Here is a 57671-nt window from a genome sequence, read left to right as displayed (position 1 = left end):
GCCGCCGGGCGGGGGATAACCCGCGGGCGGCGGGTAGTCGCCAGGCCCACTGAAACCGCCACCGGGCGTGGAGTAGCCGCCGGCCCCGTACGGCGGGGGCGGGTAGCCGCCCTGACCCTGGTACGACGGATCCGGGTAGGAGGGCGGCGGGTAGGACGAACCCGGATAGGCCGGCGGCGGCTGGTCCGGAGGCGAGAAGCCCGGCGGCGGATAGCTCGGGGGAGCGGCGTACGCCGGCGGCAGGTCGGTGGGCTCGGTCGAGGACGGCGCCACGTCGGCCTGCGGGGACTGCTCGATCGGCGGCGCCTCGTAACCGCTGGTCCCGGGCGCCTCGTAGCCGCTCGAAGCCGGCTCGGCGGACCCGGATGGTGACGTCTCGCCTGCGTTCCCGTCCGGAGTGGTCATGGGATTCAACCTAGCGCAACACGACCTCCGTTCGTGATCATGTGCGCGGCGGGCACCAAGTCGGCCGCCGGGGCGTTGAACCGTTGTGAGAAGGCTGCGATGGAGGCCTTCATAGAGGAGAATGACCACCGATGACGAGCCCATTTTCAGCCGGTCAGACACCCGGCGCGACGCCTGCCAATCCTTCGCCGGTGCGCGGCGGGCCGGCCGCGCTGCCCACCCCTCCCAAGGGCTGGCCGATCGGTTCGTACCCCACCTACGCCGAGGCGCAGCGGGCCGTCGACTATCTGTCCGACCAGTCGTTCCCGGTGCAGCAGGTGACCATCGTCGGGGTCGACCTGATGCAGGTGGAGCGTGTCACCGGCCGGCTCAGCTGGCCGAAGGTTCTCGGCGGCGGGGTGCTCTCCGGCGCCTGGCTGGGCCTGTTCATCGGCCTGATCCTCGGCTTCTTCAGCCCGAGCCCCTTGAGCGCGCTGCTCACAGGTCTGATCGCCGGAGTGTTCTTCGGCCTGATCACGTCGGCCATCCCTTACGCGATGGCTCGCGGCACAAGGGATTTCAGCTCGACGATGCAGCTCGTGGCCGGACGCTACGACGTTCTGTGTGATCCGCAGGGCGCCGAGCGGGGTCGGGATTTGTTGGCCCGCTTGACCATCTGACGCCGGTCCCGGAGCCGTCCGCGAGGGGGCGGCGCAGGTCACGATTACCCGTCGATATCCCGGCACGCGCCGAAAGTGTTGCACATCACGCGCGACTCGCTCTACGGTTTGCGCGCGGGAGGTTCCCGCACCGGAGCCGCCTCGGCGGCGACATCGGATGTGGACGGGAGAGCCGGTGGTGCGCGCTCGGCGGCTATGTGCTGCAGCAGTCGCCGCGCTGTCGACGGCGTCGGTGGTGTCGGCGTGCGGATCGGACGGCGGCGGCAACGTCATCAATCTCTACACCTCGGCTAACGAGCTCGCGACGTTCTCGGCGCTGGCCAAGCGGTGCGAGGAGCAGCTGGACAACGGCTTCTCGATCCGGCAGATCAGTTTGCCGAAGAGCGCTGACGAGCAGCGGCTGCAACTGGCCCGGCGGTTGACGGGCAACGACAAGACGCTCGACATGATGGCCATGGACGTGGTGTGGACGCCCGAGTTCGCCGAGGCCGGCTGGATCGTCCCACTCGCCGAGGATCCCGCCGGGCTGGCGGAGACCGATGCCACCACCGACACGCTGCCCGGCCCCCTCGAGACGGCGACGTGGGAGGACAAGCTGTACGCGTCGCCGGTCACCACGAACACCCAGGTGCTCTGGTATCGCGCCGATCTCATGCCCGAGCCACCGGCGACGTGGGACGCGATGGTGGCGGAGGCGGGCCGGCTGAAGGCGGCCGGTCAGCCGAGCTGGATTGCCGTGCAGGGCAAGCAGTACGAAGGCCTGGTGGTGTGGTTCAACACGCTGCTGGAAAGCGCGGGCGGACAGGTGCTTTCCGACGACGGCAAGACGGTCACGCTCACCGACACGCCGGAGCACCGAGCCGCGACCGTCAAGGCGTTGCAGACCATCAAGTCGGTTGCCACAGCACCGGGGGCCGATCCGTCGATCACCCAGACCGACGAGAGCACCGCCCGACTGGCGCTCGAGCAAGGCAAAGCCGCACTGGAGGTGAACTGGCCCTTCGTGCTTCCGTCGATGTTGGAGAATGCGGTCAAGGGCGGCGTCGGCTTCCTGCCGCTGAACAAGCGACCGGACCTGACGAGCGCCATCAACGACGAAGGGACGTTCTCGCCCAGCGACGAACAATTCCGCACCGCTTATGACGCCAGCCGCGAGGTGTTCGGGTTCGCGCCCTTCCCGAGGGTCGACCCGAGTAGGCCCGCGAAGGTGACCCTCGGCGGGCTGAATCTCGCCGTCGCCAAGACCAGCCAGCACAAGGCCGAGGCGTTCGAAGTGGTCCGCTGCCTGCGCAGCCCGGAGAACCAGCGTTACACGTCGGTCGAGGGCGGGCTCCCCGCGGTCCGCGCCTCGCTGTACGACGACCCGGCGTTCCAGGCCCGCTACCCGCAGTACGAGATCATCCGCCAACAGCTCATCGACGCCGCGGTCCGACCGGCGAGCCCGCAGTACCAGGCGGTGTCCACCCGGATCTCGGTCACTTTGGCGCCGATCACCGAGATCGATCCGGAACGCACCGCCGACGAACTCGCCGAACAGGTCCAGAAGGCCATCGACGGGAAGGGGCTCATCCCGTGACGGCCGGAGTGGATTCCGTGGCGACTGCCGACACCGACGACACGAGGTCGGAGCGTCGACTCGCCTTCCTGCTGATCGCTCCCGCGGTGATCCTGATGCTCGCCGTGACCGCCTACCCGATCGGCTACGCGGTGTGGCTGAGCCTGCAGCGCTACAACCTCGCCACCCCCGACGACACCGAGTTCGTCGGCATCGACAACTACGTCACCGTGCTCACTGACGGTTACTGGTGGACGGCGCTGCTGGTGACCCTGGCGATCACCGTGGTGTCGGTGGCGATCGAGTTCGTACTCGGGATGGCGCTCGCCCTGATCATGCACCGCACCATCTTCGGCAAGGGCGTGGTGCGCACGGCGGTCCTCGTCCCGTACGGCATCGTCACCGTCGCGGCGTCCTACAGCTGGTACTACGCATGGACGCCTGGCACCGGCTATCTGGCGAACCTGTTGCCGGAGGGCAGCGCGCCGCTGACCGAACAACTGCCCTCTCTGGCGATCGTGGTGCTCGCCGAGGTGTGGAAGACCACGCCGTTCATGGCCCTGCTGCTGCTGGCCGGGTTGGCGCTGGTGCCTCAGGATCTGCTCAACGCCGCGCAGATGGACGGTGCGGGCGCCTGGAAGCGGTTGCTCAAAGTGATTCTGCCGCTGATCAAACCGGCGATCCTGGTGGCCCTGCTCTTCCGCACGCTCGATGCGTTCCGGATCTTCGACAACATCTACGTGCTGACCCAGGGCGCCAACAACACCGGTTCGGTGTCGATCCTCGGCTACGACAATCTGTTCAAGGCGTTCAACATCGGGCTCGGTTCGGCGATCAGTGTGCTGATCTTCTTGTGCGTCGCGCTGATCGCGTTCATCTACATCAAGCTCTTCGGGGCGTCCGCGCCCGGATCCGACGAGGAGAGGCGCTGACGTGGCCGAGCGGGTGGGTGCCGGACGGGGCGCCGGGTGGGCTGCCGCGAACGTCCTCGTGGTGATCTACGCCCTGGTGCCGGTGTTGTGGATCTTGAGCCTGTCATTGAAGCCGACGTCGACCGTCAAAGACGGCAAACTGATTCCGTCTGAGGTCACCTTCGAGAACTACAGGGGCATCTTCTCCGGCGACGCGTTCTCCTCGGCACTGATCAACTCGATCGGCATCGGCCTGATCACCACGGCCATCGCGGTGCTCGTCGGAGGCATGGCGGCCTATGCCGTGGCGCGCCTGGCGTTCCCGGGCAAGAAGCTGCTCGTCGGCGTCGCGCTGCTGATCGCGATGTTCCCTCAGATCTCGCTGGTGACCCCGCTGTTCAACATCGAACGCCGCATCGGCTTGTTCGACACGTGGCCCGGACTGATCATCCCCTACATCACCTTCGCGCTGCCGCTGGCGATCTACACGCTGTCGGCGTTCTTCCGGGAGATCCCCTGGGATCTGGAGAAGGCGGCGAAGATGGACGGCGCCACCCCCGCGCAGGCGTTCCGCAAGGTGATTGCGCCACTGGCGGCGCCGGGCATCGTCACCGCCGCGATACTGGTGTTCATCTTCGCCTGGAACGACCTGCTGCTCGCGTTGTCGCTGACCGCCACCCAGCGGGCGATCACCGCGCCGGTGGCCATCGCCAACTTCACCGGCAGCTCGCAGTTCGAGGAGCCCACCGGGTCGATCGCGGCGGGGGCGATGGTGATCACCATCCCGATCATTATCTTTGTTCTCATCTTCCAGCGGCGGATCGTCGCTGGCCTGACGTCCGGTGCGGTGAAGGGGTAGTCGATGGCCGAAATAGTGTTGGACGGGGTGACGAAGAGTTACCCGAACGGCGCGACGGCGGTCAAGGACCTGTCGATTTCCATCGCCGACGGCGAGTTCATCATCCTGGTCGGTCCGTCCGGGTGCGGAAAGTCCACCACGCTCAACATGATCGCCGGGCTGGAGGACATCTCGTCGGGTGAGCTGCGTATCGGCGGCGAGCGGGTCAACGAGAAGGCGCCCAAGGACCGCGACATCGCGATGGTGTTCCAGTCCTATGCGCTGTACCCGCACATGACGGTGCGGCAGAACATCGCCTTCCCGCTGACCCTGGCGAAGGTGAAGAAGGACGAGATCGCCTCGAAGGTCGCCGAGACCGCCAAGATCCTGGACCTCACCGAACTGCTGGACCGCAAGCCGGGTCAGCTGTCGGGCGGGCAACGCCAGCGGGTGGCGATGGGCCGCGCGATCGTGCGCGACCCCAAGGCATTCTTGATGGACGAGCCGTTGAGCAACCTCGACGCCAAACTGCGCGTGCAGATGCGCTCGGAGATCTCGCGGCTGCAGAGCCGGCTGGGCACCACCACGGTTTACGTCACGCACGACCAGACCGAGGCGATGACCCTGGGTGACCGGGTGGTGGTGATGCTCGCGGGCGTGGCCCAGCAGATCGGCACGCCCGAGGAGCTCTACAACAGGCCCGCCAACCTGTTCGTCGCGGGGTTCATCGGCTCGCCGGCGATGAACTTCTTCCCGGCGACGCTGACCGACGTCGGGGTGCGGTTGCCGTTCGGCGACATCACCCTGACCCAGCACGTGCACGACATGCTCGGCCGACACCGCAGGCCCGCCAACATCATCGTGGGCATCCGCCCCGAACACATCGAGGACGCCGCCCTGCTGGACGGCTACGCCCGCATCCGCGCGCTGACCTTCGACGTCGAGGCCGACATCGTCGAATCGCTGGGCGCCGACAAGTACGTGCACTTCAAGATCGAGGGCGAAGGCGCCCGGTCGGCGCAGCTGCAGGAGCTGGCCGCAGAGTCCGGTGCGGGCGAGAACGAGTTCGTGGCAAGGGTTTCCACCGAGTCCAGCGTGGCGCCGGGGCGGACGGTGCAGTTGGCGTTCGACACCTCGAAGCTGGTCATCTTCGACGCGGACACCGGCGCCAACCTCACCATCCCGCCTGCGGGGGAGAGCGCCGAACCGGCCTCTGCCGCGGTGACACCCGCCGCCGAGAAGCCCGCCGCCGAGAAGCCTGCCGCCGAGAAGCCTGCGGCTGAGAAGCCTGCGGCCGAGGAGCCTGCCGAAGCGCCCGCCTCGGACGCGACTGCCGACGAGGCGCCCACCGACGCCGCACAGAAGTCCGACGCCGACCAGCCGACCAAACCGCCTGCCGAGTGACCGACGTCCTGGCCGAGGTGCGCGCCCGGCTGGGTGAGCACTTCGCCCGGGCCGGGATCGTCGCGGACCCCGCCGCCGCCAGCATCACCTTCCTCGGCACCGAACGCATCGACGTCCTGCGCTTCGGGCCGGACGGCCGGCCGGGCATGGAAGGCGTCAATCACTTCGTCTCCCTTGGCTGTTCGCGGCACCCGATGTTCGATCCGACCGAACTGGTGACCGACGCCATCCACGGCCCGCGCGCCGAGGTGACCGTCGCACTGCGCGGCACCACCCCTAAGGGCCTTGCTCGTTCGGTGGCCGTGCTGGCCGCCGCACCCGCTGTCGAGGGGCTGGTGCTCGAGCCCGGCGCACTCGTCGACCTCGGCGAACCGTTGTTCGACCGCGCCCCGTTCACCGCATTCCTGTTGAGCGACAGCGACATCGGTGAGATCCCGCTGCCCGGGCCGATCGCCCCGGTCACCGTGCTGACCGCGACGCCGATCACTCCCACCGAAGCGGCGTGGGTGCGTCTGAAGGGCGCCGACGCGATGCGGGAGGCCTGGACGGCCGACGGAGTGGACGTGCTCGACCCGGACAGGCCTGCGGCGCGGCCGAATTAGAGCCAGTGGTTGCGGCGGAACGTGCGGTACAGCATGAAGCACACCGCGAACATCACCAGCAGCACCGCGGGATACCCGTAGGTCCACCGCAGTTCGGGCATGTTGTCGAAGTTCATCCCGTAGATGCCCGCCATCGCGGTCGGCACCGCGGCGATCGCCACGTACGCCGAGATCTTGCGCATGTCGGTGTTCTGCTGCATCGAGATCTTGCCGACGGCCGCCTGCACCAGCGAGCTGAGCACCTCGTCGTAGCTGGCGATCCGGTCGGCGGCCTGGGTGTTGTGGTCGAGCACGTCGCGCATGTAGCGCCGGACCTCCTTGGAGATGAGGTCGTTGTGATCGGCGCCGATGCGCTGCAACGCCAGGGTGAGCGGGGTGACCGCCCGGCGCATCTCGACCACTTCGCGCTTGAGCAGGTAGATGTGCTCGATGTCGGTGGTGCTGGCGGGGGAGAAGATGTTCTCCTCCATCGCGTCGATGTCGGTCTCCACGAGATCGGTGACGTCGAGGTAGCCGTCGACCACGTGGTCGGCGATCGCGTGCATCACCGCATAGGGACCCAGCGCGCAGTTGGTGGGGTTGGCGTCCATCCGCTTGCGCACCCCGGCCAGCCCGCTGAAGTCACCGTGGCGAACCGTCACCACGAAGTCCGCGCCGACGAACACCATGATCTCGCCGGTCTCGACGATCTCACGGGCGTTGTCGATCGACGAGTGCTCGACGTAGTTGATGGTCTTCAGCACCAGGAACAGGGTGTCGTCGTAGCGCTCCAGCTTCGGTCGCTGGTGGGCGTGCACCGCGTCCTCGACGGCCAGTTCGTGCAGGCCGAAAACCTCGGCGACGGCCTGCATCTGGTGCTCGTCGGGCTCGTGCAGCCCGATCCACACGAAGGCCGGACGGCCGTCGGCCTCGAGCTCGCGCACCCGGGCGAGTGCCGCGGCGTGGGTGAACTTGCCCGGCAGCCGCCTGCCCTCGCAGTACACGCCGCAGTCCACCATCGCCCGTGCGACGGGGACGTGGATGCTGGAGGCGTCGGGACCCGTCGACCTGTTGCGGGTGGAGGTCCGCACCATCGACGGTGGCAGGGCGCGGAACGACGGCATGGGCCCTCCTCCTGCGGCGCGATCGAAACCCCTGTTCGGGCCGTTCAGATGCTACGCGCCGGAGCTGGGGGCCACCTGCGCGCCGCGGGTACTCACGCGGGGGGAATGGGGCACTGTGAGAATTCGCGGTCCGATACCCTTGCGCAGTGTCGGAAAGCATCGTGACCTCCTCGCCCGAGAGCGAGTCGCAGGCGCGCACCCCCCAGGTCGTCATCGATGACGCCGAGATCTTCGCGGCGCACGAAGGCGGGAAGCTCTCGGTAGGCATGAATTCGCCGCTGGACACCCAGCGCGCGTTGTCGATCGCCTACACCCCGGGGGTGGCTCAGGTGAGCCGGGCGATCGCCGCCGACCACACCCTGGCCGCGAAGTACACCTGGGCCAGCCGGCTGGTCGCCGTCGTCAGCGACGGCAGCGCGGTGCTCGGCCTCGGCGACATCGGCCCCGCCGCGTCGCTTCCGGTGATGGAGGGCAAGAGCGCGCTGTTCAAGACGTTCGGTGGGCTCGACTCGATCCCGATCGTGCTCGACACCAAGGATCCCGACGAGATCGTCGAGACCCTGATCCGGCTGCGCCCGACATTCGGTGCGGTCAACCTCGAGGACATCTCCGCCCCACGCTGCTTCGAGATCGAGCGCCGGGTGATCGAGGCGCTGGACTGCCCGGTGATGCACGACGACCAGCACGGCACCGCCATCGTGGTGCTGGGTGCGCTCTTCGGTGCGGTCGAGGTGCTCGGCCGCGACATGCACGCCCTCAAGGTGGTCATCTCCGGCGCCGGCGCCGCGGGGGTGGCCTGCGCGAACATCCTGATCGCCGCGGGCATCCGCGACATCGTCGTGCTGGACTCCAAGGGCATCGTGCACAGCGGGCGCGAGGACCTCAACACGTTCAAGGCCGAACTCGCCGCGAGCACCAATCCGCGGAACCTGACCGGCGGCATCGCCGAGGCCGTCAACGGGGCCGACATGTTCCTCGGCCTGTCCGCGGGCGTGGTGCCCGAGGAGATCATCGCCACCATGGCGCCCAAGGGCATCGTGTTCGCCCTGTCGAATCCGGATCCGGAGATCCACCCCGACGCCGCCCGCAGGCACGCGGCGGTGGTGGCCACCGGGCGCAGCGACTTCCCGAACCAGATCAACAACGTGCTGGCGTTCCCCGGGGTGTTCCGCGGTGCGCTCGACGCCGGCGCCCGCCGCATCACCGAGAAGATGAAGGTCGCCGCGGCCGAGGCCATCTTCTCCGTGGTCGGCGACGACCTGGCCGTCGACCACATCGTCCCGAGCGCGCTCGACCCCCGGGTCGGACCCGCGGTGGCCGAAGCGGTGGCCGCGGCGTCGCAGGTCTGAGCCGACGATGCGCCGGCTGGCGTTGGCGCTCGTCGCACTCGTGCTCAGCGGCTGCGGCGGTCCGCCCGCCCCGCCACTGGTGACCATCGGCGCCCACACCGACACCGAGTCGGTGGTGATCGCGCACCTGTATGCCGCGGCGCTGCGCAACTACGGCACGGCCACCGTGGTGCTGCCGTCGGACGACCCACTGACCGCGCTCGACGCAGGCGACGTTCGGGTGGTGCCCGGGCTGACCGGCCGGCTGCTGCAGCGCTTCGAGCCCGGCGCCACCGCCCGGGCGGGCGAACAGGTGTACCGCGAGCTGCTGGCGGCGCTGCCCGAGGGAATCGCCGCAGGCGACTACGCGATGTCGGCGCAGGACCGGCCGGCGCTCGCCGTCACGGAGGCCACGGCGGAGGCGCGCGGCGAACGGCTGTCGGCGTTGACCGGCCGCTGCGCCGAGGTCCGCCCGGGGAAGGTGGCCGGGGTGCAGACACCGTCGGTCGTCGGCACCTGCCGGCTGCCCGCGCCCCGCGAATTCCCCGACGAGTCCGCACTGTGGGCCGCGATACGGGCCGGCCGGGTGAACGCCGCGTGGACCACCACCGCCGCGCCCGCGATCCCGGACGACGTCGTGGTGCTGGCGGACCGCTCGGCGCTGATCCGTGCCGAGAACGTGGTGCCGCTGTACCGGCGCAACGAACTCGACGAGTCACAGGTGCTCGCGCTCAACGAGGTCGCCGGAGTGCTCGACACCGCTGCAATCGCGGAGATGCAGCAGGCGGTGGACGACGGGGCCGACCCGGCGCGGGTGGCCGACGACTGGCTGTCCGCCCACCCCCTGCGCGACTGACGTCTCCCGGAGCGGCCGGGCGTGCTTACTTCGGCGGTGGCATCATCCGCGACGTGAACGCCGCGAACAGCCGCTGATAGTGCGGCCCGGTGATGCGCACGAGTGCGTCGAGCACCTTGGCGTCGTTGCCGATGAGGACGCGGGCCTTGTTCTTGCGCACGCCGTCGAGGATGACCACGGCGGCGCGGCGCGGCGACATGGACGCCAGCTTCTTGTCGAACACGTTGGCCAGCTGCTCGGCGTCGAGTCCTTCGGCCGCGGTGGCGTTGCGCGCGATCGCGGTCTTGATGCCGCCGGGGTGCACGGTCGTCACCTTGACCGGATGCTGAGCCAGGATCATCTCCTGCCGCAGCGCCTCGGTGAATCCGCGCACGGCGAACTTGGCCGCGTTGTAGGCGGCCTGGCCGGGCACGGAGAACAGCCCGAACACGCTCGACACGTTGATCACGTGGCCATCGCCGGACTCGATGAGGTGTGGCAGGAACGCCTTGGTGCCGTTGACGACGCCCCAGAAGTCGACGTCCATCACCCGCTCGATGTCCTTGTACTGGCTGATCTCGACGTCGCCGGTGAAGGCGATCCCGGCGTTGTTGTAGATCTGGTTGACCTTGCCGAAGTGGTTCTTGACCTCGTCGGCGTAGAGGTGAAACGCCTCGCGCTCGGTGACGTTCAGGCGGTCGGCCTTCACCGGCGCCCCGATGGCCTTCAGCCGCTCCTCGGTGGCCGCCAGTCCCTCGGTGTCGACGTCGCTGATCGCCAGCTTGGCGCCGGAGCGGGCCAGTTCGATGGCCAGCGCCTGGCCGATGCCCGATCCAGCTCCGGTCACCACGGCGACCTTCCCGGCGAAGCCGTCCATGTGTGCACTCCTCTTGTCGTTGCTTCGGGACGAGGTTAGTCGGTACCCGCGGTACCACCGCCGCGGGGGCGATGCGTAACGGTGCCGCCGCCGACGGCGATGCCAAGTCATGCAGCGAATCAAGCGCAACCACCGCGCGGCGGCCGCCGCGCTCGCCGTGACCGCGGGCCTGTTCGGCGCCGCTCTGTCGGTCGGGGCGGCTCCGGCTCAGGCCGATCCGGCCACCGATGCGTTCCTCGACAGCCTCGGCGGCCCGGGGCTCTCGGGCATCGACCCCGCGACCGCGACACAGGTCGGTCAGCAGATCTGCCCGATGCTCGTCGATCCCGGTCAGAACGCGGCGAACGTCGCCGGCGAGGTCTCCGAGGCGCTCGGCCGTCCGCTGGGCCCGGCCACCATGTTCACCGGCCTGGCCATCTCGGCGTTCTGCCCCGGTGCGATGGCGTCGCTGGCCAACGGCCAGACGCCGTTCCCGATGCCGATGCTGGGCTTCTGAGGGCCGACAGGTCCCGAACGAGATGTCAGGGTCGTGATCCGCGGAGGATCACGACCCTGACTGCTATCTGGTGAACGGGGTTACGGGGCGAAGGCCTCGTCGAGGATTTCCTGCTGCTCGACGGCGTGCACCTTCGATGACCCCGATGACGGCGCCGACATCGCCCGCCGCGACACCCGCTTGATGCCGGTGAAGTGGTCCGGCAGCAGCTCGGGCAGGATCAGGCCGAACGACGGCCACGCGCCCTGGTTGGCCGGCTCCTCCTGCACCCAGAACTTCTCCTCGACGTTCGGGTACATGTCGAGCGTCTCGGCCAGTCGCCGCCGCGGCAGCGGCGCCAGCTGCTCGACGCGCACGATCGCGATGTCGTCGCGCTTCTCCTTGGCCTTGCGGGCCGCCAGCTCGTAGTAGATCTTGCCGCTGGTCAGCAGTACGCGCTTGACCTTCGACCGGTCGCCGTCGCCGTCGGTGTAGGTCGGCTCCTCCATCACCGAGCGGAACTTGCCCTCGGTGAACTCGCGCAGATCGCTGACCGCGGCCTTGTTGCGCAGCATCGACTTCGGCGTGAAGACGATCAGCGGCCGCTGGATGCCGTCCATGCCGTGCCTGCGCAGCAGGTGGAAGTAGCTCGCCGGGGTCGACGGCACGGCGATGGTCATCGAACCCTCGGCCCACAGCTGCAGGAACCGCTCGATGCGGCCCGACGTGTGGTCGGGACCCTGCCCCTCGTGGCCGTGCGGCAGCAGCAGCACCACGTCGGAGAGCTGACCCCACTTGGCCTCGCCGGAGCTGATGAACTCGTCGATGATGGACTGCGCGCCGTTGACGAAGTCGCCGAACTGCGCCTCCCACAGCACCATCGCGTCGGGGTTGCCGACCGAGTAGCCGTACTCGAAGCCGACCGCCGCGAACTCCGACAGCGCCGAGTCGTACACCAGGAACTTGCCGCCGGTGGGCGTGCCGTCCGGGTTGGTCGCAAGCATCTGCAGCGGGGTGTACTCCTGCCCGGTCTTGCGGTCGATGATCACCGAGTGGCGCTGGGTGAACGTGCCGCGTCGGGTGTCCTGACCGGACAGCCGCACCAGCTTGCCCTCGGCGATCATCGAGCCGAGCGCGAGCAGTTCGGCGAAGGCCCAGTCGACCTTGCCCTCGTAGGCCATCTCGCGGCGCTTCTCCAGCACCGGCTTGACCCGTGGGTGCACGGTGAAGCCGTCGGGCACGTTGAGGAACGCATCGCCGATGCGGGCCAGCTCCGCCTTGTCGACCGCGGTCGACAGCTTCGCCGGCAGCACCTGGTCGGCCTCGACGGACTCACTGGGCGCGATGTCGTGCTTCTCGAGTTCGCGGACCTCGTTGAACACCCGCTCGAGCTGGCCCTGGTAGTCGCGCAGGGCGTCCTCGGCCTCCTTCATCGAGATGTCGCCACGACCGATCAGCGCTTCGGTGTAGGTCTTGCGGACCCCGCGCTTGGTGTCGATCACGTCGTACATGCCGGGCTGCGTCATCGACGGGTCGTCGCCCTCGTTGTGCCCGCGGCGGCGGTAGCACAGCATGTCGATGACGACGTCCTTCTTGAACTTCTGCCGGAAGTCGACGGCGAGCTTGGCCACCCACGCGGCGGCCTCGGGATCGTCACCGTTGACGTGGAAGATCGGCGCGCCGATCATCTTCGCCACGTCGGTGCAGTACTCCGACGACTTCGAGTCGTGCGGCGAGGTGGTGAATCCGATCTGGTTGTTGACGATGATGTGGATCGTGCCGCCGGTGCGGTAGCCGCGCAGCAACGCCAGGTTCAGCGTCTCGGCGACCACGCCCTGGCCGGCGAACGCCGCGTCGCCGTGCAGCATCATCGGCACGACGGTGAACGCGTCGTCGCCGTCACCCTTGTCGAGCAGGTCCTGCTTGGCGCGCACCAGACCCTCGAGCACCGGGTCGACGGCCTCCAGGTGCGACGGGTTGGCCGTCAGCGACACCGCGATGTCGTTGTCGCCGAACATCTGCAGGTAGATCCCGGTCGAGCCGAGGTGGTACTTGACGTCGCCGGAGCCGTGCGCCTGCGACGGGTTCAGGTTGCCCTCGAACTCGCTGAAGATCTGCGAGTAGGGCTTGCCGACGATGTTGGCCAGCACGTTGAGCCGGCCGCGGTGCGGCATGCCGATGACGACCTCGTCGAGGCCGTGCTCGGCGCACTGGTCGATGGCGGCGTCCATCATCGGGATGACGGTCTCGGCGCCTTCCAGTGAGAACCGCTTCTGACCGACGTACTTGGTCTGCAGGAACGTCTCGAAGGCCTCGGCCGCGTTGAGCTTGCTCAGGATGTACTTCTGCTCGGCGACGGTCGGCTTCTCGTGCTTGACCTCGACGCGCTCCTGGATCCACGTCTGCTGCTCGGGCTCGAGGATGTGGGTGTACTCGACGCCGACGTGGCGGCAGTAGGAGTCGCGCAGCAGGCCGAGCACGTCGCGCAGCTTCTTGCGCTCGGCGCCGGCGAAGCCGCCGACCTTGAACTCACGGTCGAGGTCCCACAGCGTCAGGCCGTGGCTGTTGACGTCGAGGTCCGGATGGCTGCGGAACCGGTTCTTGTCCAGCCGCAGCGGGTCGATGTCGGCCATCAGGTGACCGCGGTTGCGGTACGCCGCGATCAGCTCGATCACGCGGGCGTTCTTGTCCTCGATCGAGTCGGGGTTGTCGATGCGCCAGCGCACCGGCTCGTACGGGATGCCGAGTTCGCGGAAGATCTCGTCGAAGAACTCGTCGGACAGCAGCAGCTGGTGCACCGTGCGAAGGAAGTCGCCGGACTCCGCGCCCTGGATGATGCGATGGTCGTAGGTCGACGTCAGGGTGATCAGCTTGCCGACGCCGAGGTCGTTGATGCGCTCCTCGCTGGCGCCCTGGAACTCCGCCGGGTACTCCATCGCGCCGACGCCGATGATGGCGCCCTGGTTGCGCATCAGCCGCGGCACCGAGTGCACGGTGCCGATGGTGCCCGGGTTGGTCAGCGAGATCGTGACGCCGGTGAAGTCCTCGGCGGTCAGCTTGCCGTCGCGGGCGCGCCGCACGATGTCCTCGTAGGCGGCGATGAACTGGCCGAAGGCCAGCGACTCGGACTTCTTGATCGCCGCGACGACCAGCTGGCGGTTACCGTCCTTGCCGGGCAGGTCGATCGCCAGGCCCAGATTCGTGTGCGCGGGGGTGACCGCGTTGGGCTTGCCGTCGACCTCGGCGAAGTGCCGGTTCATGTTCGGGAACTTGTTGACGGCCTGCACGATCGCGTACCCGATCAGGTGGGTGAACGAGATCTTGCCGCCGCGGGTGCGCTTGAGGTGGTTGTTGATGACGACGCGGTTGTCGATCATCAGCTTCGCGGGGATGGCCCGCACGCTGGTCGCGGTGGGCACCTCGAGCGAGGCGGACATGTTCTTGGCGACGGCCGCGGCGGCGCCGCGCAGCACCTGGTTCTCGTCGTCGCCGCCGGAGGCGGCGGCCTTCGGCTTGGCGTCCGGGGCCTTCTCGGTCTTCTCGGTCTTGTCGTTCTTGTCGGTCTTCTCGGCGGGCTTGTCGCTCTTGTCGTTCTTCGCGGCAGGCTTCTGCGGCGACTTCTCGGCGGGTTTCTCGGCAGGCTTGTCGGCGGACTTCTCGGCGGACTTCGCCGGCGCGGGCTTGTCGTTCTTCGTCGGCGCCGACGCGGACTTCGCGGTGCCGTTGGCGGCCGACTTGTCGGTGGACTTGGCCTGCGGCGGCGGCGCGGGCGCGGGTTCGGGCGGCGACTTGGGCGCAGACCCGCGGGCCGGTTGGCCGTTACCGCCCTTGGCCGCCGACGCCCCGGTCGGCTCCGGGTTGTAGTCGACCAGGAATTCGTGCCAACTGGGGTCGACCGACGAGGGGTCCTCGCGGAACTTGCGGTACATCTCCTCGACCAACCACTCGTTCTGTCCGAATGGTGAAGGTGAACTGCTCACGGCAGCTACTCGCCTCGATTCCGTCGCCTCGGGCAAGCATTGGCAAGGTGCTCGCCGCTTTCGTGTCCTGGTTCTAGCGTCCTCGTGTTCGCGGCCTACGTCGCGAGTACCCGCTCGTCCGCCGCCTAAAGGCTAGCGCTCCGGCATCGGCCGGACCACGTCGATGCACTTATGGTCTTAGTGGTCTTGCGGGGTGCATCGATCAGCGCCGTCTCAGGGCTGCGCGGACGGCAGTACGTGCAGCGTCGAGGGCCACCTCGGCGGCGGTGGACCGAACGCGTTTCGAGCGTTGTCGACGATCTTGCGGCCCATCAGGCGGTTGCCGACGCCGCCGACGACCGCGCCGATGCCGACCGGCAGCACCTTGCCGAACGCCAGGGCTCCCCGCTTGATCGTGTAGCGCTTGACGAAGTACTTGAGCAGCCGCGAGTTGAGTTGCGTCACCGCGGGCAGCGGCAGCGTCGCCGCGCCGTCGCTGATCCATCCACCGCTGGTGCGGCCCCGCCCGATCAGGTCGGCGAGGGCGTGCTTGCTGTCCTCACCGACCAGCACCGACAGCACCAGCGCGCGGCGGCGCTCGCGGTGCTCGGCGGGGATGCCGTGCACCTCGGCGACGGCGAGCACGAACACCGACGTCGCCTCGAGGAACAGCACGGTCTCACCGGCCACCGCCGACATCGCGGCGAGCGTGCCGATGCCGGGGAACGCCGCGGCGGATCCGACGGCCGCGCCGCTGGCCATCACCGCGCCCACGTAGTGCTTCTCCAGCGACGTGATGATCTCGGCCGGGCCGGCGTTCGGACGCGCATGGCGCAACCGGTCGACATAGGCGCGCACCGCAGGCGCCTGCACGCGGGTGCTGCCCTCGATGATCTGGGACAGCACGCGTGCGGCGGTGCCGGGACTCTCGGCCGCGCCGTCCGTGGTCGCCGGCAGCTTGTTCTTGCGGGACCAAGCGCTCATTCCGGGCCTCCCCGTAGGCGAACTAGTGCGTGAGCCGTGGCTGTCCAGGCTATCGGGTCGACAACGAACGGCGACCGGCACGGGTGCCCGGCGGTGATCGCGGTCACGGCCGGGAAGAAAATATTGATATGCGGTGCTAACCAATTGCATGGCATCATCCCCACGCGTGAGCCCGCCTGTGCCAGCAACCCGCACCCCGCAGCGCGACTCCACGCCGCCGCGACGGGTGAAGATGATCCTCGTCCTCGGCGCCCTGGTCGCGCTCGGCCCGCTCACCATCGACATGTACCTGCCCGCACTGCCCGGCATCGGCGACGAACTGGGCGTGTCGTCGTCGGTCGCCCAGCTGACCCTGACCGGCACGCTCGCCGGACTGGCGCTGGGCCAGCTGATCGTCGGACCGCTGTCGGACTCGCTGGGCCGCCGTCGGCCGCTGATGGCCGGCATCGCCCTGCACATGGTGGCGTCGGTGCTGTGCGTGCTGGCGCCCAACATCGCGATCCTCGGCGTCGCCCGCGGGCTGCAGGGCATGGGTGCCGCCGCCGCCGCAGTCACCGCGATCGCCGTCGTGGGCGACCTGTTCTCCGGATCCGCGGCCGCCACCGTGATGTCGCGGCTGATGCTGGTCCTCGGCGTGGCGCCGGTGCTGGCGCCATCCCTGGGGGCCGCGGTGCTCCTTCACGCATCCTGGCACTGGGTGTTCCTCGCGCTGGTCCTGCTGGCCGGACTGCTGCTGCTGCTCGCCGCGCTGGCGCTGCCCGAGACGCTGCCGGTCGCCCACCGGCGGCCGCTGCGGGTGCGCGGCATCGCCGCCACCTACGCGGGCCTGCTGCGCGACGCGCGGTTCGTCATCCTGGTCCTCGTCGCGGCGCTGGGAATGTCCGGTCTGTTCGCCTACATCGCGGCCGCCCCGTACGTGCTGCAGGGCCGCTACGGCGTGGATCAGCAGACCTTCGCGCTGCTGTTCGCCGCGGGCGCGGTGGCGCTGATCGGCTCGACGCAGTTCAACGTGGTGCTGCTGCGCCGGTTCACCCCGCAGACCATCGTCGTGTGGGCGCTGTCCTCGGCGTCGCTGGCCGGTGCGGTGTTCGTCGGGATCTCCGTCGCCGAGGTAGGCGGCCTGTACGGCTTCCTGGTGCCCGTGTGGGTGATCCTGGCCGCCATGGGACTGGTGATCCCGAACGCGCCCGCCGTGGCGCTGTCGCGGCACTCCGAGGCCGCGGGCACCGCGGCCGCGTTGCTGGGCGCCGCACAGTTCGGGCTCGGCGCCGCCGTCGCACCGCTGGTCGGCGTGCTCGGCAACGGTGAGTTCGCGCTGGCGGTGGTAATGACGGCGGGCATGGTGATCGCACTGTTGGCGCTGCTCGCGGTGGGTGCGCCGGCGTCCGACGAGGAAGCCGACACCGAGCGTGAGGCGGTCGCCGAAGCCGTGTGACCGGCGGCGCTGCGCCGACCCTGACTTGTCGTGCCTGCAGCGGGTACGTAGCGTCGGTGGATCGTTGGTTAGCGAGTCGACGCCATATGTTCTCTTCACCTGCTGCCCGGAGGCCGGGACGTGACGGTGCGGCACAGCCGCGACCGGGCGATGCCGTGACCGCAGGCGAGCCGGCGGTCAACCCGTGGCATGCCCTGTGGGCGATGATGATCGGCTTCTTCATGATCCTCGTCGACGCCACCATCGTCGCCGTCGCGAATCCGTCGATCATGGAGAACCTCGGCGCGGACTACGACGCCGTGATCTGGGTGACGAGCGCCTACCTGCTGGCCTACGCCGTGCCTCTGCTGCTCGCGGGCCGGCTCGGCGACCGGTTCGGCCCCCGCAACGTCTACCTGGCCGGGCTCGCGGTGTTCACCGTCGCCTCGCTGTGGTGCGGCCTGGCGGGCAGCATCGAGATGCTGATCGCCGCGCGGGTGGTCCAGGGTGTCGGCGCGGCGCTGCTCACCCCGCAGACGCTCTCGACGATCACCCGCATCTTCCCGCCTGAACGGCGCGGCGTGGCGATGAGCGTGTGGGGCGCCACCGCGGGTGTCGCGACGCTGGTCGGCCCGTTGGCCGGCGGGGTGCTGGTGGACACGCTGGGCTGGCAGTGGATCTTCATCGTCAACGTGCCGGTCGGCGTCGCCGGTCTGCTGCTGGCCGCCCGGTTCGTGCCTGCGCTGCCCACCAGGAAGAACGGTTTCGACATCCCCGGTGTGCTGCTGTCGGGGCTGGGCATGTTCCTGATCGTCTTTGCCCTGCAGGAGGGCCAGTCGCACAACTGGGCGGCGTGGATCTGGGGCTGCGTCGCGCTCGGCGTCGGCGCGATGGCCGGGTTCGTCTACTGGCAGTCGGTGACCCCGCATGAGCCGCTGATCCCGCTGCAGATCTTCCGGGACCGCGATTTCAGCCTGTCCAACCTCGGGATCGCGACGATCGGCTTCGTCGTCACCGGGATGATCCTGCCGCTGATGTTCTATGCGCAGGCGGTATGCGGGCTATCGCCCACCCGGGCGGCGCTGCTCACCGCTCCGATGGCGATCGCGACCGGGGTGCTGGCCCCGCTCGTCGGGCGCATCGTCGACCGGTCGCATCCGCGCCCGGTCGTCGGTTTCGGCTTCTCCGCGCTGGCTATCGCGCTGACCTGGTTGTCGATCGACATGACCCCGTCGACGCCGATCTGGCGGCTGGTGCTGCCGATCACGCTGATGGGCATCGGCATGGCCTTCATCTGGTCGCCGCTGGCCGCCACGGCCACCCGCAACCTGCCGCCGACGCTCGCCGGGGCGGGGTCGGGGGTGTACAACGCGACGCGTCAGGTCGGCTCGGTGCTGGGCAGCGCCGGGATGGCGGCGTTCATGACCTCGCGAATCGGCGCCGAGATGCCCGCGGCCGGGCCGGCCCCAGGCGGCGGGGGCGCCGTCACGGCGCTGCCGGCGTTCCTGCACGAGCCGTTCGCCGCGGCGATGTCCCAGTCGATCCTGCTGCCGGCGTTCGTGGCGCTGTTCGGTGTGATGGCCGCACTGTTCCTGTTGGGCTTCGGCGGCCGGTCGGAGCGGGTGTCCGTCGCGGCCGGCGAGGTCGATCCCGAGGCGCGCACCGACGTGATTCATGCGGCCGCGCACGCCGACGACATGTACGACGCGTACGACTTCGACGACGACCACTACCTCGAGTACACGGTGGAATGGGACGACCCGCCGCCCGCGCCCGCCCGGCCGGTTGAGGGCGACGACGACCCCGTCACCGAACCCCTGGCGTCGCGCGTCGAGCATCCGCTGCCCGCCCCCGCCGAGGTCTGGCACAGCGACCCGGTCGAGTCGTGGCACAGCCTGCTCGACGACGACGACGATGCGTCGGCCGACACCGATTCCGGTCCGGAGCCAGAACCCATCCCGGTGCGGGCCGAATCCGAGCCCGATCCCTGGCGCAACATCCTGGAGGCGTTGATGGCCGACGCCCCGCCGGAGCCTTCGGCCGAATCGAACGGTCTCGCGCACAACGGTTTCCATGTCGACGAGGAGCAGCGCCTGCAACTGCTGCCGCAGGTCGATCCGCCGCCCGTCGAGCCGCCGGCACCGTCGCACGACCCGTTCCTGGCCAACGGCCACCAGCCCCGCCCCCGTCACCGCCACGTCGAGTCGCCGCACCCGAACGGTTCGGCAGGCAACGGGCGGCACTACCGCGACGAGCACGAGGACGCGCCGCGCGGCCGTCACTCCCGGCCGTCGTGAGGCGCCGGAAGCCTCAGCCGAACAGCACGGCCGCGTTCAGGTAGCCGGTCGGATCGAGCGCCGCCTTGACCGCCCGCATCGTCGAGACGTCGTCCTCGGTGCGCGACATCGTCAGGTAGTCGCGCTTGCGCGAGCCCACTCCGTGTTCGGAGCTCACGTTGCCGCCGTGCTCGGCGATCAGCGTCATCATCGCCGCGTACAGGTGCTGCTCGGCGGCGGTGTCGACGCGCAGCACGTTGAGGTGCAGATTGCCCTCGCCGATGTGGCCGAACAGCACCGGAATCGCTTCGGGGGCATGTATTTTCACCAGGTCGGCCGAGGCGGCGGCGAACCCGGCGACTGATTCGAGCGGCAGTGACACGTCGAATTTCAGCGGCGGGCCGTACACGCCGAGGACCTCCAGCACCGCCTCGCGCACCCGCCACAGCCGCTGCTGCGCGGCCACGTCGACACCGACGGCGGGTTCGCCGCTGACGTCGATGTCGTCGAACGCCGCCGCGAGCCGCTCGCCGGGATCGTCGGCGCCTGCGAGTTCCACCAGCAGCAGCCACGGCGCGTCCACCGGCGCCGCGACACCCATCTTCTCGGCGGTCACCGCACAGGCGCGCCCGTCGATCATCTCGAGCGCCGCGATGCCGTCGAGGTCACGGAACAGCCGGCCGGCGGCGACCAGCGCCGCGAGGTCGGCGAACCCGCAGACCGCGGTGATCCGTTGTGCCGGAGTCGGATACAGCCGCAGTTCCAGTTCGGTCAGCACACCCAGCGTGCCCTCCGCTCCGACGAACAGCGACGCCAGGTCGTAGCCGGTGTTGTCGCTGCGGACCCGGCTGAACCGGCGCAGCAGCGTCCCGTCGGGCAGCGCGACCTCCAGCCCGAGCACCTGCTCACCCATGTTGCCGTAGCGCACGGTGCGCAGCCCACCGGCATTCGTCGAGGCCATCCCGCCCACCGTCGCCGAATCGCGCGCCGCCAGGTCGACCCCGAACACCAGGCCGGCGGCCACGGCGGCCTGCTGCACGGATCCCAGTGTCACACCCGCGCCGACCCGCACCCGGCGGTCGGCGATGTCGACTCCACTTGTCGCCGTGAGCCGTTCGGTGGACAGCAGCACGTCGTCGTGCTCGGGGACGGTGCCCGCGACCAGCGATGTCCGGCCGCCCTGCACGGTGACGTGTGCGCCCGCGTCGCGGCACTCCCGCAGGACCTGCGCGACCTGCGCCGCGTCGCCCGGGCGGACCAGAGCGGCGGCCCGGCCGCGGTATCTGCCGGTGTAGTCCACGCTGCGCCCGGCCAGCAGGTCGGCGTCGGTGCTGACGTACGCCACGCCGACGACGCCGGACAGCCTGCCGGGCAGCGAGCTGGTCACGACGACGCCACCGTCAGGAACGCGCCGAGCTCGACGAGCCGGTCCGGGGTGGCGGGCAGGTACTCGGTGAGCGTCTCCGCCCGCACGACGAATGCCGCGTACTTGGCCCGGCTGATCGCCACGTTGAGCCGATTCCTGTTGAGCAGAAATGAGATTCCGCGAGGAACGTCGTCGATCGACGAGGCCACCATCGACACGAACACCACCGGCGCCTGCTGGCCCTGGAACTTGTCGACGGTGCCTACCCGTACCTCGTCGAAGCCCGCGGTGTCCAGGTGCCGGCGCAGCAGCGTCACCTGCGCGTTGTAGGGCGTGACGATCAGCACGTCGTGCTGGCCCAACGGGCGGGGGCCGTGCTCGTCGGACCACGGCAAGCCGATCAGCCGGGAGATCTCGGTGACGATCGCCGCGGCCTCCTCCGGACTCTCGGTCGCGTTGCCGTCGTGGCGAATAGGCAGCACCCGCACGCCCGGTGCCAGGCCCTCGAGCCGGCGGGCGGCGGTCACGGCCTCGAATGAACGCAGCCGCCCGTCGTAGGACAGCCGCGACACCGCCGCGCACACGTCGGGGTGCATCCGGTACGAACGGTCGAGGAAGTAACCGAGTTCGGTGGGCAGCGTGTGCGCGTCGCCGACCAGCCAGCCCAGTGCGGAGCAGTCGACGGGCTCGGGGTGGGTGCCCGCGCTGACCTGCGGCAGCTGCTGCGGATCGCCGAGCAGCAGCAGGTTCCCGGCGGCGGGCGCCACGGCGATGGTGTTGGCCAGGCAGAACTGGCCGGCCTCCTCGATGACCAGCAGGTCGAGGCAGCCACGGGGGACTCGGGAGTCGTTGGCGAAATCCCATGCGGTGCCGCCGATCACGCATCCGGTGCGGGCGGCGGCGTGCTCGGCGAGGAAGGCCGGGAACTTCGCTTCGTCGAGCACCGTCCAGCCAGGGTCGGCGCCGCCCTTCTTCTTGGCGACATGGGCGGCGTCCACCCCCGCGGCCAGCACGTCGCGGAACAGGTTCTCCACCACTGCATGCGACTGCGCCACCACACCGACGCGCCAGCGGTGCTCGGTGACCAGCCGCGTGATGATCGCCGCGGCGGTGAACGTCTTGCCGGTCCCGGGCGGACCGTGCACGGCCAGGTACGACGAGTCCAGGTCGAGCAGCGCGGCGGTGATCGCCTCGGTGGTGCCTGCGTCGGTGCCGGGCAATGGATCCCCGGAGCGGGTGCGTGGCGGCCTGCGCCGCAGGATGTCGACGACGGCGTTGACCGGCAGCCGCGGCAGCCCGGCGGCCAGTGCGGTCGCCGTCGTCTCGATCGACTCCTGCAGCGCCGTGGTGCGGATCGGCGGGCCGGGCGTCAACGCGAACGGCAGTGCGTCGAACGTGCCGCCGCCCTTGGGTTCCCGCTCGATGACCAGCACCTCGGTGGGCGCCTCGGGATCGTCACACGCCACGACCCGGACCGGGGCGAACGCCCGTCGGTCGGGATCGTCGGACAACCCGGCGGGAGCGGGCGGCTCGTAGAGCGCATACATGTCGCGGCCGAGCCCGCCGGCGGCGATCGACCCGGTCAGCGTAACCCAGCGCTGTGGCTTGCGCGCCCGCGGCGGGGTGTGCCAGTCGGTGTGCACCTCGGCGTGCTCGGCGAGGAAAACGTCGGTGGTGTCGGCCCACTCGTCGACCGGGTTGTTGAGCCGGTCGAAATGGGCCCACCAGTACGGCTTGTCCTCGCGGCGGTGGTAGCCGCGGGCGGCGGCCACCATCGCGACCGCGGACTGCTCGGGGGTGCGCTGGGCGGGGTCGTCACCGACGAATCGGGCCAGCCGGCGAGCCAGGTGGTCGTCGGGGTCGACCGTCCCGCCGTCGGTGACCGGCTGGGGGCCGCGCGGCGGCACCGCGCAGTCGATGGCCCGGCAGATCAACCAGTCGCGCAGCTTACGGGTGGACGTGCAGTCGTAGCGGTTGTATTCCTCGATCTCCTTGAGCACCACCGCGGCGTCGTCGTCGCGGCCTTCGGCGCGCAACTCGCAGTAGCGGGCGTACTGCGTGATGGAGTCGGTCGCTGTGGTGACGTCGCCGCTGCGCAGCTGGGCGCCCATGTAGAGCGGCTCGAGCGACTTGAGGCTGTAGTTCTCGGTGCCCACCCGAATGCTCTTGCGCACCAGCGGGTAGAGGTCGACGAGCACGCCGCTGCGCAGCAGGTCGTCCACCTCGTCCTCGCCGACTCCGTAGCGGCCGGCCAGCCGCAGCAGCGCCGTCTTCTCGTAGGCGGCGTAGTGGTAGACGTGCATACGCGGGTGGCGCTTGCGGCGCTTGCGCACCATCGCGAGGAAGTCCAGCAGCGCCGCGCGCTCCTGTGCGCGGTCATGCGCCCACAGCGGGGTGAAGGTGTCGGCGGTGTCGAGGACGCCGAACAGGTATTCGATACCCCATTCGCGGCCGTCCGCCGTCCAGAGCGGATCCCCCTCGAAGTCGAAGAACACGTCGCCGCGGTCGGGTTCCGGCAGCGCCATCAGCGGCTGCGGATCGGCGATTTCGTAGGGCGGCTTGCCATCCACCCGCGCGGTGGTCTGCAACCGCGCCTGTGCGCTCAGCGCCGCGACCGCCCGGGCGGGGAGTTCGGGCACCGGGCCGCGGTGGCCGGCCAGCTCGGCGACGGTGGTGATGCCCGCGTCGATGAGGCGGGCGCGCTGGCTGACCCGCATGCCGGCGACCAGCAGCAGGTCGTCGTGCGCCCGCACCTGGGCGGTGCACTCGGGGCAGCGGAAGCAGGCGCGGACGTCGGTGTCCTCCCACGACACGGGGACGGCGCGGGCCAGGTGGTGGTCGAGCAGCTGTTGCAGCGCGGCGCGCCGCGGCCGGTACACCGGAAGCAGCTCGTCGAGCGCGTACTGCGCCACGGCGCCGTCGCCGAGCACCAGTTCGACCTCGGGTGCCACGTCGACGCCCGCGGCGGTCAGCGTCTCGGCGTAGGCGGCCAGCTGCAGCAGTGCCTCGACCTTGACCGAGCGGGCCAGCTTCGTGTCCCGCAGCCGGTAGCGCCCGTCGTCGTCGAGCAGCAGGAAGTCGGCGAACCCGGCGAAGCGGCCGTCGAACATCGCGGCCTGGTAGATGACCGGCGCACGCCGCTCGACCGCGCTACGGGTGGCGTCGGCTGCGGCCGTCAGCCCCGCGATGGTGTACTTCGGGCGGCCGATGACGGTGACCGTCGCGTCGGCCGTCGCACGAATCGCGTCGAGATGGCGTTGCTCGTGTTCGTCGCCGAGTTGTGCTGTGCGCGCGAGCAATTCGTCCTCGACAGCGACCGCGGGCCCGCGGCCCAGCCGGGCGTCGAACGAGCGCAGCAGCGCGTACTCGCAGCGGGCGGCCGCGGCGAGGTCGGAGGCGCTGTAGACGACCAGGGGGTCGGACGTGGTGCCTGGGCCGTCGTCGATGACGAACACGAGGGCAATGCTAGGGGAGCGGGCCGACAGCAGGCCGCACGGCGAGACTGCGGTGAGATCGCGTCATGCACCGGATCGGCGATCTCACCGCAGTCTCGGCGGCGGGGGATACCGCGGGGTTACCTCTGCGGGCCGCGGTCGCCGTAGCCCTGCTGCGGGTAGTCGCCGTAGCCCTGGGGCGCCTGGTGCTGCGGCGGCGCCGCCTGGTGTTGCGGCGGCGGGGGATAGGACGCGCCGCCGCCCTGACCCTGCGGGTAGGGCTGTCCCGGGACCGTCGGGGTGGGACCGGTGGGCGTGGGGCCCGACGGCGCAGTGCTGTAGACCGGCAGTTGCTGGGTGGACCCGTCCGACTGGCGCCGGTCCAGGTGCTCGCGCATGTTGCGGCCCTCGCGCTCGGCCTTGTCGAGGTAGTCCTCCCAGCGGTGCTGCATCGGCTTGATCAGGCCGCCGCCGACACCGACCACGAGGATGCCGCCGACGGTGGCGAGGATCGCGACGAGGACGGGCAGGGTCACGGTGAGTGCGATGCCGACCTGGTTGAGTGCGGCGATGATGCCGAGCCCGAGAATGAAGATGCTGGCGATGTTGGCGAGCATCCGTCCGTAGGACAGGCCGCCGAGGGCGTTGGACACGATGTCGCGCACGGCCGCGGCGATCGCGGCGGCCACCACCACGATGATGAGCGCGACCAGCAGCTTCGGCAGGAAGGCGATGACGCCGGCCAGCAGGTCGCTGATCGGATTGGAGCCGAACACCCCGAAGGCCAGCTGCAGGACGAACAGCAGCAGTGCGTAGTAGACGATCTTGCTGACGATGGTCGAGGCGTCGTAGTTGCTCTGCTGCAGCGCCTTCTTGATACCGCCGCGCTCGACGGCCCGGTCGAATCCGACCCGCTCGAGCACCTTGTCGATGGCCTTGGCGATGAGCTTGGCCACCAGCCAGCCGACGACAAGGATGACGATGAACGCCAGGAGTTTGGGCGCGAATGTGGCCACCGACCGCCACATGTCTCGGAGTGCGTCCTCCATTGGACCTATCCCTTCACCGGTGTCCCCGAACTATTGACACCGGCGTCATACCCGAGGGATTGTGACGTAAACCACATGCGCGTGGTTGGTCAGCCTGTGTTGCCGATCAACTCGACCCCGTTGCCGTTCCAGCGGAACCGCACCACGCTGTCGAGGCCCTCGATGCCGCCGGAATACCGCAGCGCGACGGTATCCCCGCTCGACGCCGAGTCCTCGATACCGTTGAACCCGTAGGTGTCGGGCACCGCGGTCGGGATGAACTTGCCCTGGTGGAACAGCACCGCGCGGGTGTTCGGGCTCTCGGCATTGGTGTTGGCGCGCACGATCACCGCGGACAACTGGGCGCACTCGTTGTAGTTCCCGGCCACCGGTTCCGGACTCCAGGCCTGGTTGCTGCGGGGGTCGCGGGGGAGTTCGGACACCGCCTTGGCGATCTCGGGCGCGGCGAGGTTGACCGCGCACGGGTCGACGGGGCCCGCCGGCGCTGCGGTCGTCGGGCCGACGGTCGGCCGGATGGTCGGCGGCGGTGCCGCGCTCGGCGTCGCGGTCGCGGCCTCGGGAGTCTTCGACACCGTCGAATCACTCGCTCCGCACCCGACGATCGTGAGCAGCGCCAGGGCTGCGGCCGGTGTCACGAGCCACTTCACAACAGGCACCGTACCGGCCGGATCGTTGCCGGCCCGGGAGGTCATGCGGGCCGCGTCAGCGCACTGCGGACCTGATCGATCTGTTCGTGGGCGAAGTTGACCATCTCGTTCGTCGAGGTGGTCGCCCCGGCGTGCGTCAGCGATGCGTACCGCGTCTCGCCTAGCACCTCCTGCAGATGTTCGAGCGCGCCCTGGATCTCCGGGAACACCGCGGTCGCGAACGGACTGGCCGCGAAGCCGACGAGGCGCGCCGCGGGTTCGTAGCGTCCGATCCGGTCGAAGAGGTAGGCGAGTATCACCAGCCGACGGCTGGCGACGATTCTGTTCGCGGCGTCGCCTTGGTTGCCGATCGCCATCGCGACGTGGTCGAGCGCCGTCATCGTGTCGCCGTGGGTGGCCTCCACGATCGCCATGTTGACCGCCAGATGCGATTCGTTGGTGCGGTTGCCGCTCTCCCGGGCGATCGCCAGCCCGCGGCGCATCGCGTCGAGTGCGCGGACGTGATCGACGCTCCTGAACGCGCGGCCGTAGGCGAACAGGGCGAACGACAGCATGTGCGGATTACCAGAGCTCTCCGCCGTCTCGAGCAGCCCTTCGGTCGCCGCCGTCGCCTCCTCGACCGTTCCGAGGTTCCACAACGCCATCACCAGGCAGGCCCGCACGAGGCCGTGGGAATCGGGATGGCGGGCCAGCCGGTTGCGGCACCACGCGGCGGCGCGGTCGGGTTCCCCGATCGCCAGGAGGGGACCGGCGAGCCAGCCCTCGAGGCCGAACTCCACTCCCGCCCCGTCGCCGATGGCGAGCTGTCCCCACTCGCTGTAGCGGACCGCGTCCTCGAAGCGTCCGGGCCACATCGACAGCGCCGACGCCACGCAGAGTGCGGCGAGCCGGGGATGGCCTGCGGTGCGCGCCGGCTCGACGAGTTCCTCGGCCCACGCGATCGCCTCGAAGTTCTCCACCATGTACCCGAGCGGTGCACAGCAGCAGGCGATCGCAGCGGCCACCTCGATGTCACCGCTGTCCGCGGCGCAGCGGAAGGCGGTGCGCAGGTTCGTCCACTCGGCATCCAGCCAGGCGTAGGCCTCGCGCTGGCGCGGTCCGTCCCACAGTCTCAGCAGATCGCGTTCGCAGCCTGCGAAGTGCCGCGCATGCGCCGATCTCGTCGCCGCGCCGTCGCCATGCTCGGCGAGCCGCTCCTCACCGAACTCGCGGATGGTCTCGAGCATCGAGTACCGCGTGGCGCCCGCTGTCTGTTCGGCACTCAGCAGCGACTTGCGCACCAGGGCGTCGAGGACGTCCAGCACCGCGACCTCGTCGGGGCAGCCGGACCCGGCCACGGCGCATGCGCTCGCCAATGTGAAGCCGCCGACGAAGACCGAACACCTCATCAGCATCGCCTTCTCGCGATCGTCGAGGAGTTCGTAGGACCAGCCGACGGCGTGCCGGAGCGTCTGGTGCCGTTGCAGCCCGCGCCGCGTTCCGGTGAGCAGCCGGAAGCGCTGGTCGAGATGGTCGCGGACGTCCATCGCCGACATCGACGCCATCCGTGACGCCGCGAGTTCGATGGCCAGCGGTATGCCGTCGAGGCGACGGCAGATCTCGAGCACGGCGTCGGCTGTTCGCTGGTCCTGCATCGAGAAGCGCTGTGACGCGGCGTCGGCGCGCTCGACGAACAGGGCCACCGCCGCTGAGGCCGTTCCGGCTGCCACCTCGAGGGACGGCACGGTGCGGACGCGTTCCTCGGCGAGGCCGAGGCCTTCCCGGCTGGTCGCCAGGATCTTCACCGTCGCCGAGTGCGCGACGACGACGTCGATCAGGGCCGCGGACGCCTCGAGAAGGTGCTCGCAGTTGTCGAACACGAGCAGCTGGTTTCGGTCCTCGAGTGCGGCGCCGATGGTGTCGACCAGACTCTCGCCCGGCTGCTGGGTGATGCCCAGCACGGTGGCGACCGCGTCGGGCACCGCGGCCGGGTCGGCGACCGCGGCGAGTTCCATCACCCAGACGCCGTCGGGCATCTCGTTCTCGAGCCGCGCCGCGACGGCGAGCGCCAGCCGGGTTTTGCCGACGCCGCCGACGCCGGTCAGCGTCACCACCTGGTGGTTGCGCACGGTGTCGGTGATCTCGGCGAGGACTGCGTCGCGCCCGACCAGCCTGGCCACCTGCGGGCGCAGATTCCCCGGAGTCGGCCCGACGGCCCGCAGGGGCGGGAACGTCGTCTGCAGGCCGTCGGCGCAGACCTGGAAGATCGTCACCGGGACGGGCACGTCGCGCAGGCGGCGCGGCCCGAGGCGGATGAGGCCGACGTCGCCGACCAGGGCCGCGGTGGATTCGGCGAGCAGGATCTGGCGACCGTGACCGGCGGACATCACTCTCGCGACCCGATTGAGCACGACACCGAAGTAGTCCTGGCCGCGCCGCTCCGCCTCGCCGGTGGCGATGCCCATCCGCACGGGCAACTCGAGGGTCCGCTGCGCCGCCACCGCCGCGTCGATCGCCGCGCGCGGCGAGGCGAAGGCGGCGCAGACACCGTCGCCGGTGTGCTTGAACAGCCAGCCGCCATGCGAGTCGATCACCTGGCGCAGCGACTCGTCGTGCTCGGCCAGGGCGACTCGCATCCCGCCTGCGTCGGCCTCCCACCGACGCGTCGAACCCTCGATGTCGGTGAAGAGGAACGTCACGATCCCCGAGGGCCCCACCGGAGTGGACACCCACGCAGGATGTCACGTCGCGGACCTGTCGGGTCGAAAGTGATCGAACAGGCGCGCTGGGCGACCGGCGTGCTTCGGCGCACTAGACTTGCCTCGCTATGACGCCGCCTGAACCGGAAGAATCCGGAGCCGAACCTTCCTTCGCTGACCTGCACATTCACCCTGAGGTGCTGCGGGCAGTCGCTGACGTCGGCTATGAGTCGCCGTCGCCCATCCAGGCCGCCACCATCCCGGCCATGCTGGCGGGGTCCGACGTCGTCGGCCTGGCGCAGACGGGCACCGGCAAGACGGCGGCGTTCGCCATCCCGATCCTGTCCAAGATCGACACCTCGAGCCGCATCACGCAGGCGCTGGTGCTGGCGCCGACGCGGGAGCTCGCCCTACAGGTCGCCGAGGCGTTCAGCCGCTACGGCGCGCACCTGAAGGTCAACGTCCTGCCGATCTACGGCGGCTCGCCGTACGGCCCCCAGATGGCCGGGCTCAAGCGCGGCGCCCAGGTGGTCGTCGGAACGCCGGGCCGGGTGATCGACCACCTGGAGAAGCGCAGCCTCGACCTCTCGCATCTCGACTACCTGGTGCTCGACGAGGCCGACGAGATGCTGCAGATGGGTTTCGCCGAGGACGTCGAACGCATCCTGGAAGGCACGCCCGAGTACAAGCAGGTGGCGCTGTTCTCGGCCACCATGCCGCCTGCCATCCGCAAGATCACCAACAAGTACCTGCACGACCCGGTTCAGGTGAAGGTCGAATCCAAGACCGCGACCGCCGACAACATCACCCAGCGCTACATCCAGGTCTCGGGACACCGGAAGATGGACGCGCTCACCCGGTTGCTCGAGGTCGAACCGTTCGAGGCGATGATCGTGTTCGTCCGGACCAAGCAGGCCACCGAGGAGGTCGCCGAGAAACTGCGCGCCCGCGGGTTCTCCGCGATGGCCATCAACGGCGACATCGCGCAGGCCCAGCGTGAGCGCACCATCGCCTCGCTCAAGGACGGCAAGCTCGACATCCTCATCGCCACCGACGTCGCCGCCCGCGGCCTCGACGTCGAGCGCATCTCGCACGTGCTGAACTACGACATCCCGCACGACCCCGAGTCCTATGTGCACCGCATCGGCCGCACGGGCCGGGCGGGCCGCTCGGGGACCGCGCTGCTGTTCGTCACCCCGCGCGAGCGCCATCTGCTCAGCTCGATCGAACGCGTGACCCGGCAGAAGCTTGTCGAGTCCCCGCTGCCGTCGGTCGACGACGTCAATGCCCAGCGCGTCGAGAAGTTCCGGGATTCGATCAGCGAATCGCTCACGGCTCCCGAGATCGGCCTGTTTCGCCGGCTCATCGAGGACTACGAGCGGGACAACAACGTCCCGATGGCCGACATCGCGGCGGCGCTCGCGGTGCAGGCCCGCGACGGCGCGGAATTCCTGATGGTCGAGCCGCCGCCGGAGAAGAAGCGCGAACGTGACGAGCGTCCCCGCAAGGAACGCGGCGAGGGCAGGCCACGTGAGCGGCGCAGCGATCTCGCGCTGTACCGCATAGCGGTGGGCAAGCGGCACAAGGTGATGCCCGGCGCGATCGTCGGTGCCATCGCCAACGAGGGCGGGCTCAACCGCAGCGACTTCGGCCACATCACCATCAAGCCGGACCATTCGTTGGTCGAGCTGCCTGCGAACCTGTCCCAGCAGACGTTGAAGGCCCTGGAGAAGACCCGGATCCAGGGTCAACTCATCCACCTCGAACCCGACAGCGGGCCCAAGGCGCACCGCAAGGGCAAGTGACCGCACCGCGAGGCGTCCAGGACACCGGGCAGCTCAACGACGCCCAAGGCGGGCTCGAGTCCGTCAGCGCCGCCGAGCGGGTCGCCTCGCTCACCGGGGTGCGGGCCGTCGCCGCCCTGCTGGTCGTGCTGACGCACGCCGCCTACACCACCGGCAAGTACACCCACGGGTACGAGGGGCTCGTCTACGCCCGCATGGAGATCGGTGTCCCGGTCTTCTTCGTGCTGTCGGGGTTCCTGCTGTTCCGGCCGTGGGTCAAGGCCGCCGCCACCGGCGGTCCGCCGCCGTCGGTGCGCCGCTACGCCTGGCACCGCGTCCGTCGGATTATGCCGGCCTACGCCGTGACGGTCGTCGCGGCATACCTCGTCTATCACTGGCGCATGGCCGGGCCGAATCCCGGGCACACCTGGGAGGGGCTGTTCCGCAACCTCACCCTGACGCAGATCTACACCGACCAGTACATGTATTCCTTTCTGCATCAGGGCCTCACCCAGATGTGGAGCCTGGCGGTGGAAGCCGCGTTCTACGTGGTGTTGCCGCTGTTGGCCTGGCTGCTGTTGGCGGTGCTGTGCCGCCGCCGGTGGCGGCCGTGGCTGCTGCTCGGTGGCCTGACGCTGTTGGCCGCGGTGACGCCGGCGTGGTTGATCTTCGTCCACACCGTCGACGGGTTACCGGACGGGGCGCGTCTGTGGTTGCCGACGTATCTGGTCTGGTTCGTCGGGGGCATGCTGCTCGCGGTCCTCTCCGTGATGGGTGTCCGCTGTTACGCCTTCGCGGTGCTGCCCGTCGCGGTGGTGAGTTACTTCATCGCCTCGACACCGCTTGCGGGAGAACCGACGACGTCGCCCTACGCCTTGGCGCCGGCGATGTGGAAGGCGGCCTTCTACGCCGTGATCGCGACGCTCATCGTGGCGCCGGTGGCACTCGGCGACCGCGGGTTGTACTCGCGATTCCTCGCCAGCAGGCCGATGGTGTTCCTCGGCGAGATCTCCTATGAGATCTTCTTGATCCACCTCGTCACCATGGAACTGGTGATGGTCGAGATCCTGCACTTCCCGATCTACACCGGGTCGATGGCGGCGCTGTCCGTCGGCACGCTGGTGGTGACCATCCCGCTCGCGTGGCTGCTGCACCGGTTCACCCGCGTACGTCCTGTGCGTTGACGGACGAGCCAACCGACCCTCAACTAAGGGTACCCTTACCTGCATGGGTGATCAAAAGGCGACGCGCGGCTGGCAGGGCACAGTGCTGAAGCTGTTCCGCGCGGGTGACTACGAGTTCACGGTCACCGGCAAGCGACAGATCGGCCCGCACTACCTGCGTGTCAGCTTCACCGCCGGCGGCATGCTGGCCGGGCGGCCGACACATCCGACGCAGTGGGTGCGGATGTGGTTCGCCGACGGCGACAAGCTGCATCAGCGCGGCTACACGCTGGTCGACCCCGACCCGGAATCCGACACCTTGGACGTCGAATTCGCGTTGCACGAGGGCATCGCCTCGCAGTGGGCCACTGACGCCGAGCCGGGCGACACCATCGAGGTGACGGTGCTGGGCAGCAGTTTCGCCCTGCCCGAACCGCGCCCCGCCGGCTACGTCATCGTCGGCGACACCGCGTCGCTGCCGGCGATCAACTCGCTGCTCGACGCGATCGGCGATGCGCCGGCGCGGGTGTTCCTCGAGGCCGGCCACGCCGACGACAAAGACCTGCCGGTGGCCCGCGACGTCGACATCACCTGGGTGGACCGCGAGAACGCCGGCACCGGGCTGGTCGACGCCGTGACCTCCTCGGCGTTCGACGCGGCCGATCATTTCGGCTGGGTCGCCAGCGACAACCGGACCACCCGCGCGGTGGCCAAGGTGTTGCGTGAGGAGTACGGGATTCCGCGCAAGTCGATCAAGGCCCAGGCCTACTGGGTGGCCTGACGGCGGCCGAATAGTTTCTTCCGGCGGGTCAATTACGGGGCGGCGGCGTGGCCGCCGGACATACGCTTGGCCCCTCGGGCTACAACAGCGTGGTCCGGGACCACCGCGCGGTGGTGCCTACGTCGATCGGAACCCCATGGCCCCTGAGCTTCGGCGTGACATCCTGCCGATTCCCGATGTCTCCCATATCGGTCTCACCACCTATGACGCGAAGGATCCGGACACCAGCTATCCGCCGATCGCCGATGTGCGGCCGCCCGACGGGGCGCCCAACGTGCTCGTGATCCTGATCGACGACGTCGGTTTCGGCGCCAGCAGCGCGTTCGGTGGGCCGTGTGAGACGCCCAACTTCGAGAAACTGGCCTCGGGTGGGCTGAAGTACAACCGATTCCACACCACCGCCCTGTGCTCACCGACCCGGCAGGCGCTGCTGACCGGGCGCAACCACCACTCGGTCGGCATGGGTAACATCACCGAGACGGCTACGGCGGCACCGGGATACACCTCGGTACTGCCGAACACCAAGGCGCCGCTGGCGCTGACTCTGAAGCTCAACGGGTACTCCACCGCCCAGTTCGGCAAGTGTCACGAGGTTCCCGTCTGGCAGACCAGCCCCGCCGGGCCGTTCACCGCATGGCCGACGGGCGGTGGCGGGTTCGAATACTTCTACGGCTTCATCGGCGGGGAGAACAACCAGTGGGATCCGGCTCTGTACCAGGGCACCACGCCGATCGAGCCGCCGAAGACCGCGGCCGAGGGCTACCACCTGACCGAGGATCTGACCGATAAGGCCATCAACTGGGCACGCCAGCAGAAGGCGCTGCTTCCGGACAAGCCGTTCTTCATGTACTTCGCACCGGGCGCCACCCACGCCCCGCATCACGTGCCCGCCGAGTGGATCGACAAGTATCGCGGCAAATTCGCCCACGGCTGGGATCGCCAGCGGGAGATCACCTTCGAGCGGCAGAAGGAACTCGGTGTCATTCCGCCGGATGCGGTGCTCACGGCGCGCGATCCGGAGATCCCGGCGTGGGACGACATGGATCCGGCGCTCAAGCCCGTGCTCGAGCGCGAGATGGAGGTGTACGCCGCCTTCTTGGAGCACACCGATCACCAGGTAGGCCGCCTACTCGACTCGCTGGGGGCGGTCCTCGAGGACACCCTCGTCTACCTGATCATCGGCGACAACGGAGCCTCCGCGGAGGGCACGCTGCAGGGCGCGTTCAACGAGATGGCCAATTTCAACGGCATGGCCGGCATCGAGACGCCCGAGTTCCTGATGTCGAAGATCGACGAGTTCGGCGGCGAGGGGTCCTACGGTCATTACGCCGTCGGCTGGGCGTGGGCGATGGACACGCCCTACCAGTGGACCAAGCAGGTGGCGTCGCACTGGGGTGGCACCCGCAACGGGACGATAGTGCACTGGCCGAGAGGAATCAAAGACAAAGGCGGGCAACGCAACCAGTTCAGTCACGTCATCGATCTGGCACCCACTGTGTTGGAGGCTGCAGGCATACCCGCGCCCACGATGGTCAACGGTGTCCTGCAGAGCCCGTACGAGGGCACCAGCATGGTGTACAGCTTCAACGAGGCCGATGCGCCCGAACGGCATCAGACCCAGTACTTCGAGATGTTCTGCAACCGCGGTATCTATCACAAGGGCTGGAGCGCGGTGACCAAACACCGCACACCCTGGGCGATGGGTGGGGCCGTCATGCCCGCGTTCGACGACGACGTCTGGGAGCTCTACGACGGCAACGTCGACTGGACCCAGGCGAACGACCTTTCGGTGGAGAACCCGGAGAAACTGCATGAGTTGCAACGGCTCTGGCTGATCGAGGCGGTCAAGTACAACGTGCTACCGCTCGACGATCGGCAGATCGAGCGGATCAATCCCACCTCGGCGGGCCGACCGTCGCTGATCAAGGGCAACAGTCAGATGCTCTTTCCGGGCATGGGCCGATTGTCGGAGAACAGCGTCGTCGACATCAAGAACAAGTCGTTCGCTGTCACCTCCGAAGTGACCATCCCCGACGGCGGCGCCAACGGTGTGATCATCGCCCAGGGCGGACGATTCGGCGGCTGGAGCCTGTACGCCGTGGACGGTCGGGCCAAGTTCCACTACAACGTTCTGGGCATCACGTCGTTCGACGTCGAAGCGACCGAACCTGTTCCGTCCGGCACCGTCCAGGTCCGGATGGAGTTCGCCTACGACGGCGGCGGGATGGGCAAGGGCGGCGACGTCACGCTGTATTACGACGGCAGAGAGGTGGGCAGCGGACGCGTCGACCAGACGCAGGGCTTCATCTTCTCCGCCGACGAGACCACCGACGTCGGCTACGAGTCCGGCACCACGGTCAGCCCGGACTACACCGCGCACACCAGCCGGTTCAGCGGCGGGATCGATTGGGTGCGCATCGATCTCGGGGAGGACTCGAAGGACGCCGACCACTACATCGACCCCGAGGAGCGCTTCCGGGTGGCGATGGCACGGCAGTAGTCAGCGCCTCGCTTCGTTCGCCGGCACCACCGTCGGCACCACGAACTGGGTCAGCATCGCCCGTTCGTCGGCCTCGTCGCGGCCGGGGAACATCAGCAGCGACGTCAGCACCCGCACCAGCCAGCGCGCCCGCCGCTCGACGTCGTCATCGTCGTCGACGCCCAGCGCCTTGACGAACGACTCGACGAGTGCCTTGACGACCTCCGACTGCTCGGCCATCTGACCGCCGATCGGCCGCTCCGTCGAGGCGAACCACGATGACATCGCCGGGCTGTCGCGGACGCTGGTGACCGCGGTCAGCACTCCTTCGACCAACCGCTCCGCCGGGTCGGTCAGTCCGCCCACCCGACGCGCCAACTCCTGGTAGAGCCGCTGGGCCTCGCGGTGCACATACGATGCGTGCAGCGCGTCGCGGTTCTCGAAGTACCGGTACAGCGTGGCCCTCGAACATCCTGCGGCCTTGGCGATGTCGTGCATACCGACGGTGGCGGCGTCGCGTTCGGCGAACAGCTGCTCCGCGGCGTCGAGGATGCGGTCGGCGGCGACCTCGGTGCGCCGGTCGGCCAGCCAGTCGCCCGGCATCAGGCGGTGACGGTGAACGGCACGGACAGCGGGCGCCGCACGTAGCTGCCGCCGGCCCACACGACGCCCGACTCGTCCACCTCGAATTCGGGGATGCGGGTGAGCAACTCCTCGAGTGTCACCCGAGACTGCATGCGCGCCGCCGCGGCGCCCAGGCAGTGATGTGCGCCGTGGCTGAAGGTCAGGATGTTGCGCGGCCGGCGGGTGACGTCGAGTTCGCCTGCGTCGTCGCCGTACTGGCGTTCGTCGCGGTTGCCCGAGCCGTAGAGGAACATCGCGCGGCGGCCCTCGGGGATGGTGGTGTCACCGATGGTGACGTCCCGGGTCACGGTGCGGCCGAGCATCTGGACGGGGGAGGTGAGTCGCAGGAACTCGTCGACGGACTCAGGGATCAGTTCGGGGTTCTCAACGAGCAGCCTGCGCTGGTCGGGCCGCTGGTGCAGGAGTTGGGTTGCGCCGCCGAGCATTCCGGTGGTGGTGTCGTTGCCGCCGGTGACCATCGTGAACGTGAAGGCCAGGATCGACAGCACACCCGCGATGTCACCGTCGGCGCCGACGCCGGCCGCGACGAGGTGGGACACCGTGTCGTCCTCGGGTTCGACGCGCCTGCGTTCGATCAGGGCGGTGAAGTAAGCCATCATCGCGCCGAGGGAGTCGCCGAGCGTCTCCAGCGCGCCGCCGAGCCCGCCCTCGGCGGTGTTGGCGGCGACGATCGCGTCGGTCCATCCGTCGAACTGGTGGCGGTCGGCCTCCGGCACTCCGAGGTAGTGGGCGACGACCATCGACGGCAGCGGTTTGAAAAGCTCGGCGACGATGTCCCCGCCGCCGTTGGAGCGCAACCCCTCGATGCGCTCCACGACGAACTGGCGGACCTTCGGCTCGACGGCCTCCACCTGCCGCGGGGTGAAACCTCGTGACACGAGTCTGCGGAACTCGGTGTGCACGGGCGGGTCCTGCATGACCATCGGCGGATTGTCCTGCAGGCCGATCAATTCGAGCTCGCCGTAGTTCACGGTCAAGCCCTGGGCCGACGAGAAGGTCTCGTGATCGCGGGCCGCGGTGAAGATGTCGGCGTGCCGGGAGAGCACGTAGTAGTCGTGCTCGGGCTGGCCGCGGGGGATCACGTGGTGCACCGGGTCGTGATCCCGCAGCGCGCGGTACATCGGCCACGGGTCCGGCCAGGTCTCGGCGTCGGCGAGCTCGAAGTGCGCCGCTGACTCGTGAGACAAAGTCGCTGTCATGTCTTATGCCTACGACAAGTGACGGGCGATGTCAAGAGTCGCGCGAGTGCTGGCTGGGTTCCGCCGTGACGCGGCTGACGAACCCCGAGAGTCGACCCCCGAGCGGATTCGTCGCGTCGATGGTCGGCGGTCACGAGCGCTTTGGAGTAACGGACTGCGTCAGTTCTTGGTCAGGACCCAATTCGTGAAGTTGCCTGGACAATTGTCCACAGCACTCGGGCGTCCCGGATCAAACGTTCTTGTGCAAGTGACGAGCGTCCCGTTCGGGTCTTTCAGTTGGAACGTTCCCGTCCATGTACTGCCGTTCATACGCAACTCGACCCGTTTCGGTGCGTAGTCACTTGTCAAGTTCGTGCAGTCCGCACCGCAAGGCATCAACGTCCAAGTGGCCGTTTGACCGGGCATCACCATGGTTCCCTCCATGGTCATCGCCCTATAGGCCCCGCTGGGCGGTTCTGCGGAAGCTGGGCTGGCGATCCCGACGGCAGCAGCTGCAAGAACCGCGCTCGCGGCCACGCAACGCGCAAATTCGGCCATGAGCGGTGTTCCCTCCGTTGTTTCGATTCCAGAGCCCGTGCGCCACGGGTAGCGCTGAGTCAATCGGCGGATGCGTGGGCCGAGCCACGTTTAGTCACTTTGCTGTCACCCAAGTGTAGGTCTGGTTCACAAAGCCCGGGAAGGCTTTGGACTCCTTCGTCGCACATTCGCTTGAGTGCATATATCGACGTCAGTATCGATTATGGCGCCGTCCCTATCGAAGGCCCAGCTCAAGCCCTCTATCTGTCGCATCTTGCCGGAATCTGTCTTCGAATATGCGGTTTGCTGTTGTTTCTGCAAGCAACGAATTCTCGATACCAGTTTCTCAGGGCTGGTTGAGCTGCTTGCCCGTGCGCCATGTTGGGTGGACTGCAGATCGGGGAGGAAGACATCTTCCCCGATCCGATGTCGTAGTCGTTGGCCGAGAGCTGGCGCAGCAGTGCGGCCCGAGAGCTCGAGCGCCAATTCGCGGCACTCCACAACGCACAGCCAGTTACGTCGTGATCGGAGGCCACACGGAAAAGTCGGCCCTGTTTCCAGCTTTTCGCTTACGAACACGACGAGCATCGCGGCGACCGCACTGACTGTGGTGATGCTCGCCGCGTGTTTGTTCTGCGCGCGTGACCTTTGGGCTCGCGGCACGCTGCGGGCCTGGGTCCTGGTTGCGCTGATGAACCTTGCAATAATCGCCAGCCATACGCCTGTATCGGCGACGCATCACCACGGGGGCGGTATCAACGCAGATGCGCCCGTTCAGCATTCGACGGTCATGGCCCTGGCCACCACACTCGCGGCAGTCGAGGTCATCATCGCCGCTGCGGTCCTGTACCACCGGACCCGCGTATTCGGCCTACAAGTGAGAGCGTCGAGGGCCGACGGCTCGAGGCTGGCCAGGGCAGCCCCCGGGGGCGAGCCAACTCCGTCAGCCTTGCTTCCACTTGCCGATCAGCTTCGGGCGAACACGGGCCAGGCTCGCACCGAGCTTCAGTACGCTCATCGAATGATCGTCACACGCGAAATCACCTACGAGGTCGACGGATTGACGATGATCGCCCACTTGGCGCGGCCGCCTGGCACGGGCCCGTCGCCAGCTGTGCTCATCGGACATGACGGGATCGGTCTCGAGGACTATCAACGCGGACGCGCCGACATTCTCGCCGAGCACGGTTACATCACCCTCGCGATGGACTATCACGCCGGCCGGACGTATTTCGGCGATCCGCAGGCGATGCTGGCTCGCGTCATGCCATTGCTGGCCGACCCGCCGCGCATGCACGCGATCGGCCGTGCTGCGCTCGACGTCCTACTCGATGTACCCGGCGTCGACCACGACCAGCTCGCCGCGCTCGGCTACGGCGCCGGTGGCTCGATCATGCTCGAACTTGCCAGGGCCAAGGTTCCTTTCAAGGCACTGGCCGCGATCCATCCAGGTGTGCCGACTGCCCGCACCGAGGATTGGGCCGGCGTGGGCGGCGCCTTCCTGCTGTGCACAGGTTCCGAAGACCCACTATGCACTCCCGCTCAACTCATAGAGTTCGGCGGCGCACTTCAGAACGCCGGAGTTGACTGGCGTGTCAACATCTATGGCGGAGCCGAGCACGCTTTCTGGGCCGATCCCAATCAAGTTGTCGGCTCATCGACGGGCGACAGTGCTGCCACTGTGCCCGGCGTAGGACACCACGCTCTGGCGTCGACACGAGCGTGGCAGGCAGTGCTCGACCTGCTCGATGAGGTGTTCGCTGCGGGCCGGGTCGTATAACTCGAACAACGCGGCGCCGCGTTCACGGTCTTCGGTCAGGAGATCTGTCGGGTAGCAGGCTGCGAAGCGCGCTGGCCACGTACTTCGACAGGAGAGCATCCCGGCCGGGTGTCGTGTGGCGGGTGGTGGTGAACAGCGCGTAGAGGCCGAGCAGGAAGAAGACGGAACTGGGAAAGGCGTCGACGTCGGCATGTACCTCGCCGCGATTACGGGCGCGAAGGATCTCGGCGGCGAGCAACACGATCACAGGGTGATCGGTCCACTCGTCGTCGTCTGGGCGGGTCGGTGAGAAGTAGAGGCCGATTACATCTCGGAAGAGGCTGCCGTTCCAGCGAGATTCCAGGTCCATGACCAGCCGGACGATCTCGGTCAACATGGCGGGTAGGTCGTGCGGCTCGTCGAGGAATCGGCTCAGTTCTCGCGCCACGTGGGCCTCTTCGCGGCGGATCAGTTCCAGCAGCACGTGCTCTTTGGTGGGAAAGTGGAAGTAGAAGGTCGACCGGGCGACTCCCGCTGCGGCGACGACGGCGTTGATGTCGGCGGCGGCGGTTCCGTTGCGTTTGAACTCGACGACCGCAGCGTCGAGCACCCGTTCCCGTGTCTGACGGCGCTGGGCTTCGCGTCCGTTCGGGCTCTCTGGCACGCCTCCATTGTGCAGGACAGAGGCAGATGACTGTCATACGTCAGCGAAATGCTTAGGCCCATCGCGGCCGCGAGGAGCCGCAGAGCCTATTGCATGGGAAACCAACATGGGACGCGGAACGTCGCGTAGTGCGCCTACAAGATTTCGTTGACATATGACAGTGAAACGGGATAGACATGGTCCGCCGCTGAGCCACAGCGGGACCATTCCGACGTTGGGTGAGGCCGCCAGCCATGACAGATCAGCAGACGCATCGAACGCCCGCCGACCCCGATGCGCGTGCGGACACCACGATCAAGGTGCTGTGGTGGTTGTTCGCCATCGGGATGCTGGTCCTGATCGGACTCAACGGCCAGGTCGGAGCCGGCGAAGCGCGGATCGCGAACCCGGACGTCAGCGATGAAGCGCGTGAATCGGTGGCCGGGCTGGCGAACTGGGCCGCACTGTGCAACATCTGGACAACCGTGATGATGGTGGTGGGCGTCGCCGCCTTCGCCTATAGCTGGCAAAGGCACCCTAAGCACCCGTATCTGCTCATGGTGCTCGCGGGAACGGTCCTCGTGTGGCTCGATCCGTTCGCCAACTGGGTGTCGTACTCGGCCTTCAGCCCGGATCTGTGGCACTACCCGGTTGACTGGCCGTGGGTATCGCTGGCACCCCTGGTCGAGCCGTTCGTCTGCATTGCTTACGCCTCGGTGTTGATCATCCCCGCCTTCGTCGCAATTCCCCTCCTGCAGCGGCTCCAGAGAGGCCGTTCGGTCGACAGCTTCGTGTGGCGTCATCCGTTGATCACCCTCAGCGCCATCACCTTCGCGATCGGCTTCGCCCTGGACGCCGTCGTCGAGGTCTTCTGCGTCAGCAAGCGCGTGTACGCCTACACGCAGGTACCCGAGTTCGGGTCCCTCTTCGCCGGCCAGTACAACCAGTTCCCCCTCCTGTGGGAAAGCGGCCTCGCGACGTCGATGATGATCGCGGCGTCGATCCTGATCTACCGGGACGACACCGGCCGCACGCACGCCGAGAAGCTCGCGCAACGGCTGCGCATGCTTCCCACCAAACCCGCACTCGCGTCGTTCATCATCATGATCAGCGCTCTGAGCCTCTCCTACATCGCGGTGTACGGGGGCGGGTTCATGATCCTGCGGGCGGGAAAGCTCGCGACCTCCGTAGCGTGCCCGTGGCCGTTTCCCGAGACGAAGGTGTATGACCCGCAGGGCTTCTACGAGATGGCCGGGCACCCAGGTCCCTTCTACGAAGGCACGTGGAACACCTGGATGTCGGGCCAGCCAGACGGACGGCCGGTGATCGAAGGGCCCGTTCCTGCCGGCCCGTGCGGCCCCGGGCGCGAGTGACACGCGCGACCGGCAGTGCCATGGTCGACCTCGGCAAGGGGCACGCGTCGATCGCCGGTGACACGCGTGAGTTCGACCTGCTCGCCTCCGCGCTGTCGGGCAGGACTGTCCGGATCGTCGCTGGTCCTCCGGGCGAGCCGGCATGGACCGACGGCACCACCATCTACCCCGACGCGGCCGCCACCGCACGCGAGCAGATCATGTCGGTCGTCATCCAGGCGAGCTTGATCTCGGCGGGCAGCCTGACACCGCTAGTCCTACGCAGCTTGAAACGGCGGACCGGTGCCGTCAACCGCTACCTCGCTCTCGAAGGCCACCGCGCCCTGACCGTCAACCGCGCGCTGCTACCGCCTTGGATTCCAACCGTGATCGACCCGTCGATGGCCGATCGCACCGACTCACCGGACGATTCGCTGCGCATCGCGCTGTCGCGCGAACCCGTTCGAGATCCTCCGGCGGTTTTCGGCGCGCTCCGGATCAAGCCCGTGCTAGCCGCAGAAGCCGCGCAGGCAACGGACCACCAAGGACACGCGCCGAGTCGCAAACACGGTGAAGTACAGGAACTGGACGACCACCGGGTCGACGATGACAACGCGACTGCCGCCGTCGACATGTTCTCCGTCGGGGGCACCTCCGGCGTACTGGGACGGCTGCTGAAACGCTTCCTGAAGTCCTCACATCGGGGGGACGCAAGCGGCGCCCCCGGGAGTGACACCCCCACGCATCTGAGCCGCAGAAATGACCACCGCAGAGGCACTTCCGTTCTCTCCACCGCATCCAGCGCATCCTTGGACGCCGCCACGACGAGCGGCGGCCTGCGATACCCGGAGTGGGACACCAACCGCAAGTCTTATCGGCAGGACTGGTGCACGGTCAGGGAGATCGACCCGTCCCGAACGGAATCTCACGAGCCGCGCGTCCTTGACGATCCGCGACTTCGTCGGACCCTCGCCCGCCTCAATCTCGGCCTCGACCAGCACCGTCGTCAGCCCTCCGGCGACGACATCGACCTCGACGCGGTTATCGACTTGCAGATTCAGCGGCGCACCTCCTCAGGTGTCGACGAGAACGTCTACGTCGACAGTCTGCGGCGGCGCCGTGATCTGTCCGTTCTGGTGCTCCTCGACATCTCCGGGTCTGCCGCGGAGTCAGACGGCTCCGGTCGCACCGTGCACGAGCGTCAACGGGCCGCGGCGGCCGCGATCACCGCCGCGCTTCACGACCTCGGTGACCGGGTGGCGCTGTACGCCTACAACTCTCAGGGCCGGTCGGCGGTTCAGATGTTCCCACTGAAGCGCTTCGACGATCACTTCGACTCAGGCGCGCTTCGGCGGCTCTACGCACTGGAGCCCGGCGCTTACTCGCGCCTCGGTGCCGCGATCCGGCACGGTGCCGCTGTGCTCGAGACGCGAGGTGGGACCTCACGCAAACTCCTCGTCGTGCTCTCCGATGGACTCGCCTATGACCACGGCTACGACAGGCACTATGGCGCAGCGGATGCGCGGCGCGCCCTCGCGGAAATCCGTGTTCGCGGTGCGGGCGGGCTCTGCCTGACCTTCGGCGCGAACACCGATGCCGAATCTCTGCGTCGCGTCTTCGGCACGGCCGCGCATGCCACGGTTGCCGATGAATCGCAGCTCGCCCACGCCGTCGGAGCGCTGGTTCGCTCAGCCCTGCGATCGGCCGAGGTGCGACGGCGCACCTCCTAGTCGCGTTCTCCGATCGAACCCCGACACGACCTGCCGAAGGGTAATCCCATGACCAGCTTCACAACTCACGACCGCCCAGACGCCGCCGCGACCAGCGTTTCGGCGAGACCGTTCTACGTCACCTCCGGGAGCGAGGAGCGGTTGTTCAAGGCGGCGTATGCGCAAGGCCTGTCGATGGTCTTGAAGGGACCTACCGGCTGCGGCAAGACCCGCTTCGTCGAGGCCATGGCGCACGACCTGAAGCGGCCTCTCGTCACCGTGGCGTGCCACGACGACCTCACCACTGCGGACCTGGTCGGACGGTTCCTGCTCCGCGGCGGTGAAACCGAGTGGGTCGACGGCCCGCTCACCCGTGCCGTCCGCGAAGGCGCGATCTGCTACCTGGACGAGGTCGTCGAGGCCAGGCAGGACACGACGGTGGTGCTGCATCCCCTTGCCGACCACCGACGTCAACTCCCCATCGAGCGGCTCGGCGTGACGCTGGACGCAGCGCCGGGTTTCGGTTTGGTGGTGTCATACAACCCCGGATACCAGAGCGTGCTCAAAGACCTCAAGGACTCGACACGACAGCGGATGGTCGCGATCGAATTCGACTATCCCGATACCGAGACCGAAATCGAGATCGTCGAGCGGGAAGCCTGCGTTCCCACAGCGACGGCTGCGACCTTGGTTCGCTTCGCGCAAGCGATACGACGATTGGAGACCGCAGGGCTTCGCGAGGTCGCGTCGACCCGCGTGCTGATCGCAGCCGGCAGGCTCATCGCGGCAGGAATCCAACCTGGCGAGGCTGCAGCCGCTGCGATCGCAGCACCGCTGAGCGACGACCCCGACGTGCAGGCAGGGCTGCTGAAGATGATCGAGATGTACGTCACCACCTGAAGCTCGTTCCACGGCCGCCGACGCCGATCGACGACGCAGCTACGGCAGCGATCGGTAAATCGCACGCTGTAGGTTGACCCCAATCCCAGTACGGCGGAGGCGCTGAGGGTGGTGAGGGAGTCATGACCGGCTCGTTGTGGTGGGACCTGGCGATCGGCCTCGCCGTCGCGCTGGTGCTGACCTGGCTTGCGCTCGTCATCGCCCTGGTGGTGGTGCGGCCCCGCCGCGGGCTGCTGCGCGAGGCCCTGCGCATCCTGCCCGACGCGCTGCGCCTCATCCGCCGCCTTGCCGCCGACGAGACACTGCCCCGCGGCGTACGCGTGCGGTTGGCGCTGCTGCTGATCTACCTGGCGCTGCCGTTCGACTTGATTCCTGACTTCATCCCCGTGCTCGGATATGCCGACGACGCGATCATCGTCGCCGCGGTGCTGCGCAGCGTCGTGCGCCGCGCCGGGATCGACGCCGTCCGGGCGCACTGGCCCGGCAGCGAGGACGGATTCGCGGCGCTCGTACGCCTCGCCGGCCTTGGCCGCGGTACCGACGCCTGACTGGTCCGCATTCCGGCGGAATCCCGGGGCAGTTCCGGCGGTCGGCGGATCTGAAAGCTAGAACGCCGCGCCGGGGTTGAGGATGTTGGCCGGATCGAGCGCCGCCTTGATGCGCTGGTTGAGCGCCATCACGTCGGGCCCCACCTGACCCGCAAGCCACGGTCGCTTCAACCTGCCGACGCCGTGCTCGCCGGTGATCGTCCCGCCCAGGCTGATCGCCAGGTCCATGATGTCGCCGAATGCGGTCTGGGCCCGCTGCGCCATGTCGGCGTCGGCGGGGTCGAACACGATCAGCGGGTGGGTGTTGCCGTCGCCGGCGTGCGCGATCACCGAGATCATCACGTCGTGCTGCGCGGCCAGTTTCTCGACCCCGGCGACCAGGTCGGCCAGCGCGGGCAACGGCACCCCGACGTCCTCCAGCAGCAGCGACCCCTTGGCCTCGACGGCCGGGATGGCGAAGCGCCGCGCCGCGACGAAGGCCTCGCCCTCGTCCGGGTCTGCGGTCGAGAACACCTCCGTCGCACCGTGTTCGGTGAACACCCGGGCCATGTACTCAGCGTCCTCGGTGCCTGCCGCGCCGCGGTCGTCGGACGCCGCGACCATCATCGCCGCGGCGTTGCGGTCCAGACCCATCTTGAGTTTGTCCTCGACGGCGTTGACGGCGACGGCGTCCATGAACTCGAGCATCGAGGGCCGGATCTTCCCGGTGATCTCGACGACCGCGTCCGCTGCGGCGGCCACGGAGTTGAACGAGGCGACCACCGTGCTCGCCACCTTCTGCGGCGGCAGCAGTTTCAGGGTGACCTCGGTGATCACGCCGAGCGTGCCTTCGCTGCCGACGAAAAGCTTCGTCAGGCTGAGGCCGGCGACGTCCTTGAGCCGCGGACCGCCGAGACGCACCGCGGTGCCGTCGGCCAGCACCACCTGCAGGCCGAGCACGTAATCGGTGGTGACGCCGTACTTCACGCAGCATAATCCGCCCGCGTTGGTCGCGATGTTGCCGCCGATGCTGCAGATCTCGTAGGACGACGGGTCGGGCGGGTACCAGAGGTCGTACTCGGCCACCGTCTTCTTCACCTCGGCGTTGAGCAGGCCGGGTTGGACCACCGCGGTGCGGGTGACGGGGTCGACGGTGATGTCGCGCATCTTCTCGGTCGACAGCACGATGCCGCCGTCGAGTGCCGTCGCCCCGCCCGACAACCCGGTGCCCATGCCGCGCGGCACCACCGGCACGCCGTGCGCACTGGCCCACCGCAAGACCGCCTGCACCTCCTCGGTGCGACGCGGCCGCACCACCGCCAGCGCCGTCCCAGCGCCGGGGTCGGCGGCACGGTCGTGGCGGTAGGCGGCGACGACGTCGGGATCGGTGACGACGACGCCGTCGGGCAGCTCGTCGACCAGTTCGGCAACCCGCTGATCAGTCATGGGGGAGATGCTACGAGTTGTCATGACGGCACCATCCACGACAGCACCGGCGAGGCCTGCAGCGCCGACAGCGCGCACAGAAGCAGCAGGAAGCCCAGGCTCCACAGGATGACCCGCCGGAAGATGTCGCCCTCCTTGCCGTCGAGGCCGACGGCAGCCGCGGCGATCGCGAGGTTCTGCGGCGAGATCATCTTGCCCAGCACGCCACCGGAACTGTTCGATGCGGCCATCAGCACGTCGGACAGTCCGGCCTGGTTCGCGGCTGTCACCTGCAGGGCGCCGAACAGTGAATTGGCCGACGTGTCCGATCCGGTGACCGCCACGCCGAGCCAACCGAGGATCGGCGACAGCAGCGCGAATGCCCCACCCGTGCCGGCCAACAAGGTGCCGAGGGTGATGGTCTGTCCGGACAGGTTCATCACGAACGCCAGGGCGAGCACCGTCATCACGGTCACGATCGCCCAGCGGAGTTGATGCAGCGTGACCCCGTAGGCCTTCACCGCCCGTGCCGCCGAGAGCTTCAACGCCACCATGGTGAGTACGCCCGCGATGAGCATCTGAGTGCCCGGGGTGGTGAGCAGATTGAGCGTGAACTTCGTCAGGGTGGACGGGTCGCCATCGGCGTCGATCACGTTGAGGCCCGGCCAGGTGAAGGCGAAGGTCGCCGAATCGAGCAGGCTCTTCACCGCCGGGATCTGGCAGATCACGAAGACCCCGATGATGATCCCGTACGGCGCGTACGCCTTGACCACGTCGGCGCGGGAGTCGTCCACCTCGCGGTCGGCGTCGTCGCCGACACTGACGCCGGGGGCGCGCGGCGGCTCACCCGGGCCGGCGGACCCCGCTGTCACCGGAGTCTCCGCGGGCTCGGTGTAGGCGTGCCGCGGCCGCCACACCCGTACCAGTGCGACCACCGCAGCCGCCGACAGCAGCGCGGCCACCACGTCGGCCAGTGGCACCGAGAGGAAGTTCGACGTCGCGTACTGCGCGACGGCGAACACCAGGCCGCAGACCACTGCGGCCGGCCATGTCTCGCGCATGCCGCGACGGCCGTCGACGATCGCCACCAGGGCCAGCGGGACGAACAGCGCCAGGATCGGCGTCTGCCTGCCCACCATCGCGCCGAGTGTGTCGACGTCCAGTTCGGTCACCTTGCCCAGGGTGATGATCGGTGTGGCCATGGCGCCGAACGCGACGGGCGCGGTGTTCGCGACCAGCGCCAGCACGGCGGCCTTCAGTGGCCGGAAGCCGAGCGCCATCAGCATCACCGACGTCACCGCGACCGGGGTGCCGAATCCGGCCAGGGCCTCGATCAAGGCGCCGAACGAGAACGCGATGATGATCGCCTGGATCCGCTGGTCGTCGCTGACCGAACTGAACGACCGCCGCAGCACGTCGAAATGTCCTGTCTCGACGGTCATCTGATACACCCAGATCGCGTTGATGACGATCCACAGAATCGGGAAGAAGCCGAACGCCGCGCCCTCGCTACCGGCGAGCAGGGTCTGACCGACGGGCATGCCGTAGACGAAGACGGCGATCGCGATGCTGACGGCCAGCGAGATCAGCGACGCCTTCCACGCGGTCATCTTCAAGGCCCCGAGCAGGACGAACAACAGCAGCAGAGGTATCGCCGCCACGATGGCGCTCCACGCAAGCGAACCGGCGACTGGATCGAGAACCTGCTGGTACACGGCTCACCTCGGTGTGGTCTGGGTCACAACCTCGGGTGTCTACCCGCTGTGGCGGTCGGGGTAAACGCGGACTCAGCCAGCAAGCGCTGCGGCGAACTGCACGCCGTCGACGAAGGTGTCCTTGCGGGCGACCCGCCAGTCGTCGGTCACGGTGACGAGGTCGATGCAGTCCCAGCGGAGCGGGCGACCGCCGGGCCCCGAGCACGTCAACGTCCAGTCCAGCACCCAGTGCCGGGGTCCGAACTCGGTGCGGTGCACGACGAAGCCGAAGTCGGGCAGTGCGGCGAACATCTCCGCGAACGCGTCCCGCACGGCGGTGCGTCCGTCGACGGCCGGCCTTCCGTGGTGCAGCCAGAACCGGGTCTGGTCGCTGTGCAGTGCCACGACGGCATCCGGATCGTGGGCGGCCCACGCGGCGACGTACCGGTCGTACAGCTCGGCGAGTGACTGCGGCGCGCTCATCGGACCTCGAACACCCGGTAGTGCACCTCACTGAGCGAGGCCTGGTTGATCGCGACCGTGTGGACGGCGTTGATCCACCGGTAGCGTTCGTCGTCGGTGTCGAACAGCGGGGTCGAGTGCGCCACCATCTCGTCGTGCCGGATCAGTTCGCCCGCCGCGAATCTCGTCGCGGCCTCGGGCGACATCTGCACCCGCCCGGTGCAGGTGAGGTGGATGAGCGCGCCGTCGTCGGTGCGCAGGGTGGCGCGCACGTCGAGGCGGGCGACGCGGTCGGTGCCGAAGAGGATCCAGTCGCCGCCACCGGGCAGGATGTCGCCGGCGATGCGCGGGCCTTCGCAGCGGCCGTGCCGGACCACGTAGGTGAATCGTGTCCCGACCGGGGTGTCGAAGATCTGCACGGGGTCGAATCCGATCTGGATGTCCAGCAGGTGTTCCAGGGTGGGGGTGATGTCGATGTCGGTGAGAGCGGTTGTCATGTCAGGCCTTTCGTCACAGTGGTCGGATGGCGCAGGGGAACAGCGGTGCCAGGTGATGCGGGTCGAGAAGGTCGATCCGAGGGTCGGTGATGTCGAGCCGGCGCAGCATCAGGCGGGCGACGGCGTCATCGGACCCGGCGATCCGGCACTCCCGGGCGGCGTCGGCCCCGCGGACCCACCGGCCGCCGTTCCAGGTGATCGACAACGTCGCCGACGGGGCGGCCAGCGTGAAAGCGCACGCCGATGCCTCCAGTGGTGCCGCCTGCCGTAGCAGGTAGTGCTCGCCGAAGCCGAACAGCGCGGTGCGCGTCGCGTCACTGAACGGCGGGATGCGCTGTCCGGTCGCGACCTCGAGATCGTTGCGGTGCACCCCGAATTCGACGATCAGGCTCTGCAGCGCGGCGGTGACCGGATAGGGACCGAAGGGCAGCGGGACCGTCGGCCACGTCTGCGGGCCCCGGATGACCGCGTCGAGGAGGTGCTCGACGGCCGCGCGGACGACGAGGGCGGGGTCGGCCCCACCCAGCATCACCTCGCCCGGCGGTGACGGGACGCCGAAGCGGGCGCGGTGGAACGCCTCGGCGTCACGGACCATGCCGACCGCGACATGGTTGGCGAGGTCGTCGATCGTCCAGTCGGCACACGGCGTGGACGCGCCTCGTCCAGCCGGATCGATGGTGTCCAACCGGTCGGCGAAGCCCACGGCCTCTGCGGCGACGGCCTCGGCGAGGGGGAGTGGGGAGCGCATTCCTGAAACGTAGCCCACCACACTTGGAAAAAACAAGTATGGACTTGGACAAGTCAAGCCGCAGCTAGGATGACCGGGTGCCCAATCGCTCGTACGGCCAGCACTGCGCCGTGGCCAAGAGCCTCGACGTCGTGGGCGACCGCTGGACACTGCTGGTCGTGCGCGAACTCCTCGACCGCCCACAGCGTTACGGAGACCTGCTCACCGGGCTGGCGCCGATCGCCACCGACATGCTGGCCGGGCGGTTGCGCGATCTGGAACGGCACGGGTTGGTGGTCAAGAGGGAACTGCCCAAGCCGGCGTCCGGCACCGTCTACGAACTCACCGACCACGGGCGGGCACTCGAAGACGTGATCGACGCGCTGGCGCGGTGGGGCCGCCCCCTGCTCGCCACCCGCGAGCCGAGGGCGGTGGTGCGCCCGCAGTGGCTGGCCCGCGCCCTGCGCGCCTACCTGCGGCCGGACCGCGGCGGCCCCGACCTGGTGGTGCGGCTCGCCACGCCGCAGGGCGGCACCACGATGCGCATCACCGCCGAGACGGTCGAGGAGGAATCCGACGACACCGTCGCCGACGTCATGCTGACCGGCGACATCGAGGTGCTGGGCGCCGCGCTGGACCCCGACCAGGTGCCCGGGCTGATGTCGGCGGGCCGCCTGCACATCGGCGGAGAGCCCGCCGCGGTCCGCCGGTTCGCGAAACTGCTGCTGCCGCAGCGGGTCTAGCCGCGCTCGGCGACCGGCGCCCGGTCCAGCTCACGCAGCGCGGGCAGGAACACCGCCGCGACGCCGAGCAGCAGCATGGGCACCGACAGCGCCAGGAAGGTGATGTGCAGGCCCGCCGAGTCGGCCAGCGGCCCGGCCAGGATCAGTCCCAGCGGTCCTGCGGCGTACGCCAGTGACCCCATCACGCCGACCACCCGGCCCCGCAGGTGCTGCGGCGCCCTGGTCTGCATGACGTAGTTGTAGATCGGGGCGATCGGTCCGTAGACGAAACCGACGATCGCCGACAGCACCAGGATGATCGGCAACGGCGGCAGGAAGGCGATCACCGTCATCGCCACGCCGAGCGTCAGCAGCGCGGTGAGCATCACCGCGCGCCGGGACATGTGCCGGGACAGCACCGCATAGCCCAGCGCGCCGATCAGCCCGCCGATGCTCAACGCCATCAACACCCAGCCCAGCTGTGCCGGCTCGTCGCGATCGGTGAAGTACTTGGGGAACAGCACGCTCTCCATCGGCATGTACAGGCCGGTGGCGGCGAGATCGACGAACGCCAGCGTGCGCAGCACCGGTGTGTGCCAGACGAATTTGAGTCCCTCGACGATTCCCGCCCACACCCCCTCGGGCAGCTCGGCCCGGTCGGGCGTGCCCGCGCCTTCGAGCCGCAACACCGCGATGGCGGCGATCGACAGCAGGAACGCCCCGGCCGTCACCCACATGGTGTTCACGCCGCCGAGAGTGGCGATCAGCAGTCCGCCGATGCCCGGGCCGACGATGTAGGCCAGGTTGAACACCGCCTCGTAGACACTGTTCGCGCGGTCAAGCGTCCAGCCCGCCCGGTGTGCGGCCTCGGGCAGCATCGTCTCGCGGGCGGTCATCCCGGCGGGGTCGAAGAACGCGCCGAGTGCGGCGAGTCCCGCCAGCACTGCGACGTTGATCACCTCGACGCCGAACACCCATGCGAGCACCGGCACGGCGGCGACCGAGATCGCCGACAGCGCATCGGAGATCATCGAGACCCGGCGCCGGCCGAGGTAGTCCACTGCCGCACCCGCGATCAGCGTGGCCACCAGCAGCGGCAGCGTCCCCGCCATCGCGACGATCGAGGCGTCGACCGCGGAACCGTTGCGCTGCAACACCAGCCACGGGAAGGCGACCAGCGAGATGCCGTTGCCCGCACCGGCGGTCAGTGCCGCGAACAGGATGAGGTGCAGCGGTCCGCGCGAAGTGGTGATCATGGGGTATCGCGGCCGAATCTAGCAGCGCGGGCACCGCCGCGGCGACGGGTTTTCCGCCTCGGGCACAGTGGAGTCGTGCCGCTGCCCCATCCGCGTACCGGAGCGCTCTTCGACTCCCCGGTCCCACCCGGCTCGGGGTGGCCCGGTGACCCGGCGACCGCGCGCACTGCAATCGCGACATCCCCGGCGCAGGTGGTGTCGATGGCCGAGGCGACCGGGACGCTCGACGAACTCGACGCCGTCGTGTCGGTCTGCCGGGCCTGCCCGCGGCTGGTCGAGTGGCGCGAGGAGGTGGCCGTCACCAAGCGCAAGTCGTTCGCCGGCGAACCCTACTGGGGCCGGCCGATCACCGGCTGGGGTGCGGTGCGGCCGGCCATCATGGTCGTCGGCCTGGCTCCCGCGGCGCAGGGGGGCAACCGCACGGGCCGGGTGTTCACCGGGGACCGCTCCGGTGACTTCCTGTTCGCCTCGTTGCACCGCACCGGCCTGGCGAATCAGGCGACGTCGGTGGACGCCGCCGACGGGCTGACGCTCCTGCATACCCGGATGGCGGCCGCGGTGCGCTGTGCCCCGCCCGGCAACGCGCCGACCCCCGCGGAACGGTCGGCGTGCGCGCCGTGGCTGGATGCCGAATGGCGGCTGGTGAGCGCCGACGTGCGCGTCGTCATCGCTCTCGGCGGATTCGCGTGGCGGGCGGCGCTGCAGATGGTGCGCACGGGCGGTGGCACCGTTGCCACCCCTGCGCCGGCGTTCGGGCACGCCGTCACCGCGCGGCTGACGTCTGCGCACGGCCCGCTCGCGCTCATCGGCTGCTACCACCCGAGCCAGCAAAACACGTTTACCGGCAGGCTCACTCCGGCCATGATGGACGACGTTTTCATACTGGCGAAACGGGAGGCGGGACTGTGATTCTCACGCCGAAGGACTATCCGGGTGTCGCGGCGCGTTGAATTTCGGGTGCAGCTCTCCGTACTCGACCTCGTACCGGTGCGCACCGACCAGACCACGTCGGACGCGCTCGCGGCCACCACCCACCTCGCCCAGACCGCCGACCAGCTCGGATACACCCGCTACTGGATCGCCGAGCACCACAACATGCCCGCCGTCGCGGCCACCAGCCCGCCGGTGGTGATCGCGCACCTGGCCGCGCTGACGCAGCGGGTCCGGCTCGGCTCGGGCGGGGTGATGCTGCCCAACCACGCGCCGCTGGCGGTGGCCGAGCAGTTCGCGCTGCTCGAGGCCGCCCACCCCGGCCGCATCGACCTGGGCATCGGGCGGGCACCCGGATCGGATCCGGTGACGTCGATGGCGCTGCGCGGCGCCGCCGGGCGGGACGACCGCGACATCGAGGCGTTCCCGCAGTACCTCGACGACGTGGTCGCACTGATGGGCGCCCGCGGGGTGCGGGTGCCGCTCCCGCGCGACCTGATGCGGGAGAACTACATCCTCAAGGCGACGCCGGCGGCGGCCACCGAGCCGCGGCTGTGGCTGCTGGGCTCGTCGATGTACTCGGCGCATCTGGCGGCCGCGAAGGGTTTGCCCTACGTGTTCGCCCACCACTTCTCCGGCCAGGGCACCAAGGAGGCGCTGGCGGCCTACCGCTCGGAGTTCCGGCCCAGCGAGCTGGCGCCCGAACCGGTCACCTTCCTGACCGTCAACGCCTCGGTCGCCGAGACCCGTGACGAGGCGATGGCGCTGATGCTGCCGAACCTGCACATGATGGCGCGGCTGCGCACCGGGCAACCCCTGGGTCCGCTGGAGCTGGTCGAGGACGCCGAGCAGATCCGGTTCGGCCCCCGCGAGCAGGCGGTGGTCGACCACGGGCTGGCCCGCGCGGTCGTTGGGTCACCCACCGAGGCTGCCGACCAGGTCCGTGCGCTCGCCGAGGAGTTCGGCGTCGACGAGGTGATGGTCAACCCGGTGGCATCGGCCCGCCGCGGCACCGACCCGGCGACGGCGCCGGGCCGGGACACGACGCTCGAACTGCTGGCGAAGGAACTCTTCTAGCCGCGCGGCGTCAGCACGATCACCGGGATCGGCCGTGACGTCCGCTTCTGGTAGCCGATGTAGCGGTCCTTGTTGCCCTTCATGTTGTTGACGATCGGCCACAGCCGGGCGAATTCGGGATCGTCGGGGAAGACGGCGCGGGCGGTTGCCGGAATCCGCTTGGGTCCGACGTTGATCTCGACGTCGGGGTTCGCCTTGAGGTTGTGGTACCAGCCCGGCGCCCGTGGTTCACCGCCCATCGACGCGACCACCAGGTAGTCGTCACCGTCGCGTGCGTAGCTCAGGGTGTTGGCCCGCTGCCGGCCGGTCTTCGCGCCGATGGTGTGCAACAGCAGGTTCGACGGGCCACCCGGGATGGTGTGCCCGACGCGGCCATTGGTGGCCTTGTAGAGCTTGTCGTGCAGCAGCAGTAGCCGGTATCCGATGTTCTTTTCCCACCACGGCATGCCCATGGCTCAATCCTGCCCCGCCGAGTCGAGTTGTTCCAGCGCTTCGCGCAGAAGGCGGCCGCTCTCCTCCCGGTCCGGGTCGCGGCGCAGCAGCATGCCCTTGGCGAACGACAGCTTGTCGCCGTCGCGCCGGGGCAGCACGTGCAGGTGGATGTGGAACACGCTCTGGAAGGCGGCCTTGCCGTCGTTGATCGCGATGTTGTTGCCGTCGGCGTGCAGTCCGGAGGCGCGCGCCGCCCTGGCGATGCGCTGACCGATGGTCGCCATGTCGGCGACGGTCTGCGGCGGTGTGTCGGTCAGGTCGACGAGGTGGCGCTTGGGGAACACCAGGGTGTGACCGCGGGTGAAGGGGCGGATGTCGAGGATCGCCAGGTAATCGTCGTCCTCGTAGATGCGGATGGCCGGGGACTCGTCGGCCACGATGGCACAGAACACACACGACATCCCGCCACGCTAGCGGGGGAGGATCAGACGTTCTCCTTGGCCCACTCGGCCAGCCGCCGGTCGCGCTCCTCAGGCGAGACATCCTCGACGCGGGTCATCACCGCCCACCGCTGACCGAACGGATCGAGGATGGACGCGAAACGGTCGCCGGTCACGAAGGTCTGGATCGGTTCGCGGATCGTTGCCCCTGCGGCCTCGGCGCGCGCGACGACCGCGTCGGCGTCGGGGCAGTACAGCACCAGCGAATGGGTGACCGACTCCGAACGCGGCGGCGCCTCGAGCTTGTACGCGGGGTTCGGGTCGCCCAGCTGCAGTCGGCCGTTGCCGAAGTCCAGTTCGGCATGCGGGACGGTGCCGCCGGGGCCGTCCATCTTCTCGACGATCTCCGCGCCGAACACCTCGACGTAGAAGTCGATCGCCTTCGCGGCGCCGTCGATCACCAGGAACGGGGTCAGGCTCGTGTAGCCCTGCGGGATGGGTTGGACGCTCATGGCTTCGAGTTTCGTAGGTTGGTGGGCATGGGCGCTTGGAAAAACACGCCAGCGACCCCGATGCGCGGGCTGGTCGGGCGGGCGGCGTCCGCGTCGGCGTTCGACCTGCACCGGTGGGCGCCGACGGACCGCGCTGCCCGGTTCGTCGAGCACTTCTGGTCGGTCACCTGGGATCTGCGTGGCCGGGCGGCCTTCGACAGCACGGTGATCACCTTTCCGTCGATGCACCTCACCCGCGAGTGGGGCACCGACGGCACCCGGCACGGGCAGCCGCTGCCTGCGACACTGTTGCACGGCGTGGTGGACCGGGTGTTCCAGGTGACGATCGCCGAGTCGGGTGCGGTGGTCGGGGCGCGGTTCCGCCCGGGTGGCTTCGTCGCCCGGTTCGGCGGCGACGCCGCGGCACTCACCGGCCGCGTTCAGCCCGTACGCCAATTAGCTGATACGGCATTCGATCTCGTCGACGACGTGGCCGAATCGGGCCGTCTGCTCGACCAGCTGATCGCCGCGCACCCCGGTCCTGTGGATCCGACGTTCCTCGCGCTGTGCGACCTGGTGGACAGGATCCGCGACGACGGCCGGCTGCATCGCGTCGAGCAGGTGATGGCGGTGTCACCGTGGAGCGCCAGGACCACGCAGCGGGTGTTCCGCCGGTACGTCGGGGTCCCGGTGAAGTGGGTGTTGTGCCGGTACCGGTTGCAGCAGGCCGCGCTGGAGATCGAGAGCCGGCGTGGCGTCGACTTCGCCGATCTCGCCGTCCGGCTCGGGTGGTACGACCAGGCGCACTTCATCAACGACTTCCGCTCGATGCTGGGCTGCACCCCGGGCGAGTACGCATCTCGGCACGGCGGATGACGGGTCAGCCGACCGCCCGCCGCCACGCTGCCAGCTTGTCGGCGTAGCGCATCGTCTGCGCCGGACTGGTCGACGGCGCCCGCACGTAGGCCAGGTCGGGCGGCGCCGGCACCAGTCGGTGAAAGTTCTGTTCGGCCGCAGCGCCGTTGAACACCACCCGCGAGATCGACGGGTGCCCGGCGAAGAAGGCAGGGAAGTCGTTGGCCACCATGCTCGTCCGCTCGACGGCGGAGTCCAGGCTGCCTGCCCGGCGGCAGGACCGCAGCACATCCCAGACGGCGATGCCATGGCTCAGCAGTGCGGCCACCCGATCGTCGTACCCGGCGTCGGCGTCGAAACCGAAGAGATCCGCGGCGATGCGCCAGAACGCGTTGCGCGGATTCGCGTAGTACTGCTGCGCGCCGAGCGACAGCACACTCGGCATGTTGCCGAGCACCAGCAGCCGCGGGCGCGCACCGACCAGCGGCGGGAAGCCGTGGGACACCGGTGTGGTCATGCGTGCTGTATAGCAAAGCCGGACCGGCGGTATACCTTGGCCGGGTGGCCGAAGAGGTGGACATCGAAGCCTCGGGGCTGCTCGAGGGTCTTGAGGGCAGGGCCCGCGCCGAACGCGCGGAGCTGATCGAGTGGCTACTCGGACGCGGCATCACGGTGTCCGAGATCGCCGACGCCTCCGCGCCGACGGTGCTGGCGTCGCGCCGGTTCATCGGCGACGACGGCACCTACGTCTCGGCGCGCGAGACGAGCGAGAAGTTCGGGATCGAGCTCGATCTGCTGCAACAGGTGCAGCGCGCGATGAGTCTGCCGCGGGTCGACGATCCCGACGCCGCCGTGCACATGCGCGCCGACGCCGAAGCCGCCGCGCACGCCCAGCGGTTCATCGACCTCGGGCTGACTCCCGAGCAGATCGTGGTCACCGTGCGGCAGCTCTCCGAGGGGTTGTCGCGGGCCGCCGAGGTGATGCGGGCGGTCGCGCTGGCCGCGGTGCTCAAACCCGGTGCCACGGAACTGGACATCGCGAAGGGATCCGAGGCGCTGACCCGCGAGATCGCACCGCTGCTCGGGCCGATGATCCAGGACATGCTGATGCTGCAGCTGCGGCACACGATGGAGACGGAGGGGGTCAGCGCCAGCGAACGGGCCGAGGGACGCCCGCTGCCGGGTGCCCGGGTGGTCACTGTCGCGTTCGCCGACCTCGTCGGCTTCACCCGATTGGGCGAGGCGGTTCCGCCCGAGGACCTCGAGCGGCTGGCGAACCGGCTGGCCGACCTGGCCCGCGACGTCGCGGTGCCGCCGGTGCGGTTCATCAAGACGATCGGCGACGAGGTGATGCTGGTCAGCACGTCGGCCGCGGCGCTGCTGGAGGCGGTGTTGGATCTGGTGGACGCCACCGAATCCGACGACGATCTGCCGTCCCTGCGGGTCGGCCTGGCGACCGGCCCTGCGGTCAGCCGCGCGGGGGACTGGTTCGGCAGTTCGGTGAATCTGGCGAGCCGGGTGACCAGTACCGCCCGCCCCGGCGCGGTGCTGGCCGCGGAGTCGACCCGGGACGCGATCGGCGACGACGCGCAGTTCGCCTGGTCCTTCGCCGGCGCCCGGCACCTCAAGGGCATCAAGGACGAGGTCAAGCTGTTCCGCGCCCGCCGCGACGCCGGCGAGTCCTCGTGAGTGTGAACGTGGCGACGATTTCGGCCCGAAATCGTCGTGAGGTTCACTTTCGCGGCCGACGAAGGCTCAGCGCAGCGGGGTGAAGCCCCGCAGCCGCAGGCTGTTGCTCACCACGAACACCGAGCTGAATGCCATCGCCGCGCCGGCGATCAGCGGGTTGAGCAGGCCGAGCGCCGCCAGCGGCAACGCCGCCACGTTGTACGCGAACGCCCAGAACAGGTTGCCCTTGATGGTGCGTAACGTGCTGCGCGCCAGCCGGATCGCATTGGGCGCCGCACGCAGGTCGCCGGTGACGAGCGTCAGGTCCGATGCCTCGATCGCGACGTCGGTGCCCGTGCCCATGGCCAGCCCGAGATCGGCCTGAGCCAGGGCCGCGGCGTCGTTGACGCCGTCGCCGACCATGGCCACCGTCCTGCCCTCGGCCTGCAGTCGCTTGACGACGTCCACCTTGTCGGCTGGCAGCACGTCGGCGATCACCTCGTCGACGCCGATCTGGGCGGCCACCGCTTCGGCGGCGCGGCTGTTGTCACCGGTCAGCAGCACCGGCGTCAGGCCCAGCTCCTTGAGTTGCGAGATCGCCTGCGCCGCAGTGTCCTTGACGCTGTCGGAGACGACGACCACCCCGGCGACGCGGCCGTCGACCGCGGCCCACACCGGTGTGCGGCCCCCCGCCTCCGCGGCGGCCGCGGCGTCGAGGAGTTCGGGCGGCGCGCGGCGC

At 68.9% G+C, this 57671-nt stretch carries 49 protein-coding genes (1 of these 49 running past the window's edge); 25 read left to right on the top strand and 24 right to left on the bottom strand.

The window, feature by feature from the left end; all coding sequences use genetic code 11:
• Positions 1-405 carry the 5' portion of a DUF4190 domain-containing protein gene (locus H7I41_RS29830; protein ID WP_264016265.1) on the bottom strand. The gene continues 375 nt to the left of window position 1, outside the view, so 405 of the gene's 780 nt are visible here — the first part of the coding sequence; the start codon lies at positions 403-405; its stop codon lies beyond the left edge, outside the window.
• 131 nt (positions 406-536) lie between these two features.
• Between H7I41_RS29830 and H7I41_RS29825 the strand changes: the two genes are divergently transcribed.
• The 6 genes from H7I41_RS29825 (at position 537) to H7I41_RS29800 (ending at position 6374) form a co-directional block, all read left to right on the top strand.
• Positions 537-1064, top strand: coding sequence for a YflT domain-containing protein (locus H7I41_RS29825; protein ID WP_264016264.1), 528 nt, complete (start codon positions 537-539; stop codon positions 1062-1064).
• 178 nt (positions 1065-1242) lie between these two features.
• Positions 1243-2640, top strand: coding sequence for an ABC transporter substrate-binding protein (locus tag H7I41_RS29820; RefSeq protein WP_264016276.1), 1398 nt, complete (start codon positions 1243-1245; stop codon positions 2638-2640).
• A gap of 8 nt (positions 2641-2648) precedes the next feature.
• The gene (locus H7I41_RS29815) at positions 2649-3551 is read left to right on the top strand and encodes a carbohydrate ABC transporter permease (RefSeq protein ID WP_372503833.1); all 903 of its coding nucleotides are present in this window, start codon (positions 2649-2651) and stop codon (positions 3549-3551) included.
• A 13-nt stretch (positions 3552-3564) separates the two neighbouring features.
• Positions 3565-4389, top strand: coding sequence for a carbohydrate ABC transporter permease (locus tag H7I41_RS29810; protein ID WP_264016275.1), 825 nt, complete (start codon positions 3565-3567; stop codon positions 4387-4389).
• 3 nt (positions 4390-4392) lie between these two features.
• Entirely contained in the window at positions 4393-5772 is a 1380-nt protein-coding gene (locus tag H7I41_RS29805) for an ABC transporter ATP-binding protein (protein WP_302471840.1), read from the top strand.
• Positions 5769-6374 carry a suppressor of fused domain protein gene (locus H7I41_RS29800; RefSeq protein ID WP_264016262.1) on the top strand — a complete coding sequence of 202 codons (606 nt, stop codon included), beginning with the start codon at positions 5769-5771 and terminating at the stop codon, positions 6372-6374. The genes H7I41_RS29805 and H7I41_RS29800 overlap by 4 nt, the downstream gene beginning before the upstream one ends.
• On the opposite strand, the gene corA is transcribed toward H7I41_RS29800, so the two are convergent.
• A complete protein-coding gene (gene corA / locus H7I41_RS29795) occupies positions 6371-7477 on the bottom strand; it encodes a magnesium/cobalt transporter CorA (protein WP_264016261.1) in 1107 nt (368 codons plus the stop codon). The genes H7I41_RS29800 and corA overlap by 4 nt on opposite strands.
• Positions 7478-7623: 146 nt before the next feature.
• Here corA and H7I41_RS29790 point away from each other — a divergent pair, with 146 nt between their 5' ends.
• Positions 7624-8826, top strand: coding sequence for an NAD(P)-dependent malic enzyme (locus tag H7I41_RS29790; RefSeq protein ID WP_264016260.1), 1203 nt, complete (start codon positions 7624-7626; stop codon positions 8824-8826).
• A 7-nt stretch (positions 8827-8833) separates the two neighbouring features.
• Positions 8834-9661 carry a glycine betaine ABC transporter substrate-binding protein gene (locus H7I41_RS29785; RefSeq protein ID WP_264016259.1) on the top strand — a complete coding sequence of 276 codons (828 nt, stop codon included), beginning with the start codon at positions 8834-8836 and terminating at the stop codon, positions 9659-9661.
• Between the two features lie 25 nt (positions 9662-9686).
• Here H7I41_RS29785 and H7I41_RS29780 read toward each other — a convergent pair whose 3' ends face one another.
• Entirely contained in the window at positions 9687-10517 is an 831-nt protein-coding gene (locus tag H7I41_RS29780) for an SDR family NAD(P)-dependent oxidoreductase (RefSeq protein WP_264016258.1), read from the bottom strand.
• A gap of 109 nt (positions 10518-10626) precedes the next feature.
• Here H7I41_RS29780 and H7I41_RS29775 point away from each other — a divergent pair, with 109 nt between their 5' ends.
• On the top strand, positions 10627-11013 hold the full coding sequence (locus tag H7I41_RS29775) for a DUF732 domain-containing protein (RefSeq protein ID WP_264016257.1): 387 nt from the start codon (positions 10627-10629) through the stop codon (positions 11011-11013).
• A gap of 80 nt (positions 11014-11093) precedes the next feature.
• On the opposite strand, the gene H7I41_RS29770 is transcribed toward H7I41_RS29775, so the two are convergent.
• Together H7I41_RS29770 and H7I41_RS29765 are read right to left on the bottom strand one after the other, a co-directional pair.
• Complete coding sequence (locus H7I41_RS29770) at positions 11094-14972, bottom strand: multifunctional oxoglutarate decarboxylase/oxoglutarate dehydrogenase thiamine pyrophosphate-binding subunit/dihydrolipoyllysine-residue succinyltransferase subunit (protein WP_264016256.1); 3879 nt, start codon at positions 14970-14972, stop codon at positions 11094-11096.
• Positions 14973-15185: 213 nt separating this feature from the next.
• Positions 15186-15935 carry a hypothetical protein gene (locus tag H7I41_RS29765; RefSeq protein ID WP_264016255.1) on the bottom strand — a complete coding sequence of 250 codons (750 nt, stop codon included), beginning with the start codon at positions 15933-15935 and terminating at the stop codon, positions 15186-15188.
• A 148-nt stretch (positions 15936-16083) separates the two neighbouring features.
• On the opposite strand from H7I41_RS29765, the gene H7I41_RS29760 reads away from it, so the two are divergent.
• Both H7I41_RS29760 and H7I41_RS29755 read left to right on the top strand, forming a co-directional pair.
• Positions 16084-17370 (top strand): multidrug effflux MFS transporter, encoded by a 1287-nt coding sequence (locus H7I41_RS29760; RefSeq protein WP_264016254.1) that lies wholly within the window; start codon positions 16084-16086, stop codon positions 17368-17370.
• A gap of 203 nt (positions 17371-17573) precedes the next feature.
• Positions 17574-19646, top strand: a complete 2073-nt coding sequence (locus H7I41_RS29755; RefSeq protein WP_264016274.1) for an MFS transporter — start codon at positions 17574-17576, stop codon at positions 19644-19646.
• Between the two features lie 13 nt (positions 19647-19659).
• On the opposite strand, the gene H7I41_RS29750 is transcribed toward H7I41_RS29755, so the two are convergent.
• The 5 genes from H7I41_RS29750 to H7I41_RS29730 all read right to left on the bottom strand — a co-directional run bounded on the left by H7I41_RS29750 (position 19660) and on the right by H7I41_RS29730 (position 28829).
• On the bottom strand, positions 19660-21012 hold the full coding sequence (locus H7I41_RS29750) for an FAD-binding oxidoreductase (protein WP_372503829.1): 1353 nt from the start codon (positions 21010-21012) through the stop codon (positions 19660-19662).
• Positions 21009-24446 (bottom strand): TM0106 family RecB-like putative nuclease, encoded by a 3438-nt coding sequence (locus tag H7I41_RS29745; protein ID WP_264016253.1) that lies wholly within the window; start codon positions 24444-24446, stop codon positions 21009-21011. The genes H7I41_RS29750 and H7I41_RS29745 overlap by 4 nt, the downstream gene beginning before the upstream one ends.
• A gap of 119 nt (positions 24447-24565) precedes the next feature.
• The gene (locus H7I41_RS29740) at positions 24566-25474 is read right to left on the bottom strand and encodes a mechanosensitive ion channel family protein (RefSeq protein ID WP_264016252.1); all 909 of its coding nucleotides are present in this window, start codon (positions 25472-25474) and stop codon (positions 24566-24568) included.
• Positions 25475-25563: 89 nt separating this feature from the next.
• Positions 25564-26121: an LppP/LprE family lipoprotein gene (locus H7I41_RS29735; RefSeq protein ID WP_264016251.1), complete on the bottom strand. Its 558-nt coding sequence runs from the start codon at positions 26119-26121 to the stop codon at positions 25564-25566.
• 41 nt (positions 26122-26162) lie between these two features.
• Positions 26163-28829, bottom strand: coding sequence for an ATP-binding protein (locus tag H7I41_RS29730; protein ID WP_264016250.1), 2667 nt, complete (start codon positions 28827-28829; stop codon positions 26163-26165).
• 98 nt (positions 28830-28927) lie between these two features.
• On the opposite strand from H7I41_RS29730, the gene H7I41_RS29725 reads away from it, so the two are divergent.
• The 4 genes from H7I41_RS29725 to H7I41_RS29710 all read left to right on the top strand — a co-directional run bounded on the left by H7I41_RS29725 (position 28928) and on the right by H7I41_RS29710 (position 35027).
• Positions 28928-30604, top strand: coding sequence for a DEAD/DEAH box helicase (locus tag H7I41_RS29725; protein WP_264016249.1), 1677 nt, complete (start codon positions 28928-28930; stop codon positions 30602-30604).
• Entirely contained in the window at positions 30601-31767 is a 1167-nt protein-coding gene (locus H7I41_RS29720) for an acyltransferase family protein (RefSeq protein WP_264016248.1), read from the top strand. The genes H7I41_RS29725 and H7I41_RS29720 overlap by 4 nt, the downstream gene beginning before the upstream one ends.
• 43 nt (positions 31768-31810) lie before the next feature.
• On the top strand, positions 31811-32527 hold the full coding sequence (locus H7I41_RS29715) for a siderophore-interacting protein (RefSeq protein ID WP_264016247.1): 717 nt from the start codon (positions 31811-31813) through the stop codon (positions 32525-32527).
• Positions 32528-32663: 136 nt separating this feature from the next.
• Entirely contained in the window at positions 32664-35027 is a 2364-nt protein-coding gene (locus tag H7I41_RS29710; RefSeq protein ID WP_264016246.1) for an arylsulfatase, read from the top strand.
• On the opposite strand, the gene H7I41_RS29705 is transcribed toward H7I41_RS29710, so the two are convergent.
• Together H7I41_RS29705 and H7I41_RS29700 are read right to left on the bottom strand one after the other, a co-directional pair.
• Positions 35028-35609, bottom strand: coding sequence for a TetR/AcrR family transcriptional regulator (locus H7I41_RS29705; RefSeq protein WP_264016245.1), 582 nt, complete (start codon positions 35607-35609; stop codon positions 35028-35030).
• On the bottom strand, positions 35609-36850 hold the full coding sequence (locus tag H7I41_RS29700; protein WP_264016244.1) for a cytochrome P450: 1242 nt from the start codon (positions 36848-36850) through the stop codon (positions 35609-35611). Before H7I41_RS29700 ends, H7I41_RS29705 begins: the two co-directional genes overlap by 1 nt.
• Positions 36851-38387: 1537 nt before the next feature.
• Here H7I41_RS29700 and H7I41_RS29695 point away from each other — a divergent pair.
• Positions 38388-39146: a dienelactone hydrolase family protein gene (locus tag H7I41_RS29695; protein ID WP_264016243.1), complete on the top strand. Its 759-nt coding sequence runs from the start codon at positions 38388-38390 to the stop codon at positions 39144-39146.
• A gap of 22 nt (positions 39147-39168) precedes the next feature.
• Here H7I41_RS29695 and H7I41_RS29690 read toward each other — a convergent pair whose 3' ends face one another.
• Positions 39169-39789: a TetR/AcrR family transcriptional regulator gene (locus H7I41_RS29690; RefSeq protein ID WP_264016242.1), complete on the bottom strand. Its 621-nt coding sequence runs from the start codon at positions 39787-39789 to the stop codon at positions 39169-39171.
• 233 nt (positions 39790-40022) lie between these two features.
• Between H7I41_RS29690 and H7I41_RS29685 the strand changes: the two genes are divergently transcribed.
• The 4 genes from H7I41_RS29685 to H7I41_RS29670 all read left to right on the top strand — a co-directional run bounded on the left by H7I41_RS29685 (position 40023) and on the right by H7I41_RS29670 (position 44277).
• Positions 40023-41141: a spirocyclase AveC family protein gene (locus H7I41_RS29685; RefSeq protein ID WP_264016241.1), complete on the top strand. Its 1119-nt coding sequence runs from the start codon at positions 40023-40025 to the stop codon at positions 41139-41141.
• 20 nt (positions 41142-41161) lie between these two features.
• Positions 41162-42850, top strand: a complete 1689-nt coding sequence (locus tag H7I41_RS29680; RefSeq protein WP_264016240.1) for a nitric oxide reductase activation protein NorD — start codon at positions 41162-41164, stop codon at positions 42848-42850.
• A gap of 48 nt (positions 42851-42898) precedes the next feature.
• Positions 42899-43729 (top strand): CbbQ/NirQ/NorQ/GpvN family protein, encoded by an 831-nt coding sequence (locus H7I41_RS29675; protein WP_264016239.1) that lies wholly within the window; start codon positions 42899-42901, stop codon positions 43727-43729.
• A gap of 122 nt (positions 43730-43851) precedes the next feature.
• Positions 43852-44277, top strand: coding sequence for a YkvA family protein (locus H7I41_RS29670; protein ID WP_264016238.1), 426 nt, complete (start codon positions 43852-43854; stop codon positions 44275-44277).
• 57 nt (positions 44278-44334) lie between these two features.
• On the opposite strand, the gene H7I41_RS29665 is transcribed toward H7I41_RS29670, so the two are convergent.
• The 5 genes from H7I41_RS29665 to H7I41_RS29645 form a co-directional block, all read right to left on the bottom strand.
• Positions 44335-45702, bottom strand: coding sequence for an FAD-binding oxidoreductase (locus H7I41_RS29665; protein WP_264016237.1), 1368 nt, complete (start codon positions 45700-45702; stop codon positions 44335-44337).
• A 20-nt stretch (positions 45703-45722) separates the two neighbouring features.
• Entirely contained in the window at positions 45723-47396 is a 1674-nt protein-coding gene (locus H7I41_RS29660) for an L-lactate permease (RefSeq protein WP_264016236.1), read from the bottom strand.
• A gap of 72 nt (positions 47397-47468) precedes the next feature.
• Entirely contained in the window at positions 47469-47858 is a 390-nt protein-coding gene (locus H7I41_RS29655; RefSeq protein ID WP_264016235.1) for a nuclear transport factor 2 family protein, read from the bottom strand.
• Positions 47855-48334: a DUF3237 domain-containing protein gene (locus H7I41_RS29650; RefSeq protein ID WP_264016234.1), complete on the bottom strand. Its 480-nt coding sequence runs from the start codon at positions 48332-48334 to the stop codon at positions 47855-47857. The genes H7I41_RS29655 and H7I41_RS29650 overlap by 4 nt, the downstream gene beginning before the upstream one ends.
• Positions 48335-48347: 13 nt before the next feature.
• Positions 48348-49082 (bottom strand): maleylpyruvate isomerase family mycothiol-dependent enzyme, encoded by a 735-nt coding sequence (locus H7I41_RS29645; protein ID WP_264016233.1) that lies wholly within the window; start codon positions 49080-49082, stop codon positions 48348-48350.
• Between the two features lie 77 nt (positions 49083-49159).
• On the opposite strand from H7I41_RS29645, the gene H7I41_RS29640 reads away from it, so the two are divergent.
• The gene (locus tag H7I41_RS29640) at positions 49160-49804 is read left to right on the top strand and encodes a winged helix-turn-helix transcriptional regulator (RefSeq protein WP_264016232.1); all 645 of its coding nucleotides are present in this window, start codon (positions 49160-49162) and stop codon (positions 49802-49804) included.
• On the opposite strand, the gene tap is transcribed toward H7I41_RS29640, so the two are convergent.
• The gene (gene tap, locus H7I41_RS29635; RefSeq protein WP_264016231.1) at positions 49801-51039 is read right to left on the bottom strand and encodes a multidrug efflux MFS transporter Tap; all 1239 of its coding nucleotides are present in this window, start codon (positions 51037-51039) and stop codon (positions 49801-49803) included. The two genes, H7I41_RS29640 and tap, sit on opposite strands and share 4 nt — an antisense overlap.
• A 75-nt stretch (positions 51040-51114) precedes the next feature.
• Here tap and H7I41_RS29630 point away from each other — a divergent pair, with 75 nt between their 5' ends.
• Complete coding sequence (locus tag H7I41_RS29630) at positions 51115-51948, top strand: uracil-DNA glycosylase (RefSeq protein WP_308214665.1); 834 nt, start codon at positions 51115-51117, stop codon at positions 51946-51948.
• A 48-nt stretch (positions 51949-51996) separates the two neighbouring features.
• Positions 51997-53046, top strand: coding sequence for an LLM class flavin-dependent oxidoreductase (locus H7I41_RS29625; protein ID WP_264016271.1), 1050 nt, complete (start codon positions 51997-51999; stop codon positions 53044-53046).
• Here the strand turns inward: H7I41_RS29625 and H7I41_RS29620 are convergent.
• Genes H7I41_RS29620 through H7I41_RS29610 form a run of 3 tightly spaced genes read right to left on the bottom strand, consistent with a single transcriptional unit; the run spans position 53043 to position 54430 of the window.
• Positions 53043-53492: a nitroreductase family deazaflavin-dependent oxidoreductase gene (locus H7I41_RS29620; RefSeq protein ID WP_372503831.1), complete on the bottom strand. Its 450-nt coding sequence runs from the start codon at positions 53490-53492 to the stop codon at positions 53043-53045. The genes H7I41_RS29625 and H7I41_RS29620 overlap by 4 nt on opposite strands.
• Positions 53493-53501: 9 nt before the next feature.
• The gene (locus H7I41_RS29615) at positions 53502-53939 is read right to left on the bottom strand and encodes an HIT family protein (protein ID WP_264016229.1); all 438 of its coding nucleotides are present in this window, start codon (positions 53937-53939) and stop codon (positions 53502-53504) included.
• A 23-nt stretch (positions 53940-53962) separates the two neighbouring features.
• Positions 53963-54430, bottom strand: coding sequence for a VOC family protein (locus H7I41_RS29610; RefSeq protein ID WP_264016228.1), 468 nt, complete (start codon positions 54428-54430; stop codon positions 53963-53965).
• Positions 54431-54457: 27 nt separating this feature from the next.
• Between H7I41_RS29610 and H7I41_RS29605 the strand changes: the two genes are divergently transcribed.
• Positions 54458-55285 (top strand): helix-turn-helix domain-containing protein, encoded by an 828-nt coding sequence (locus H7I41_RS29605; RefSeq protein WP_264016227.1) that lies wholly within the window; start codon positions 54458-54460, stop codon positions 55283-55285.
• 4 nt (positions 55286-55289) lie between these two features.
• Here H7I41_RS29605 and H7I41_RS29600 read toward each other — a convergent pair whose 3' ends face one another.
• Positions 55290-55781: a DNA-deoxyinosine glycosylase gene (locus H7I41_RS29600; protein ID WP_264016226.1), complete on the bottom strand. Its 492-nt coding sequence runs from the start codon at positions 55779-55781 to the stop codon at positions 55290-55292.
• Positions 55782-55825: 44 nt separating this feature from the next.
• Between H7I41_RS29600 and H7I41_RS29595 the strand changes: the two genes are divergently transcribed.
• Positions 55826-56953, top strand: a complete 1128-nt coding sequence (locus tag H7I41_RS29595) for an adenylate/guanylate cyclase domain-containing protein (protein WP_264016225.1) — start codon at positions 55826-55828, stop codon at positions 56951-56953.
• A gap of 66 nt (positions 56954-57019) precedes the next feature.
• Here the strand turns inward: H7I41_RS29595 and H7I41_RS29590 are convergent.
• On the bottom strand, positions 57020-57671 hold a 652-nt coding region (locus H7I41_RS29590; protein WP_264016224.1), incomplete at its 5' end, for an HAD-IC family P-type ATPase.

The sequence above is a fragment of the [Mycobacterium] manitobense genome, assembly GCF_025821665.1.
Classification (GTDB): Bacteria; Actinomycetota; Actinomycetes; order Mycobacteriales; family Mycobacteriaceae; genus Mycobacterium; species Mycobacterium arseniciresistens.
Note: the sequence above shows the minus strand (reverse complement) of the source record. Positions and strands in the feature narration are given on the sequence as shown.

Bases quoted from the DNA above. Each gene is read 5' to 3' on its own strand.
- H7I41_RS29825 (WP_264016264.1), top strand. From the start codon at position 537: ATGACGAGCCCATTTTCAGCCGGTCAGACACCCGGCGCGACGCCTGCC.
- H7I41_RS29805 (WP_302471840.1), top strand. From the start codon at position 4,393: ATGGCCGAAATAGTGTTGGACGGGGTGACGAAGAGTTACCCGAACGGC.
- corA (WP_264016261.1), bottom strand. From the start codon at position 7,477: ATGCCGTCGTTCCGCGCCCTGCCACCGTCGATGGTGCGGACCTCCACC.
- H7I41_RS29785 (WP_264016259.1), top strand. From the start codon at position 8,834: ATGCGCCGGCTGGCGTTGGCGCTCGTCGCACTCGTGCTCAGCGGCTGC.
- H7I41_RS29780 (WP_264016258.1), bottom strand. From the start codon at position 10,517: ATGGACGGCTTCGCCGGGAAGGTCGCCGTGGTGACCGGAGCTGGATCG.
- H7I41_RS29775 (WP_264016257.1), top strand. From the start codon at position 10,627: ATGCAGCGAATCAAGCGCAACCACCGCGCGGCGGCCGCCGCGCTCGCC.
- H7I41_RS29765 (WP_264016255.1), bottom strand. From the start codon at position 15,935: ATGAGCGCTTGGTCCCGCAAGAACAAGCTGCCGGCGACCACGGACGGC.
- H7I41_RS29760 (WP_264016254.1), top strand. From the start codon at position 16,084: ATGGCATCATCCCCACGCGTGAGCCCGCCTGTGCCAGCAACCCGCACC.
- H7I41_RS29755 (WP_264016274.1), top strand. From the start codon at position 17,574: ATGATGATCGGCTTCTTCATGATCCTCGTCGACGCCACCATCGTCGCC.
- H7I41_RS29740 (WP_264016252.1), bottom strand. From the start codon at position 25,474: ATGGAGGACGCACTCCGAGACATGTGGCGGTCGGTGGCCACATTCGCG.
- H7I41_RS29725 (WP_264016249.1), top strand. From the start codon at position 28,928: ATGACGCCGCCTGAACCGGAAGAATCCGGAGCCGAACCTTCCTTCGCT.
- H7I41_RS29715 (WP_264016247.1), top strand. From the start codon at position 31,811: ATGGGTGATCAAAAGGCGACGCGCGGCTGGCAGGGCACAGTGCTGAAG.
- H7I41_RS29710 (WP_264016246.1), top strand. From the start codon at position 32,664: ATGGCCCCTGAGCTTCGGCGTGACATCCTGCCGATTCCCGATGTCTCC.
- H7I41_RS29705 (WP_264016245.1), bottom strand. From the start codon at position 35,609: ATGCCGGGCGACTGGCTGGCCGACCGGCGCACCGAGGTCGCCGCCGAC.
- H7I41_RS29700 (WP_264016244.1), bottom strand. From the start codon at position 36,850: ATGACAGCGACTTTGTCTCACGAGTCAGCGGCGCACTTCGAGCTCGCC.
- H7I41_RS29695 (WP_264016243.1), top strand. From the start codon at position 38,388: ATGATCGTCACACGCGAAATCACCTACGAGGTCGACGGATTGACGATG.
- H7I41_RS29685 (WP_264016241.1), top strand. From the start codon at position 40,023: ATGACAGATCAGCAGACGCATCGAACGCCCGCCGACCCCGATGCGCGT.
- H7I41_RS29680 (WP_264016240.1), top strand. From the start codon at position 41,162: ATGGTCGACCTCGGCAAGGGGCACGCGTCGATCGCCGGTGACACGCGT.
- H7I41_RS29675 (WP_264016239.1), top strand. From the start codon at position 42,899: ATGACCAGCTTCACAACTCACGACCGCCCAGACGCCGCCGCGACCAGC.
- H7I41_RS29670 (WP_264016238.1), top strand. From the start codon at position 43,852: ATGACCGGCTCGTTGTGGTGGGACCTGGCGATCGGCCTCGCCGTCGCG.
- H7I41_RS29665 (WP_264016237.1), bottom strand. From the start codon at position 45,702: ATGACTGATCAGCGGGTTGCCGAACTGGTCGACGAGCTGCCCGACGGC.
- H7I41_RS29655 (WP_264016235.1), bottom strand. From the start codon at position 47,858: ATGAGCGCGCCGCAGTCACTCGCCGAGCTGTACGACCGGTACGTCGCC.
- H7I41_RS29650 (WP_264016234.1), bottom strand. From the start codon at position 48,334: ATGACAACCGCTCTCACCGACATCGACATCACCCCCACCCTGGAACAC.
- H7I41_RS29645 (WP_264016233.1), bottom strand. From the start codon at position 49,082: ATGCGCTCCCCACTCCCCCTCGCCGAGGCCGTCGCCGCAGAGGCCGTG.
- tap (WP_264016231.1), bottom strand. From the start codon at position 51,039: ATGATCACCACTTCGCGCGGACCGCTGCACCTCATCCTGTTCGCGGCA.
- H7I41_RS29620 (WP_372503831.1), bottom strand. From the start codon at position 53,492: ATGCCGTGGTGGGAAAAGAACATCGGATACCGGCTACTGCTGCTGCAC.
- H7I41_RS29615 (WP_264016229.1), bottom strand. From the start codon at position 53,939: ATGTCGTGTGTGTTCTGTGCCATCGTGGCCGACGAGTCCCCGGCCATC.
- H7I41_RS29610 (WP_264016228.1), bottom strand. From the start codon at position 54,430: ATGAGCGTCCAACCCATCCCGCAGGGCTACACGAGCCTGACCCCGTTC.
- H7I41_RS29605 (WP_264016227.1), top strand. From the start codon at position 54,458: ATGGGCGCTTGGAAAAACACGCCAGCGACCCCGATGCGCGGGCTGGTC.
- H7I41_RS29600 (WP_264016226.1), bottom strand. From the start codon at position 55,781: ATGACCACACCGGTGTCCCACGGCTTCCCGCCGCTGGTCGGTGCGCGC.